The sequence below is a fragment of the Nocardioides sp. NPDC127514 genome (assembly GCF_040302125.1).
In the GTDB taxonomy this organism is placed as follows: domain Bacteria; phylum Actinomycetota; class Actinomycetes; order Propionibacteriales; family Nocardioidaceae; genus Nocardioides.
This window is the reverse complement of record NZ_JBEORF010000025.1, coordinates 1-57671: the sequence shown is the minus strand read 5'-3', so window position 1 is coordinate 57671 and position 57671 is coordinate 1. Positions and strand designations below refer to the sequence as shown.

Genomic DNA, 57671 nt, shown 5'->3' with positions numbered 1-57671 from the left:
TCGGCGGCCTCCTCGTCGGGGATGGCGGCGCCGTCGACATGAGCCCCACCGAACTCGGCGACGGACGCCGCCCAGGAGTCGTAGAGATCGAGCGAGGGAAGGGCAAGTGCTGTCATGTCGCAAGCAGACCAGCCCACAGCCCACCGGAACAAACCCTTATCGCAGGACGACGGGGATCAGCCGTCGATCACCACGGTCCCCTTTGCACGCGAGACGCACAGGATCATGTGGCCATCGCGCTCGTAGTCGGCGAGCGCATGGTCGCGGTGCTCGACCTCGCCCTCCAGCACTCGCACCCGGCAGGTGCCGCAGAACCCCTGCTGACAGGAGTACGCCTGGGTCGGCCGCACCCGGCGGACGGCGGTCAGCGCCGACTCCTCGGCACCGACCTCCACCTCGACGTCGGAGTCCTCGAGGCGCACCCGGAACGGGCGGCCGCCGAGCACCGGCGGCGGCGAGAACCGCTCGTAGTGCAGCGTGTCGATCTGCGGGTCGGGGATCTGCGCACGGATCGCGTCGATCATCGGCATCGGCCCGCAGCAGTAGAGAGCCGCACCCTCCGGAGCGAGCGAGATGATCTTGGCCGCGTCCGGCGTGCCCATCTCGTCGTCGGGCCACAGCTGGATCTCGTGGTCGCCGACGATCTCCCGGATCTCGGCCAGGAACGGCATCGTCTCGCGCGAGCGGCCGGTGTAGACGAACTCGTACGGCACACCCCGCCGCACCACGTCACGCAGCATCGGCAGGATCGGGGTGATCCCGATGCCACCGGCGACGAAGAGGTAGCCGGCGGGCGAGGCGACGAACGGGAAGGCGTTGCGCGGCCCCTTCAGGACGAGCCGGTCGCCGACGGCGAGGAAGTGCGCCTCGACAGAGCCTCCGCCTCCGCCCGCGGTCGGCTCGATCCGCCGCACGCTGATCCGGTAGGCGGAGAGGTCGTCGGGGTCGGAGTTGAGCGAGTACTGCCGCAGCCGGCCGCTGGGCAGCACCACGTCGACGTGCGCGCCCGGGTCCCAGTCCGGCAGATCGGTGCCGTCCTCACGCTCGAACCAGATCGCCCTGACGTCGAGGCCCTCCTCGTCGATCCGGCTGACGCGTACGTGCAGGTCGCGGTCGATCCTGCCGAGCGGCTTGCGGCGCCGCCAGGATCGGTAGGCGGCCTTGGTCCAGTAGCCCCCGACGATCGCCTCGAAGCCCCGGTAGAGCCGCGAGTCGGGGATGTCCGGGACCGTGTAGTGCGCAGGCTTGGTCACCGCGCCGTCTCCTGTGCCGTCTCCTGTGACTCTGCGATGGCGTCGGCCCGCAGCGCCGCCGGAGACTTGGCCAGGTAGCTCACCGCCTGGGAGGTCGAGCCCTCCGCGGACGGGTCGTAGTTGGGCAGGAAGAACTTCCAGGTCGCCCACCCGATGCGTACGACACCCGGCACCAGCCCGCGACGCTCGGCGTCGATCAGCTTGAGCAGCCCCGCCTTCGGCCGCTTCGCCGGGTCGGGCTCGGTGGGGTCGTTGTTCATCAGGTAGCCGGCGCCTCGCCACCACAGGACGAGCAGCGCGGTGCCGCCGAGCAGGTAGGAGCGGATCCGACGGGAGTAGCGCCCGTCGACGTGCTGGAATACGTCGTAGGCCACGTTGCGGTGCTCGACCTCCTCCGCGCCGTGCCAGCGCAGCAGGTCGAGCATCGTCTCGTCGGCGCCGATCTCGTCGAGCGCGGGCGAGTTGAGCACCCAGTTGCCGAGCACGGCGGTGAGGTGCTCGAGACCCGCGATGATCGCAGCGCGCTCGATCAGCCACTCCTCCTTGGCCCGGCCGGTCAGGTCGCGGTCGCCGAGGATCTTGCGGAACAGAGCCTCGATCTCGGCCGCGAACGGACGTACGTCGAGACCGTTGTCGGTGAAGTAGTCCTGCACCTCCTGGTGGGCGGCGGCGTGCACGCCCTCCTGGCCGATGAAGCCGATCACGTCCTCGCGCAGCTGGTCGTCCTCGATCAGCGGCAGGATCTCGGAGAACACCTTGACGAACCACCGCTCGCCCTCGGGCAGCAGCAGATGCAGCACGTTGACGTAGTGGGAGGCGAAGACCTCGCCCGGGATCCACACCAGCGGCAGCTTGCTCCAGTCGAACTTCACGTTCCGCGGGTGGAGGGCCACCTTGGCCGGCTCGTGCCCGCGCTTGGTCTCCTTCGTCAGCTTGCTCATCGCACACCCTCCTTCTCGATGAAGGCCGCGATCTCGCCCGCGACCAGCTCCGGATCCGCGGCCACCACCCAGTGTCCGCCGTCGATGACCTGGGTGACCAGCGATGTCGCGTACGCCCGGGGCGCCTCGGTCTGCAGCGGCACCGTCACATAGGCGTCGTCGCGAGGGGCGATCACCAGCACCGGCACCTCCGTCGACCGCGGCGTCGGACGGAGCAGCTTGCCGAGGAAGTTGGCCCGGTAGAGCTCGACCCCGTTGACTTGGTCCTTCGTCGGCCGATCCTCGCCACCGACGAACTTGGCCAGCAGCCCCGAGCGCACCATCGCCTCGGGCAGCAGCGGCAGCTGGAAGGCGAAGACGTACCAGGAGTGGGCCAGCTGCCGCAGCGAGCTCCCCAGGTGGGTCCGCTCGCGCAGCCAGGTGGTCGCCATCCCGAGGTCGGGCCCCGAGATCGAGACGTACGTCGCGATCCGGCTCCTCAGCGCCGGGTCGGTCACCGACTCCCAGGTCTGGATCGAGCCCCAGTCGTGCGCCGCGACGTGCACCGGCGCGTCGGGCGAGACGGCGTCGATGACCGCCTTGAAGTCTGCGGAGAGCTGCGCCAGGCGATAGCCGGCGGTCGAGTCCGAAACCCCGGACTCCCCCGTGCCGCGTACGTCATAGGCGACGACATGGAAGCGCTCGGCGAGCACCTTGGCGACCCCGTCCCAGACGGAGTGGTTGTCGGGGTAGCCGTGGACGAGCAGCACGGTCTCGGCATCGGCCGGCCCCTGCTCGTAGACGGCGAGCGTCAGCCCGTCAGTCGTGTCGACCAGCCGTTTGGTCACCTGGGTCACGCTTCCTCCTCCGTTCGCGGGTGTCTCACCGAACAGATTAATGAGACACCGTGTCCGCAAACAATAGCAAGCGCAGATCCGGACTCACCGAAAAGACCGGCCCGCCGCAGACGTGTCTGCGGCGGGCCGGGGAGAGAGCTGCGGCTACGAGGCGCTGTGGGAGTCGGCCAGGCGCGACTCCTCGGCGGCTTGCTCCTCGAGCTCCTTGCGGCGGCGTTCGACCTGCAGAGCAACCTCGGCAGGGTCGTCGATGAGAGCGGCCATGCCGCCTGGGACACGCTCGAGCGCCTCCCGGGCGAAGATCTGCTGCATGGTGGTGGTGCGCTCGGAGCGGTCCTTGCCGATGAACGACATCATCCAGTGCAGGGTCGCGGTGAGCCGGTTGCGGAACCCGGTCATGTAGGCCAGGTGCACCACGAGCCAGCCGAACCAGGCGAGGATGCCGGTGAGCCTGAAGTTGCCCATCATCAGGACCGCGTTGAAGCGCGAGATGGTGGCCATCGAGCCCTTGTCGAAGTACTTGAAGTCGCCGGGCTCCGGCTTGTTCTTCAGGCGGGCCTTGATCGTCTTGGCCGAGTGCTTGCCACCCTGGATCGCGACCTGCGCGACACCGGGCAGGTGGTTGAGGTTGATCATGTCGCCGACCACGAAGATCTCGGGGTGGCCCGGCAGCGTCAGGTCGGGGTTGACCGCGATCCGGCCGGCCCGGTCGAGCTCGGCGCCGGTCTGCTCCGAGAGCGTCTTGCCGAGGGGGGAGGCCTGGACACCCGCGGCCCAGATCTTGGCGATCGAGCCGATCCGCTGGGTCGTGCCGTCCTTGAACTTCATCTCGATGCCGAACTCGTCGACGTGGGTGACCATCGCGCCGAGGACGACCTCGACACCGGCCTTCTCCAGGGCCTTCTCGGCCTTGGCACCGAGCTTCTCGCCGAACGGCGGCAGCACCTGCGGCGCGGCGTCGACCAGGACCACCCGGGCCTTCTCCGACTGGATGTGAGTGAAGTCCTTCTTCAGCACCCGCCGGGAGAGCTCGGCGATCTGGCCGGCCATCTCCACACCGGTCGGGCCGGCGCCCACGACGACGAAGGTGAGCAGGTCACCGATCGGCTCGCCGCGCGAGGCGGTCAGCTCGGCGATCTCGAAGGCCCCGAAGATGCGGCCGCGCAGCTCGAGCGCGTCGTCGATCGACTTCATCCCAGGCGCGAACTCGGCGAAGTGGTCGTTGCCGAAGTAGGACTGGCCGGCACCGGCAGCGACGATCAGGGAGTCGTAGGGAACGTCGATCTCTTGGTTGAGAATGCTCGCCTTGACCGTCTTGGCCTCGGTGTCGATCTCGTTGACCTCGCCGAGCAGCACGCTGGCGTTCTTCTGCCGGTGCAGGATGTCGCGGGTCGGCGGGGCGATCTCGCCCTGCGAGAGAATTCCGGTCGCCACCTGGTAGAGCAGCGGCTGGAAGAGGTGATGGGTCGTCTTCGCGATCAAGGTCACCTCGACGTCGTCGCGGCCCTTGAACGCCTTCGCGGAGAAGAGACCCCCGAAGCCTGAACCGATGATGACGACCCGGTGCTTTGCCTGGTCCGCTGACATTGCTTATACCCTCCGCTACCTCAACACAAGAGACCGTTTGAACGTTCCACTCACTATTCTGAACCATCACACCGGTTCTGTTCATCCCGGGGCGCACGACTGCTACGTCACAGTTGCCGCCACGCCGCTGAGCATGCGTGCTCACCGCGTGTCCGTCGCCCGGCCGAAAGCATCTGACTTTAATCTGTGAGGGTCACCGGGACCTTGTGCCCTAGTGGTCCATGGCCCGGATCAGACACCTTCAAGTGCGGAAAATCCTTGCAACGAACAACACACAACGAGATCGTGTGTACGCCGACCCGCGAGATCGGAGGAGACCATGCCGTTGAGCCGGCCAGCTCTCCTGCTCCGCACCGGCTCCCGCGCCGTCCAGGACGCCCGCGTCTGGGTCCGGACGGCCTGCGAGGAGATCGACCGCACCGACCTCGTCGACTGTGCTGAGTTCGGCGTCTCCGAGCTGGTCTCCAACGCGCTCTTCCACGGCACCGCCCCGGTCACGATCCGGATGCGCGGCACCGTCGACCACCCCCGCGTCGAGATCCGGGACGGCTCGACCGAGCCGCCCCTGCTGCCGGTCCCGCTCGCGCTCGACGACGAGGACGAGGTCCTGCTGACGGTCGGTCGCGGCCTCTCGATCGTGGCCAGCGTCTCGGAGGCCTGGGGCGCCGACATCGACACGTCCGGCAAGACCGTCTGGTTCACCCCCGCGACCGAGATCGACGAGGGTGACGGCGTCGAGGGCGTGATCACCGGACCTCCCGGCGCACCCCCGAGGCCCGAGCGCCTCGGCACCGAGGCGGTCGAGGTCAGCATCCTCGGCGTACCTCTCGCCCTCTACAAGGGCTTCCAGCACCACTTCCGGGAGCTGAGACGGGAGGTACGCCTCCTCTCGCTCGCCCACGCCAACGACTACCCGCTCGCCGCAAGCCTCTCGGCCCTGTTCGGCTCACTGGAGCGCCAGCTCCTCGACGGCCTCGGCCACGGCCAGCTCTCCGGGGTGATCGGGTCCAGCTCCGGCCGCGATCGGGAGACGGCCGACCTGCACGTACGCATGCCGCGGTCCGCGGCCGAGACGATGCGCCGCTTCCTCGACATGCTCGACCTCATCGACGAGTTCTGCCGCCAGGAGCGGCTGCTCGTCCTGGCCCGCTCGCCCGAGCAGGTCTCCTTCCAGCGCTGGTTCCTGGGCGAATACCTCACCCAGGCCGCCGGCGGCCGCCCCACCAGGTGGAGCGCGGCGCAGATGACCGGCCTCCGTTAGAAGCCGTACGCTGTCGGCGTGCTGCGTGAGCATGGCGACCTGCTCGCCCCCATCGCCGTCGGCGGAGCGCTCGGTTCACTGGCTCGCTGGGGCCTCACCACCGTCCTCCCCCACGGCGGCCACTCCTGGCCGTGGGCGACCTTCCTCACCAACGTCTCCGGCTGCCTGCTGCTGGGCGCGCTGATGGCATTCGTCCTGGGCCCGTTGGCCACTGTCCCGTTCTGGGGCCGCTACCTGCGCCCGTTCCTCGGGGTCGGTGTGCTCGGCGGCTACACCACGTTCTCGACCTACGAGCTCGAGACGTACGTCCTGAGCGGGCCCGCGCCCGCGCTAGCGATGCTCTACGTGCTCGCCTCGGTGGTCTGCGGGATCGGCGCCGCCTGGCTCGGGCTGACGCTCGGCCGGGTGATCGTGCTCGACAGCGGCCGGAAGGTCGTGGCCGACGGCATCGACCCCGACCTCGATCCCGACCCTGCCCGAGGAGAGGACGGATGACCGCGCTCCTGGTCCTGGTCGGCGGCGCGATCGGGGCGCCGGCGCGCTACCTCACCGACCTCTACGTCCGGCAGTGGACCGGCGGAGACTTCCCGTGGGGAACGATGGCGGTCAACGCCGCCGGCTCGCTCGTGCTCGGCCTGCTGGCCGGGGCGGCCGCGAGCGGCGTACTTCCGGGGTGGGTGCTCACCCTGGCCGGAACGGGCTTCTGCGGGGCGCTGACGACGTTCTCGACGTTCTCCTACGAGACCGTCCGCCTGGCTGAGAACGGCCGGTGGCGTTCGGCCGCACTGAACGTCCTCGGCTCCCTCGCGGTTGGGACCGTCGCGGTCACCCTCGGCTGGGTTGCGGGCTCGGCGCTCTAGGCCCAGCCGGTCAGGCCCAGCCGAGCTGGTGCAGCTTCTCGTCGTCGATGCCGAAGTGGTGGGCGATCTCGTGGACGACGGTGATGCGGATCTCGGCGGCCAGGTCGACCTCGTCCACGCACATCTGCTGGAGGGGCTGGCGGAAGATGAAGATCCGGTCCGGCAGCGTGAGGCCATAGAGGTCGTTACGGTCGGTCAGCGCCACGCCGTCGTAGAGACCGAGGGTGTCTTGGGGCTCGCCCTCGGGCGGCCACTCCTCGACGAGCACGACGAGGTTGTGCACCTGGGCGGCCAGCTCGTCCGGAATGGCGTCGAGCGCCTGGTCCACGAGTTCGTCGAAGCGCTCTGGGCTTATCTCAATCCCCACAGCAGACATTCTGCCGGGTGACAGTTACCCCTACGCAACTGCTTCCGAAGTATTTTTCCGAAGGTTTGCGCGAGCCTGGCGCTCCAGGTCCCGCTGGTGGAGCTCTCCGTTGCGCGGGCGACCGCGGGTGCGCTTGCGCGCGACGACGATCCCCTCGTAGAAGACCTCGCCACCCCACACACCGTGCGGCTCCTGCCGGGCGATCGCACCCTGCAGGCAGGAGCGCTGCAACGGACACGTACGACAGAGCTCCTTGGCACGGTCCGCGTCCGCGCTGGTCGCGGCGAACCACAGATCGCCGTCCTCGATCGCGCACGGCAGCTCGCTCCAGTGCACGCCGGTCGTCTCTCTTGCCGTCGCCACAGGCGAAACAGTCATCACAGCCCCATCCCCTCGCTGATCCCCCTCGTCAGGGATACCCACTGAAGAGGGTGGTCGGATGGCCTGTCAGTTTTCTGTCAATAGGCAGGTGCTTGGAGTGGTCACGCAGAGTTGAGACGTCATCTACATCAGGGGATTCCACAACATCGCGACCCTGCTGGTACAAACTGTCCACACTAGAGGGTGGAAGGGCTAGGGTTTGCGAACATGCGCTCAATGAGAAGGGCCTCGGCGTCCATCACCGTAGGCCACCGACCCGTGGAGGATTTCCACCGACGGATGGCGCATGATCCCAACAGTCGAGCCATCGCCTCGGAGACCCGCGACTGGCTCCTGGTGAAGTCCCTGCTGCAGCCCGGTGAGGTCCAGTGGGCCCGGGTCGCGGTCAAGTTTCCCCACGAGGGAAACGCCTCGGGTCACGCCTTCCTGACCGACCGCCGGGTGATGTTCGAGTTCCACGAGCGCGTCTTCTCCGTCAACCTGGCCGTCCTCACCTTCATCGGCGTCCCGCCCCCGCCCAGCCTGGGCGACTTCATCATCGAGGCGCTGGTCCCCGGATCGTCGTACTCCACGACGATGAAGATCCGGGACAAGGACGCCTTCCACGACTTCTTCCCCACCCTCGACTACGCCGCGCGAGCCGCCGGCGCCCAGGTGAACGTCGACGCCAGCTGGGGTGGCGAGTACGGCACGGGCAACCCCTACGGCCAGCCCTCCCCGAACAGCTACGGCGTAGCGCCCGCCCCGGGCTCCTACCCGAACCCGGGCTCCTACCCGAACACCGGCTCCTACTACCCCAACCAGGGTTCGTACGGAACCAACACCGGCTCCTACGGCCAAGCGCCGAACACGGGTGCCCAGCGCGCCGTCGGCAACGGCCCGTACGTCGGTCAGCAGGGCGCCCAGCAGCGCGCCCGCGAGGAGGCCGCGCTGATCGAGGCCAACCTCGCCCACGCGCTGCCCGCCTTCCTGCACGAGGGTGAGTCGATCCTCGCCGGGGCCGACATGATCCAGAACATGACCGACGTCGAGATGAAGGTGATGGCCACCGAGTCACGCCTGATCGTCGTCGAGGGCAACATCCTGTGGGCTTCCCCGCTGGAGCACACCCACGTCATCTACGCCGGTGGCGAGCGCAGCCACCTCCGGCTGCTGGCCGACCGGGTCACCGAGACCATGGCGCTGACCCCAGGACCGCCGACGGCCAACCCGTCCGACCGGCGCCGCCTCGTACTTCGTACGCTGCGCGACGCCGCTGCCGGCGAGCAGCTGCACAACCACCTGACCACCAACGGTGGCCAGGTCTTCGACGCCTGGCCCGAGTAGCCGGGCCGCGGCGTACGAGATCTGCTTCCACCTACGACGAGAGCCCCAGCCGATTGGCTGGGGCTCCGTCTTTACTGCTGAGATCTCGACACGCGGGTCGCGGCTTCGCAAGCTCAGCCGCGCCGCTGCTCGATCTGCCGCTCTCGCGCCGACTCCACTCCTTCGTCGTGGAGTCGGCTGGTCGCGTCAGTCCTGCGGGTTGAAGAACAGCCCGAGCGCGACCGCCCAGACGAGGTGCCACAGGTAGACACCCAGGACGGTGCCCCACCCGAGGTTGATCGAGAAGAAGCCCGGGTCGACGCCGATGACGTCCTCCGGGTGCAGGGCCGGGATCCACCAACCGCAGGACGCGGTGGCGAGGAACATACCCATGCCGAGCGAGCGCGCGAGGTTGCTCGAGGTGGTGTGGGTCTTGCCGAGCCACGGGAAGATCACCAGAGCGTAGGCCAGCGCGAAGACCATGCCGTTGAAGTAGTGGAAGCCCATACCGGCGAACCACTGCGAGACGGCGAAGCCGGCCTCGTTGGCGGTGGCGTTCGGGGTCAGGATGACGCCGTTGAAGAACGCGAAGTCCAGCGGGCCCTCCATGATGCCGAGGCCGTAGATCCAGTAGCCGAACATCGTGGCGAGCTGGGTGGCACCGAAGCCGGCAACGAGCGCGCCGATGAGGCGGTTGTTGTTGACGAACTGCGGCCAGTGCGTTCCGGTGGTCTGCGCCATCACGGCCGGCTGCTGGATCGCCGGCTCCTGGTACTGAGGCTGGGCCTGGGACTGCTGCGGACGCTGGTCCCAACCAAGGGCGGGGGGCTGCTGCTGCGCGGGGGCGGCCGGGGTGCGGTAGGCACCGTTCGTCTGCATCCGTGACGCAAGCTCGTCCGCACTCGCCGCATGGGGCGGCCGATGCGGGTAGTACGACGACATGGTGGTGTTGCCTCCTGAATACCGAACGTCTTAGTCGTTCCCCCGTGCCCTGCCGAATTGCGACGTCGACACAAGCGGCAGAATCCTCTCACGAGAGGACAGCAGCCCGCACGTTACCGCCAAATCGGCTTATATCCCACAGGGACGAACGGCCCGAACCGGGGGTGAGATCGAGGGATCTCTGGCCCGAGACTCCTGCCGAAGCAGGACGACCACCCTCCCACGCTCGAGGCCCCCCGCGCTCGCCACACCCCGGCGTGTCACGCCCTCCGGGAACAACACCCGACCCACAAGTCACACCGGCAGAAACAAGCCTCTCCAGCCACACCAACCAGAGCGCAAAGCGGCCCCGACAGGCTCTACCCGCACCAGAGCGAACGATCCCCCGAGCAACTAAGGGGGTGCGGGGGATATCCCCCGCCGCGGCCGGAGGCCGCCATGTAAATAACGAAGAGGACGTGGTCGCATTTTTGCGACACACGTCCTCTGTGATTCGTTCCGCGACCCTGACGAGACTTGAACTCGCGACCTCCGCCGTGACAGGGCGGCGCGCTAACCAACTGCGCTACAGGGCCTTGTTTGTTTCCGCTGTGTGCGGCAACGGGAAAAACATAGCCCATGGGTGCGGAGGATTCACAATCGGGGAGGGGTCCTACTCCTCGAAGGGCTCTTCGCCCTTGGGTTCCTCGTCGGTGAGGCCTTCCACGAGCCGGTTCTTGACCATGTAGGCCATGGCTCGTTCGGCCGCACGGGCCTTGCGCCGGAGGGCCTCGACACTGGGAGCCTTCTCGTCGCTGTAGGCCGCGAGCCGGGCGACCTCGCGCCCGGTCTGACGCTGGATCTCGGACATCGCGAGCCAGACGCCGAGGTCCTGCTCGAGGCCTTCCCGGGAGCGCAGGATCGCGGCGGTGAGGAGCTGGATGACGGTGACCTCGACGTCCTCGGCGGTGGACGAGCTGGAGACGAGGGTGGCGGCGATCGTGCCGGCGCCGGTGGTGGTGATCGCCCCGGCGGTGACGAGTCCGCCGACCATCCCGCCGGGACCGAAGGCGGAGAGCGCGCCGATGATGGCCGCTCCCCCGGCGAGCCCGGCGGGGGCGGCGAGGGCGAGCCCGATCGGTCCGGCGACCAGCACGGCGGCGCCGATCCCGATGCCGACCCACAGCTTCCACTGGTCGACCGGGTAGACGGCCTTCGAGGCGGACTGCATCGCGATGTGCAGGTTCTCGCCGAGCCCGCCCCCGAGCCCCATCCAGACCGTCAGGTCGTGGAATGCCTGGCGGCGTACGTCATCGGGCACGTCGATCTCGTAGGGCCGCACCGGGTTGGCGGTCGCCAGCGCCACCAGGGCGAGGACGGCCTCCTCCTTGGAGAGCTGGGTCAGCGGCTTGGGCCGGGGCAGGTCTCGGTCACTGGGTGTGTCTGGTGAGACGCGCAGGTCGAGGAGCTGCTGAGGGATGCGTACGCCGTCGTTGCGGTAGTTCTCGAGCAACCGCTCCAGGACCTCGTGCTGGACGACGCGCAGCGCGGCGCCGAAGCGCTCCTGGGTGGCGCCCTTGAGATGGTCGCGCAGGAACTGGGCGTACGCGAGCCACAGGGCCAGGCGGACCTCGAGCGAGTTCAGGGAGACGTCGGGGGTGCCCTCGACGATCGCGAGCTCCTTGGTGAGGGAGCCGAACAGGCCGCGCCCGATCGCGGTGGCGACCGGCTTGGACCGGAGGTAGGTGGTGGTGCGGTGGTCGAGGCCGAGCCCGACCTGGAGGTCGAGCGCCCACGGGAAGTGGCGCCAGATGCCGCGCAGGCCGGTCACCGCGTCGCCGTTGCTCCAGACGTTGACCCACCAGCCGACGTGGTCGACCGGCGCCTTCATCTCCAGCCGGTCGGAGTCCTCGTGGAGGTTCGGGTGAGCGGCCGGGCTGCCGATCGTCACCAGCCCGGTGACCGTCAGCTTCGGCGGGAGCCGGCGCAGCAGGTCGATCGCGATGATCGAGCCGAGACTGTGGCCGACGATGACGATCTCGCCCTCCTCCGGGAGCTCGTCGAGGACCATCCGCAGCGTACGTGCCCGGATGCCGGGCTTGGTCACGTAGTTGTGGGCCTGGCGGAGCACGCGCAGCACGATCGGCGCCAGCGAGTCGGTGACGCCGACCGGCGAGGCGGGCACGGGTTCGCCGAGGATCGACTCCAGCTCGGCGGTCGCGCGCTCGACCCGGCGGCGTACGTCCCGCTGCTCGGCGGCGCTCAGCCTCGGGGTGGTGACCGGCGGGATCTTGATGGTCTTGTCGCCGTCGTCGGTGCGCAGCACGTCGGGATACTTCGGCGCGATCACCTCGACCTCGTCGAGCCCCGGGTAGCCGGCATCCTGCAGCGCCTGGTCCAGCGCGCGGCGCCAGGCGTCGCGGGGGTCGCCGTTGCCGACGCCGTGAAGGTAGAGAAGCGAGACCACCTCTCGATTCTCCCCCATGTCGGGAGCAGCTTCGCCTATTGGGACGTCGGGGTCAGTCGGCGTCCAGGCCCTGCTCGATGGCGTAGCGGGTGAGCTCGACGCGGTTGTGCATCTGGAGCTTGCGCAGGGTGTTCTGTACGTGGTTCTGGACCGTGCGGTGGGAGAGCACGAGGCGGTCGGCGATCTGGCGGTAGCTCAGGCCCTTGGCGACGAGCTTGAGGATCTCGGTCTCACGGTCGGTGAGCATGGGCTTGTCGCCGCGCACCTCGGTGGCGGCGCTGTGCTGGAACTCGCCCAGGACCAGGCCGGCGAGGCCGGGGGTGAAGACCGGGTCGCCGGCCGCGACCCGGCGTACGGCTTCCAGGAGCTCGTCGCGGGAGGCGGACTTGACCAGGTAGCCGGTCGCGCCGGCCTTGACCGCGGCGAGCACGTCGTTCTGCTCGCCCGAGGCGGAGAGGATGAGGACCTTGGCCACCGGGTGCAGCGCGATGATCTCGGTGGTGACCTGGACACCGTCGGGCTCGGGGATGTGCAGGTCGAGCACCACCACCTCCGGCCGGGTCGCGGCGAACCGGGTGATCGCCTCACGCCCGGTGCTGGCGGTGGCCACCACCTCGAAGCCCGCGCCGATCAGGTCGCGCTCGACCGCGTCGCGCCACATCGGGTGATCATCGACGACCATCACTCTGCTCATGCGTGCACTCCTGTTCGAGGGACCGTGAGCTCCCATTCGGTCCCGGTTGCTCCGGTGATCAGTTCAGCCTTGCCGCCGAGGTCCTCGATCCGGCCACGGATCGACTCGCTGATGCCGAGCCTGCCCTGCTCCCCGGCCTCGGCGACCCGGCCGTCCGCGATGCCCGGCCCGTCGTCACGCACCGAGACCTCGACGTGGTCGGGGAAGGCCTGCAGGAGCACCCAGGCACGGGCGTCCTCACCGACGTGGCGGCGTACGTTGTCCAGGGCCGCGCGGGTCGCCGCGACGATCTCCTCGGCCGGGCGTGCGGGCATCTCGACGGCGGTCGCGGGTCCGGACACGGTCACGGTCCCCGTCTCGAGCTCGGCGAGAGCGGCGGCCAGGTCGACCATCCCGACGGCCGGGCCCCGGCCGGGCTGTTCGCCGCGGATCAGCGCTCGCAGCTCGCGCTCCTGCTCCCCCGCCAGCCTCCCCAGCTCGGCGGCGTCCCCACCCAGCTCGCCGCCGCGGCGCTGGACCAGTGCCAGGACCTGAAGCACCCCGTCGTGGACGGCTCGAGCCAGCCGTGCCCGCTCCTCGGCCCGTGCGGCCGTGCGCTGTGCCTCGTCCCGCTCCAGCGCCATCCGCTGCACCGACTCGCACATGTAGCCGACCACCGGGCCGCCGATGACCAGCAGGAACGCGTTTCCGTAGATCGACTGGTCGATCTCCTGCCGCAGCACCAGATCGACGGTCGCCAGCGCCACCCCGGCCAGCAGTCCGCCGAGCCAGCGGTAGTGGATCGCGCACGCGAGCAGCGCGCCGCTCACCCAGAACCCCGGCACGCTCGCCTGGAACCCCGGCCCCTTCACCAGCGGGGTCACGAGCATGAGTCCGAGCGCGATCGCCAGGTCGGCGCCGACCAGCACCGCCGTGCGGCGGGCGGGTGCTGCGTACGCCCAGACGGCGAAGGCGGTCCACCCCACCATGACGAGCGCGCAGACCAGCGCGGCCGCGGGCGGGTCGAAGTTGGCGGCGCGGTAGATCGTCAACCCGACCGCGTTGACGAGCACGACCACGCGCAGCACCGCGAGAGCACGGAAGAGCCGGCTCTCGACCTCGATCGCCGCCGGCGACGTCCACGCACTCACAGTCGGAAGTGTCGCATCTGCGCCGCCGCGTACGCCTCGGATATGAGTATCCGTGCGGATGCCGGGACTGCGCACGGGCACGAGACTCGAAGGCATGGAGAACCAGGCACCTTCGAGCAAGCCGACGACGCTCTTCTTCGCCCAGTCGGCACTCGCCTTCGCGATCGCTCTGGTCACGACACTGGCCGCGATCCTCTATCTGCCCACCGATCCGTGGCCGAAGGCGTTCCTCGCTCTCGCGACGATCTTCCTGACGACCTCGGCGTTCGCGCTGGCCAAGTGCGTGCGCGACTCACAGGAGAGCCAGTACGTCGTATCCCGCCTCGACCAGGCCCGCGTCGACAAGATCCTCGCCGAGCACGACCCATGGAAAGAGGTGAGCTGACGCGTGGCAGCCGCACCGGACGCTCTTCACTCTCGTCTTGACCGCGCCTGCCGGGCCGACTCGTGTTCGGCCTGGAGGTCATGGACACAGCAGCCGCCACCGGACGCCGGTCCCCCCGTGGAGGTTCCTCCGGCCGCGCGGTGACGCGGTGCTTGCCAACCTTCCATGCACGCAAGGGGCGCCACTACGCTGGGCTTTGTGATGGTGTTCTGAGCGAAAGGACGGTATGCGTGTGCGGTACCTACTGGCCTGCGAGCACGTGCCCGATGAGGTCGCCGACCGGATCCGATCCATTCTCTGCAACGCGCACCCGTGATGGACACCGACGAAGTCCTGGGCAGCCCACCCCCGGCAGAGCCTCCGAGACCGTCGAGCAAAGCCCAGCGCTGGCGCCTCGGGGCTTCTATGGCCGTTGTAGCTGTCGTCGCAGGACTTCTCGGCGGCTTGGTGGTCCTCGCGGTCCAAGACGACGACCGATCGTGTTCAGCCATCTCCGTCGCCCGTGACGTGCTGCCCTCGGTGGTGACGGTCTCGGTCACAACAGCCGAAGGTTCGGGTGGCAACGGGACCGGGGCCTTGTTCAAGGACGGCGGGTACATCCTGACCAACCAGCACGTCATCGCCGCCGCGGAAGCGGGCGATGCGAACGTGACTGTCCACTACAGCGACGGAACGACGTCGGCCGCGACGGTGATCGGCGCGGACTTCGCGACCGATCTGGCCGTCATCAAGGCCGACGACGGCGCCGAGGGCCGACCGCTGCTGGAGGCCGGCGACTCCGACGATGTGCTGGTCGGTGAGCCGGTCGTCGCGCTTGGCGCTCCGCTCGGCCTGTCGAACACGGTCACGGCAGGAATCGTGAGCGCGCTCGGTCGCTACGTGCCCGTGCCGGCTGCGACCGGACGAGTCGCCCATCTGCTCGACTCGATCCAGACCGACGCCGCCATCAACCCCGGCAACAGCGGGGGGCCACTCGTTGACTGCTCCGGCGCCCAGATCGGCGTCAACTCGGCGATCTCCACAGTCCCGGACCGCGAGGGCGTCGCCGGAGGCGGCAGCGTCGGCCTGGGGTTCGCGATCCCGATGAGCATCGCAGAGCCCATCGCTGGACAGCTCATCGACACCGGACGAGCCGACCACCCGGTGCTCGGCCTCGCTGCCCGCACCGTGACCGACGAAGAGGGGCAGCCCACAACGGGACTCGAGGTGACCGCCATCGTGCCGGCAGGACCTGCGGCACGGGCCGGCCTGGAGGTCGGAGACACCATCGTCGACCTCGATGGCAGTCCCGCCCGCAACACCGAGCAGCTGGTGCTGGCGACTCTGCGACACGACATCGGTGACACGATCCCCATCACCTACCTGCGGACGGGCGAAGAACGCACCACAGAGATAACCCTCGACGCCCCACCGTGACGGTCAGCGGACGTGGAAGACGATTCTCCTCTCGGCCACGGCCACGGCCACGATCAGCAGGGTCACGTTGAGGTCGACCTGGTCGGCGGTCTGGGGGTCGACGACGGCATCACTCCTCGGATTCGCCGGCTCCTCCGTGGTCGAGGTGCTCGTCCAGCCGTCGGGTGTCAGCGTCTGTCCACCCATCAGGCGGCAGGACGGCGGCCCATCCGTCGACATAGTCGGCGGCGTAGTCGTGTCCGAAGCCCGGGGGCGGGCTGAGCTGATGTACCTGATCGGCGACGGCCTGGGCAGCGGTGACGATGGGGAACCAGCGAGCCGCTGCAGGCACGTCGAAGCCACGCGGCTCGTCCATCCATTCCGGCGGCTCCCACAACGCGTCGAGGCCCCAGAACGGCACTGGGTCCGACGGATGCTGGAGGTAGACCACCTGTGGGCCGGGCGCTGTGCTGGGCTGCTGTTGCTGCGCGGGGTCCCGGTTCAGGAAGCGCGCGGTGCGTTCACTGTCGAAGACCGGCTGCCACACCGGTGAATCACTGTCCCGCTCGTCAGTGAGCTGGGTCGTGATCGGATTGCCGTGCTTGGTGCCGACGATGAGCGCGCCGTCCGTGCGCGCAGTCAGGTTGCCAAGCGACGCGGTGGCGTCGATGGCCGCGAACGGCGCTTCCACACCCGCGGTGCCGAGGCTCTTCCCGAAGAGCAGGAGCTTCGGACGGGACGCGGCCGGCAGGCGTGACCAGTGTTCGGCGACCGTGTGGAGGAGAATTGAGCCGGCTTCGACTGCGAGCCCGGCGTCGAGGAACACCGAAAGCAGGCTCGGCAGGTAGGAGTACTGCATCCCGACGATGGCGGTGTCACCTGCGTACAGCTGCTCGAGCGCCTCCGCCGCTTCGGGAATCATCCACCCGGTCCCGGTGGGAACCCATACGACCAGAACCTCCCGGTCGAACCCCCCGGCGCGTTCGAGCTCGCGAACAGCGAGCTCGGCCCGTTCCTGGAGCGTGTCGGCGGACTGCACGCCGGCGTAGACCCGTACCGGTGCCGTGACCCGGGTGCCAGCATCGTGAAAGTCCGCGAGCTCCTCAGGTGTGGTCGCCTTCGCGACGAAGTCGCGACCGGTTCGACCAAGACTCTCCCAAGAGACCAGCGATACGGGACTTCCTGAGACCGTCGCCGAGGACGGCTGGGTGATGCCCGCCTCGGTCTCCTCGTTCTGCGCCGCGTAGAACGAGTTCGCCCAGGTATTGAGTCCGGCGAGTGCCATCCCGATGACCAGGACCGCAGTCAAGGCCGACAGCGCGAAGGTAGTCGCGGCCGCGGCCGGCCGCACCGGAACGCGCTGCCGCACCCGCCGGTGCAGCGCCGCGATACCACGGGCGATCAGCCGGCCCACGAGCACGAGCAGTGTCGCCGCCACTACGCCGGCCACCGCCATCTGCGCGGCGTCAGCCACGTCGATGCTCGGCATGCCCATCAGCTCCAACTGGTCCTGCTGCCAGCCAAGCCACAGGGCAGACCCCCAGCAGAGCGCGACGAGCCAACAGACGCCCAGGACGATCCACGCGCCCCGTCGCTGCCGCGGCGACGGGTGCCGTCGCGTCCCGGAGAGAATTGCGCTGATCACATGCCCGGCTGACGCACCGATTCCGTATCCGATAGCCAGGCACACGCCACTGACCAGCGCCTGGGTCAACCACGACCTCGGGATGAGAGTGGGTGTCACGGACTGCAGCCAGAAGACGAGGCCGACTACCAAGCCCCACCACGACGGCCTCGCCAGAATCGACCATCCATGTGACGTCGAAGTCACGACCGAGCGTTCACCGTCATCCATGAGGGCACCCCTGTCCGGGCCTCCTCGACGATGTCCACGCGTGACCGGGTCACCGGCGACCGCCCACCTCACGATTTTACATCAGCGCCGTCGATCGCAACGAAGGACCGCATCAGCGGCTCCGCTCAGCGTTCCCGCTGATCAGAGCCGCTGTTCGGAGTGGTACCCCCTACCGGATTCGAACCGGCGCTACCGCCGTGAAAGGGCGGGGTCCTGGGCCGCTAGACGAAGGGGGCCTGCCGGGACATCCTAGAGGCCTGCGTCCGAGGCCGCCAAAGCGAGGCCGTACGTCCGGTTTCGGGTCCCGATTCGGAACGTCGCGGTCGCTTCCGGTAATGTTTCACCTCGCTTGGGCAGGTAGCTCAGTTGGTACGAGCGATCGCCTGAAAAGTGATAGGTCGGCGGTTCGACCCCGCCCCTGCCCACAAGCAACAACCGGCTTCGACCAGCAGTTATGGGTCGAAGCCGGTTGTCATTCTGGATCAAGTCTCAGCGCACACCCTGCGTTTCCCGCACGCGCTTCGGCGGAACTACGCAAGGATGGTGGGCTGTGAAGTACGCCGATCCTGGTCGCTGCCCCGACTGCCGGGAGGCCTTCGAGCCCGGCACCAGCCCCTGCCCCCACTGCGGGCTGCCGCTGGAGAACGCCGTCGCGCAAGAGCTCTACGGCACCCTGCTGCGGGCCGACGTACTCATGACGCGGTTGCGCTCGATCCGGGAGGAGGCGAGCCGAGCCGCGCGACGGACCCCGCCGCCCGCTCCCCTGCCGGTCGCCGCGCCGCCCGCGGCGCCGCCGCAGATCCAGCCCGAGCCCGAGGCCATCCCGCTCGCGGACCCGGCAGCCACCGCGATGGCCGGACCGGCGCCGTTCCCCGGTGCTCCGGTCGCCCGGCGGGCGCCGATCACGGTGCCGCTGATCCTGGTCGGTGTCGGCGTGCTCTTCCTGCTGGTCGCGGGCGTCATCTTCCTCGCGGTCGCCTGGGCGACGATGGGCGTCGGCGGCCGCACCACGATGCTGCTCGTCTTCACCGCGCTCTTCACGATCGGTGGCGCGGTGCTGATGCATCTGGAGCTGCGTGCCGGCACCGAAGGCGTCTGGACGCTCGCGCTGGGACTGCTCGCCCTGGACATAGCCGGCATGAAGTACGCCGGCTGGCTCGACGGAGTCGACTGGGACCGTGGCTTCCTGGTCATCGTCGGCGTGGTCGTCTTCCTGGCGGGCACCGTGATGTCTCTGATCGGCGCGCGCAGCGAGAAGCTCACCGCGGTGATCGGGCCACAGGTGGCGGCCGCCGCCGGCGTGCTCACCGCCCTGATCGGTCTCGAGCTCATCTCCGACCTCATCTGGTTCCCGCTGGTCGCAGCGGTCATCGCCCTCCTCGTGGTGATCGTGGCGAGCAAGACCGACCTGCAGGCGCTGACCCTCGGCTCGATGGTCGTGATGGCGGGCTTCTGGTTGATGCTGCTCGTCCGCGGCCTGGCCGACCCAGCCCTGACCGGCTCCGAGCTGCTGCGAGGCGGCACCCTGCCGCTGCTGCTCGGTGCCGCCGCAGTGCTGACCGTCGTGGCGCTGCTGTTCCCGCTGCCCAAGGACGCGAAGGTGGCGATGGTCGGGGTGTCCCTCCTGATCGCCGCCTACACCTTCACCCAGCCCGCTCTCGACGACGGCGCGGTCACCCTGACGGTCGTCGCCGTGGTGGTCACCCTGGTCGCCGCCGGCGCGCTCGTCGCGCTCCCCCGGCCCTGGCGCTGGGCCGCCACCGCGTTGACGCCGTACGCCGTGGGCCTCGGCATCACCGTCCTCATCCTGGCGGTCTCGGCCGCCGTCCGGCTCGCGGCCGTGCCGTGGACCGAGTCCGCCTTCTCCCCGGTCACGGGTCCGGAGCCGTTGCTGCCGGGCTGGCTGACGCTGCCGTCGATGCTCGCGATCCTCGCCCTCGGGACCGCCTGGTTCTACCGGTACAACCCGCCCGCGTTCCGGACCTACCGCCCCACGATCGGCTGGATCACCATCGCGGGCGGCGTCTCCGGGTTCGCGATCACGGCCGCCTGCTACGGCGCCCCGCTGCTGTTCCCGGCGCTGCTGCTGCTCGGTGTCGCCGTCGCGCTGGCCTGGTGGGCGGAGCGATGGCCACGCCTCCTCGCCGCCGGCATCTTCGGGCTGGTCGCGCTCGCCGCGGCACTGCCCAGCGACCTGCTCACCGTGGTCGTCGCGCTCGCGCTGGCGGCGGTGGCTGCGTACGCGGGTCAGGGTCTGCTCGGCGTCGACCGCGAGGTCGCCGCCAGCTACTCGGTCACGACGCTCGCCCTCGGTCTGTGGTCGCTCGCGCCGCTGATCGACGTGGAGCGGCAGTGGGCCGCGTGCGTGATCGTCACGGTCCTCGGGCTGATCACGCTCTTCCGCTTCCGCGGGTCGGGCTGGTGGGCGGCCGTGGCCTGCGCCGCGATCTCGATCGGCATCGGCGCCGTGGACGTGACCTGGGCGGCGGTCCTGCTGACCATCGCCACCATCCTCGCCGCAGCCATCGGCCTGCACCATCGCCAGCCTCCCGCGCTGGCCGTGGCGGGCACCGTCGGCCTCGGCGGCGCCACGGCCGCGGTCCTCTCCAACGACGTGCTCGCGCTGGCCGTGACCCTCATCCTCACCGCGCTGGGCATCATCGTCGACCGCGTCCAGTCCGGCACGACCAGAGAGGTCGCGACCGCCTACTGGATCCTCGCCCTGACCGCTGCCGTGTGGCAGGCGGCCCGGCTGGCCGACATCGAGCGTCCCTACACCGCCGTGGTGGTCGTCGTGGCGATGGGCGTCATCGTGCTCGTACGCCGCAGCCCCGCCATCGAGGCCGCGGCCGCCACCGGCACCGCGGTGTCGATCGGCCTGGGTGCCTTCAACGAGGCCGGGGCGTTCGACACCGACTGGCTGGCGATCCTCCTGCTGATCGCCGGTGTCATGTGCATCGCGACGATCCTGCGTCACGAGCCGCAGCAGTCCGGGCCCCGGCTCACGGTCGCCGGTCTGCTCGGCCTGGGCTCGCTCGGCGCCGCCTTCACCAACGAGCTGCTGGCACTGGTCGTGGCCGGCGTGCTCACCGCCGCGGCCGTCGCCGTCGACCGGCTCACCCAGGAGCTGCAGACCAAGGCCGTCACCGCGCCCTACTGGATCATCACGCTGACCGCGTTCTGCTGGATGTTCGCCAACCTCAACGACATCCCCAAGCCGTACGCCGCGGCCGGGATCATCGTCATCCTGGCCGTCGTCACCATCTTCCGTCTGCTGCCCTCGGCCGAGATCACGGCCGCCGGCGCCGCGGTCGTCACGATCGTCGTCGGCACGGTCAGCCTCGGCCCCACGATCGTCCTGACCCCGGACGGGCCGACCGCGGTCGGATCTCGCGGAGTCGACCTGCCCTGGTTGAGCATCCTGCTGATCCTGGCCGGAGCCGCGGTCTCCGCGCACGCCATCGCCCACCACGAGCGTCGCTGGCTGGGGTGGGTCGGCGCCGGCCTGGCCACCGTCGCGCTGTGGATCCGGCTGGCCGACACCTCGGTCACGACCTGGGAGTACTACACCCTCCCGCCCGCGATCGCGCTGGTCGTCTTCGGCGTGGTCAAGCTCCGCCTCGACAGGGAGGTCGCCTCACTGCCGGTGCTCGGGCCGGGCGTCTTCCTGGCGCTCATCCCGTCCGTCCCGGCAGCCCTCCAGGACCCGGTCTCGATGCGGACCGCCCTGCTCGGCATCGCCTGCCTGGTCTTCATCCTCGGCGGCGCCTGGCTGCGCTGGGCAGCACCGCTGGTCGGTGGCGCCCTGGTCGCCTCGGTCCTGGCTCTGGCGCAGATGCCGTCGGCGCAGGCGCTGCAGCAGTGGTGGGTGCTCGGCGCGGCCGGGCTGCTGCTGCTCTTCCTCGGCATCACCTGGGAGGCACGCCTCCACGACCTGCGCCGGGCCACGGCTTATGTCCGGGGGCTGCGCTAGTCCGTGCCCCGCGATCCGGAAGACTGGAGCCGATGTTCCCCGAATTCAAGATCGTACGTCGCCAGCGCCCCGTCACGATCGCAGTCGAGTCGAGCAGCTTCTCCCGGCCCGCGGCCAACGCCGCGATCGAGGCGGCCTGTGACGGCCCGGTCTCGCTGAGCTTCACCTCGGGTGGGGATGTGCTCACCGGGCTCTACGACGGGCGGCGGGTGCGGCTCGAGGTGACGACCGGGTCGCGGCGTACCTCTCACGCGAGCCGGCGCCACGGCAGGGTCGGCCGCGGTGTGACGCGGTTCGCGCTGACCCTGACCGGGACGATGCTGACCGCGCTGACCTGTCAGGAGACGACCGGAGCGAGGTCGAGCGGCGAGCTTGCTCGTCCGCTCGCGCCGAGCGAGGGAGTAAGCGCGCGAAGCGCGAACGGCGCGTGGGTGGCCCGAGCGCGCGTCGATCTCACCGAGGTCGGGATCGAGCCGCGAGAGGAGTCGTGGCTCGCCGGCCTCGCCGCCGGCCACGAGGGCTCCGCCGCGGACGTACGTAGTGGCGCCTTCGGACAGCTCGGCCTGCGCGACATCCGGGTGGTGACGTACGCCGACGGCTCGCCGTTCCGCGAGGACGACGGCACCATGCTGCTCACCGCCACCAGCGCAGGGCCCGGTTTCTTCCCCACGGCGCACACATCGGTGTGGGCGCTGGACCCGGTGACGTACGACCTCGTCCATCGCGGCGCGCTCTACTTCCGCCGGGACGGACTCGTCTACGGCGACCATGCCACCCACCTCGTGCGCGACGGCGACGAGTGGCTGGTCACGACGAGCACCTGGGGAGGATTCAAGGCGCCCGACAAGACCGACCCCAGCAAGCCGTGGAGCCCGGTCGGGGTCACGATCGCCCGCTCACGCGCGGACCTGACCCGAGGCGAGCACGTCCTCGACTCGACCCCGCTCGCGCTCCCGACAGACGGGCTCAGGTCGGTCGGCGTCTGGGATCCCCACGTCCTACGCCGCGACGACGAGTGGCTGGTCGGCTACGTGAGCGCCAGGAAGTACTTCGACTTCCATACCGTGCTCGCCAGCGGACCTCGCCTGGACGCGCTCAGCCTCCGGGCAGCACGAACCGACCGGACGGCCACCGAGGGCACCACGCTTGTCCCGCTGGGCGGCACAGTCGTCGTCGGCGCAAGCGACGGACGCGACAACCCGCGTCACGTCCGTGCTCGCTACCCGATCTTCGACCTGGACCTCAACGAGGTCGCAGAGCTCCGATCGGCGTACGTCACGAACCTTCCGTGGCCCACTCTGATCCCGGTGGGGAACGAGTGGTTGCACGTCGCCTTCGACGGCACGCCTCACGGCGGCCGGCTACCCGGCTACGGCACTCACGGGGAGGTTGTGATCAGCCGATCAGTCTGAGGGGATGTCGACCACGACGTCGCCGCCGTTGGCCGACAAACCCTAGTCGCGCGAGGATCCCGCGTCGTAGTCCGACCAGTCGTCGTAGTCGTCCGGCTTCGGATCGGACTTCTGACTGGTGTCTTCATCACCGTGAAGTTCGCGCGCAAGGGCCCCGAAGTCCGTCTCATAGGTCCGGTACTTCAGGTCGCGTGCGACCTTCGTCTGCTTGGCTTTCGCTCGGCCGCGCCCCATAGGGTCCAGCCCCCTCGTCGCACTTGGCCGGGATAGTCCCGGGCTGTTCACAGGTTTCTCGTAGGGATAACGCTACCGGTTCATGCCAAGAATCCGCACGCCGGGGTGTCGAAAATCCGTTCGCTAGGAGCGAATGTTACTGAGGTCACACGAATCTGAGCCTGACGACTCGTCATTCGCCGTTCACCCGAGCGACAGATTGAGGGGTCGGACGGTTGTCCCACCGCGCATAGCCTCCCTTCCGATTCTTGGGAGACCTGACAACAACGCGTCTTGAACGGAAATGCAGTGACCGAACTGAGCGACATCCAGACCGACACCGCCTGTCCCTCGTGCAGCGACGAGGCTGCGCCCGCCGTCACCGACGGCCGGCGCTCCATGTTGTCCCTGCTTCCCATGGCCGGACACACCCGCGGCAAGCGCAGCGCGGTGACCTGCGCCCTCAAGTGCGACAGCGCTTGCGCCAAGCCCGCGCCCAACACTTCCGACAACGGCTACTTCCGTGACATCGCCGGCAAGGCGCTCAGCCGCCGCCACGCGCTGGGTCTGGCCGGTGCGGGCGCGGTCGCGCTCGCGGTCGGCAGCAGCGGTCTGGCGGCCGCCGCCAGCCCCGTCCAGGCGGGTCTCGCCGCCGGGCGCGGCCACGGTGGGCGTACGAACCTGCCGTTCAAGGCGATCACCCCCGTCGCGGCCACCGAGGACACCTTCGTGGTGCCCCAGGGCTACACCTGGGAGCCGATCATCCGCTGGGGCGACCCGATCCTGCCCGGCGGCGTTCCCTTCGACGTCACCAGCCAGACCGCCGAGAAGCAGGCGCTCGCCTGGGGCTACAACAACGACTACACCGACGTCATCGTGACCAACAAGGCCGGCACCAAGGGCCTGCTGTGCTGCAACCACGAGTACGTCAACCCCGACATCATGTTCCCGCCGGACCTCGACGCCACCGAGCAGCTCAAGATCGCGATGGCCGCCCACGGCTTCGGGATCGTCGAGCTCGAGCGCTCCGCGCCTGGCAAGAAGTGGAACTACGTGCCGTCGGCTCCGAAGAACCGTCGCATCACGGCCTCGACCCCGTTCGAGTTCACCGGTCCCGCGGCCGGCAGCGACCTGCTCAAGACCGCGGCCGATCCGACCGGAACCGTCGCTCTGGGCACGATCGGCAACTGCGCCGGCGGCACCACGCCCTGGGGCACGATCCTGTCGGGCGAGGAGAACTTCAACGGCTACTTCCGCGCGACCGGCACCTCGGCGGCGGAGAAGCGCTACGGCCTGACCGATGCTGCCTCGACGTACGGCTGGGAGGCCATCGAGCCGCGCTTCGACGCGCGCTCGGCCGACTACGCCAACGAGCCGAACCGGTTCGGCTACATCGTCGAGATCGACCCGACCGACCCGACCTCGACCCCGCGCAAGCACACCATGCTCGGCCGCCTCAAGCACGAGGGCGCGAACGTGGTCATCGCCGACAACGGTCACGTGGTGGCCTACACCGGCGACGACGAGCGGTTCGACTACCTCTACAAGTTCGTCTCCAAGGGCCGCTACGACAAGCACAACCGTCGCAAGAACCTCGAGCTCCTCACCGAGGGCAGCCTCTACGTCGCCCGCTTCCACGGCGACTCCCCCGCCACCGAGATCGACGGCACCGGCAAGCTGCCCAGCGACGGCAAGTTCGACGGCTACGGCCAGTGGATCCCGCTCGTGGTCAACGGCCGCAGCAAGGTCTCCGGGATGAGCGTCGAGGAGGTCCTCGTCCACACGCGCCTGGCCGCCGACAAGGCCGGCGCCACCAAGATGGACCGCTGCGAGGACGTCGAGCCCTCGCCGAAGTCCGGCAAGGTGTACGTCGCCTGCACCAACAACTCGCAGCGCGGCACCACCGGCAAGGCCGGTGTGGACGAGGCCAACCCGCGCAACACCAACCGCGACGGCCACGTCATCGAGATCACCGAAGACGACGGCGACCACACCTCGCGCGTCTTCCGGTGGAACCTCATGATCGTCGCCGGCGACCCGTCGACCAACGCGTCCACCTACTTCGCGGGCTACCCGAAGGACAAGGTCTCGCCGATCTCCTGCCCGGACAACCTGGCCTTCGACTCCGAGGGCAACCTCTGGATCTCCACCGACGGCCAGCCGAGCTCGATCCAGAAGAACGACGGTCTGTTCAAGGTTCCGCTGGAGGGTCGCGAGCGCGGCCACGTCCAGCAGTTCCTCGCGGTGCCTCGCGACGCCGAGACCTGCGGCCCGGTCATCCACGACCGCGACGGTTCGGTCTTCGTCGCCGTCCAGCACCCGGGCGAGGAAGGCACCTGGGACGCGCCCAACTCCCGCTTCCCCGACTACGTCGAGGGCACCGCGGGTGAGGGCGAGTTCGCCGGCCCGCGGCCGTCTGTCGTGCAGGTGCTGAAGGCCTGAGAACATCGAAAGGGCGCCGGAGCGATCGCTCCGGCGCCTTTCGGCTGTTCGGGTCGCTCAGGCAGTCCAGCCCGCGTACGCCCCGGTGAGCTCGACCTTGCCCCCGGGCGTGGCGGTGACCTCGCCTGCGGCCCAGGCGCGGATGTCGTAGCCGGCGAGGATGCGTACGGCCTCGTCGACGTCCTCGGGGTCGATCAGCGCGACCATGCCGACGCCGCAGTTGAGGGTCATCTCCAGGTCCTCCAGCGCCACGGAACCGGTGCGGCGGACGAGGCCGAAGACGGGCGCCGGGGTCCAGGTGGTGCGGTCGATGCGCGCGGAGAGCTCCGGCGGCATGACCCGCTCCAGGTTGGCGGCGAGGCCGCCCCCGGTGACGTGGGACATGGCGTGGGTACGCGTCCCGCGGGCCAGGTCCAGACAGGCCTTGGCGTAGACGCGGGTCGGCGTGAGGAGCTCCTCGCCGAGCGTACGGCCGAACTCGGCGATCTGCGCGTCGAGCGTGTAGGCGCCGGAGTTGAGCAGCACGTGGCGCACCAGGGAGTAGCCGTTGGAATGCAGGCCGGAGGCCTCCATGGCGAGGACGACGTCGCCTTCCTTGACCAGGTTCGCACCGAGCAGGTTGTCGGCCTCGACGACGCCGGTGGCCGCGCCGGCCACGTCGTACTCGTCGGCCGCGAGCAGCCCCGGGTGCTCGGCGGTCTCGCCGCCGACCAGCGCGCAGCCGGCCTCGACACAGGCCTCCGCGATGCCCTTGACGATCGCCGCGACCCGCTCCGGGACGACCTTCCCGGTGGCGATGTAGTCGGTCATGAACAGCGGCTCGGCGCCGCAGACGACGAGGTCGTCGACGACCATGCCGACCAGGTCGAACCCGATCGTGTCGTGCTTGTCCAGCGCCTGCGCGATCGCGACCTTGGTGCCGACACCGTCGGTGGAGGTGGCCAGCAGCGGGCGCTCGTACGCCTTCAGGGCACTCGCGTCGAAGAGGCCGGCGAAGCCACCGACCCCGCCGAGCACCTCGGGGCGCCGGGACTTCTCGATCCAGACCTTCATCAGATCCACGGCGCGGTCGCCGGCGTGGATGTCGACACCTGCTGCGGCGTACGCGTTGGTCGGCTCGGTCTGGCTCACTGGTGGATCTCCGATCACGGGTTGTTCAGGACCGGAAGGGCCTTGCCCTCGGTCGGGGACTGCAGCGAGACCTCGAGGAGGTGCTTGCCGAGCATGCTCTCGTCGGGCAGCTCTACGGGGTATTCGCCGGTGAAGCAGGCCGTGCAGAGCGCGGTGCGCTCCTGGCGGGTCGCCGAGATCATCCCGTCGAGGGAGATGTATCCGAGCGAGTCCGCACCGACCGAGGCGGCGATCTCGTCGACGGAGAGACCGTTGGCGATCAGCTCGGCGCGGGTGGCGAAGTCGATGCCGTAGAAGCACGGCCACTTGACGGGCGGCGACGAGATCCGCACGTGGACCTCCAGGGCGCCTGCCTCACGCAACATCCGCACCTGGGCACGCTGGGTGTTGCCGCGCACGATCGAGTCGTCGACCACGACGACCCTCTTGCCGCGCACCATGTGCTCGAGCACGTTCAGCTTGAGCCGGATGCCGAGCTGGCGCAGGGTCTGGGAAGGCTGGATGAACGTACGCCCCACGTAGCCGTTCTTCACGAAAGCCTGGCCGAAGGGCAGGCCACTCTCCAGCGCGTAGCCGGTCGCGGCGGGGATGCCGGACTCGGGCACCGGGATGACCAGGTCGGCGTCGACGGGGAACTCACGAGCCAGCTCGCGGCCCATCTCGACCCGGGACTCGTGGACGTTGCGGCCGGCGATGTTGGCGTCGGGGCGGGCCAGGTAGACGTACTCGAAGACGCAGCCCTTGCGGTCGGCCTCGGCGAACCGCACCGAGCGCAGACCGGACTCGTCGATGATGATCATCTCGCCGGGCTCGACCTCACGGACCACGCTCGCGCCGACGGTGGCCAGCGCGGCGTCCTCGGAGGCGATCACCCAGCCGCGGTCGAGGCGGCCGAGGACCAGCGGGCGGATCCCCTGCGGGTCACGCGCGGCGAACAGGGTGTCCTCGTTCATCCACACCAGCGAGAAGGCGCCGTTGATCGTCGGCAGCACCTCCAGCGCGCGCGCCTCCAGCGAGGAGTCGGGGTGGAAGGCGAGCAGCTCGGTGAGCAGGGAGGTGTCGTTGGTCGAGACCGGGGCGTGGCGGCCCTCGGAGTGCTCGGGCAGCGCCTCGACGGCCGAGCGCATCTCGGCGACGTTGATCAGGTTGCCGTTGTGGCCGAGGGCGACGGAGCCGTCCGGCGTCGGCTTGAAGATCGGCTGCGCGTTCTCCCACACCGAGGCTCCGGTGGTGGAGTAGCGGGCGTGGCCGATGGCGACGTGGCCCTTGAGCGACTCCAGGGTCGGCTCGTCGAAGACCTGGCTGACCAGGCCCATGTCCTTGTAGACCAGGATCTGGCGTCCGTTGCTGACCGCGATACCCGCCGACTCCTGGCCACGGTGCTGCAGCGCGTACAGGCCGAAGTACGTCAGTTTCGCGACGTCCTCGCCCGGCGCCCACACACCGAAGACTCCGCAGTGGTCCTGGGGACCCTGGTCGTGGGGGTCGAGGGCGGCGGTGAGCCGGCCGTCGCCACCCTTGCGTCGGGACACGTGCCTACCTGAGCTGGTGAGGTTGACCACGGCATCGAGTGTAAGGGCGCATGCTGGCGATCACCGAACCCTTGACAGTCCTGTAAGGGTGGTCACATGAACGTCTCGGAATCATGAATGTAAAGAACGATCCACGTCTGCCCTACCGCCCGGGACCGACATCCCGGATAATCGATCCGATGACTTCTCCAGCGCCCAAGCCCGCCGGCGGTCACCGTCTGACGGTGCCACCGGGATTCGCCCCACCACCGTTGGGCGGGAAACGCGCCAGAAGCGACCTCACCACGACGATGACGACCATCACGACCGATCTGGCCGAGATCGGTGGTCTGCTCACCCCCGGTGAGGATCTCTCCGACCTCCAGCTGATCGCCGACAGCCTGACCGCGCTCGCGGGCTTCGAGATGGCCACGATCAGCGTCGCGCGCGCCGACGGCAACCTCCACATGGTGGTCGTCTCGGGCCAGGACTCCGCCCGAGCCGACCTGCTCGGCACCGTGACCCCGATCGAGCGGCTCGAGGCCGAGCTCGCCCGGGCCGACGACTGGGGCATCTTCAAGTTCGTGCCGGCGGAGCGGCTGGACCCGACCGCCGATGTGTACGGCTGGATCCCGACGATGACGACGGTCGACGCCGCCGGCGCCTGGAACCCGCTCGACCTGCTGGTCGCGCCGCTGCGCGACGACGCCGGCAAGCTGCGCGGCACCCTGATCGTCGACGTACCGACCGACGGCCTCCGCCCCAACCCGGAGAAGCGCGCCGTCCTCGGCCGCCACGCGGTGCAGGCGCAGCGCGCCATCCTGCTCGCCCTGGAACGTGAGGAGCTCTCCGAGCAGGTACGCCTCGCCGAGGCCGCCCGCGACGTGATCCGCCGCGCCGGGCGCGAGCTGGACCCCGACGAGATCCTCAACTCGCTGAGCACCGGGCTGGTCGACGTACTCGACCTGACCGACTTCTGGCTGCACATGTCCAAGCCGGGCGGTCGCGGTATCCGCACGAAGGTCTACCGGGAGGACTTCAAGCTCCCGATCGAGGACCTGACCAGCCCGTTCATGGTCGACTACGGGCAATACCTCTGGGACCAGCGCAGCATCACCGTGCAGACCCCCGACGGCGCCGAGCGGCTCCCCCACCCCGACCCGGAGACGCAGCAGCTGATCACCGAGTGGATCCGCCACTACAAGGTCGGCTCGATCGTCGGGGTCCCGATCGGCTCGGGCCAGACGTGGTACGGCGCGATGCTCCTCGGCCGCGGTCCCGACAAGCCCCACTGGAGCGAGCTCGAGCTGATCACGGCGGCCGACCTCGGCCGGGACTTCGGTCGTGTGGTCCACAACTCCAGGGCCTACCTGCGCCAGAAGGCGGCGGTCGACTCGCTGCGTGAGCTCGAAGCCCACAAGAGCCGGCTGATCGCGACGGTCGCCCACGAGCTGAAGAACCCGCTCTCCGCGTTCCGGTGGAACATCGAGTCGCTGCCCTACGCGGAGTCCGAGGAGGAGTACGCCGAGGTGCTGACCGCACTGACGCGCAACCGCGACCGCACCGAGAAGATCGTGGCCGACCTGGCGATGCTGTCGAAGGTCTCCGACCCCGACCACCTGCCGACCACGGTGCCGATCCAGGTCGCGGCCGTGCTCGAGGAGGTCTACAGCCAGCTCAGCGCCGAGATGCCCACCAGCGACGCCCACGAACTCGTCTTCGAGATGCCGTCCGACGACGTCTACGTGACCCTGGCTCCGGGCGATCTGGACCGGGTGGTGATCAACCTGGTCACGAACGCGATCAAGTACAGCCCCGACGGCGGTCAGGTCATCGTGAGCACGCGCACCAGCCCCGGCTGGTTCGAGCTCCGGGTGACCGACCACGGCCTCGGGATCTCGCCGGAGGACCAGGACCGGCTCTTCACCGAGTTCTTCCGCTCGACCAACCCCACAGCCCTCAAACAGCCAGGCACCGGACTCGGTCTGACGATCGTGTCTCGAATCGTCAGCCGACGCGGCGGACTGATATCCGTCGACTCGACCCCTGGCGTGGGAAGCACATTCCGTGTGACGCTGCCCATTGTTTAACCTTACGCACCGGTAACGGGTTGCATTTCCCATCTCGGCGGAGAGCTCATGACCAGTACGCCCTCAGAGGGTCCGGACGCGCCAAGCGGCGCCTCCGGGGCGTACCCGAGCCCGGATCCCGGTCTGCAGCTGATCGCCGAGGGGGTCACCGAGCTCGTCGGCTTCGGCGCCGCTGTGATCAACATCCGCCGCGGGGACGAGTTCGAGATCGTCGCGGCGTACGGGGACGAGACCGGCCACACCGTCGAGGGCGAGATGACCGTCGCCGAGATGCTCGGCACCCGGTTCCCGGTATCGGTGGTCACCGACCTGCTGGAGATGTCCGTGGACTGGGGCGACATCAAGTTCGTCCCCCACGAGAAGAACACCATCGGCGAGGCGGAGGGCTACTGGGTCCCCGACACCGACGAGGACATCCTGAAGGACCCGCAGGACTGGCACCGGCTCGACGAGCTCCTGGCACCCTTCTACGACGAGAACGGCGAGCTCGTCGGCGTACTCTCGATCGACCGCCCGACCAACGGCCGCAGGCCCGGCCGGCGCCAGCAGCGGATCCTCAACCGGTTCGCCCGCCAGGCGCGGCGCGCGGTGCTGCTCAGCCTGCAGCGTGAATACCTCGAGGAGCGCGCCAACAACCTGCTCGAGGCCCAGAGCTTCCTCCGCGAGGCCAACTCCCAGCTCGGTCTCACCGGGGTGCTCGAGGCGACCCAGGAGGCGATGAGCCGCGGTCTCGACGCCGACGGTCTCTACGTGCAGGCCCAGGACGGCGAGGGCGGGTCCGTGGCGTACGCCTCGCCCGGACTGGGGTGGACCGCCACCGAGAGCAACATCGCGGCCGGTCAGGCCTACCAGAGCACTCGGCTGTGGAATCGGGGTGAGCACGCCATCGTCAACCGCGAGCTGCTCCTCCACACGCTGCATCACGGTGATGCCGAGCAGCGGAAGTTCGCCAGGATCGGCATCGAGTTCCTCGATGCCGTCGGGGCCGACTCGCTCCTGGTCGTGCCGATCGGCGTGGAGACCACCGCGCTGGGTCATCTGGTGCTGGTGCGTGGCTCGGGCCGGCCGCGCTGGACCGACGCCGAGGGGCGCCTCGCGATGGAGTTCGGCCGCGACTTCGGGCGCATCGTGCTCACCTCGAACGCCTACACCCAGGAGCGTGATCTCGCCCAGCGGCTGGCCACCGCCGACAAGGTGCACAGCCGGCTCATCGAGGCCGTCGCGCAGGAGCTGCACAACCCGCTGACCGCCCTCACCACCGGCATCGACGCGATGCGTCACGAGGACCGCGGATCCCCGACCTGGTTCCAGCAGGTCGGCAACCTGATCAGCCGGTCCGACCAGCTGGTCGCGATGGTCGACGACCTGCTGCTGTTCTCCCGCTTCTCCGACCCCTCCTCGCGCCCGGCGCTCGCCCACGTCGACCTGACGTCCCTCCTGCAGGAGATCTTCGAGCAGAGGACGTACGAGTCGGAGAAGCGTGGCATCGAGATGAGCATCGACGTGCCCTCGCGCAGCGTCTACGTGATGGGCGACCGCAGCGAGATCAAGGCGGCGATCCTCCGGCTCGTCGACAACGCGCTGGTCTACACCCACCGCGGCGGTCACGTGCGGCTCTACATCGTGGAGAGCGCCAGCGAGGCGGCCATCTCGGTGACCGACAACGGGGTCGGCATCCCCGCGGCGGAGCAGATCCAGGTCTTCACCGAGTTCTACCGCGGGTCGAGCCAGGCGATCGGCGGCCGGAAGGGCGTCGGCCTCGGGCTCAGCATCGTCGACCGGGTCGCGCGCCGCCACGACGGCCGCGTCACGCTGCGCTCGGAGCCCGGCACCGGCACCCGCGTCTCCCTGGTCCTTCCGTTGGCCAACGACGCCACCTCGCCTGGTTAACCAAACGTCACAATCTGGTCGAGACGGACGTCTACGGCTGCACAGCGCGCGCGTTTCGTGCAACACTCCGTGGTGCCCAGGTCCTCAGGACTGCCACGCAGTTGCAACACCCGCCCTGACCGACCTACCCGAGAGCAAGGATGCCCCCACCACAGTCAGTCGATGCCCTCGACGTGCCTGCGAGCACGCCGAGCAGGACGTCGCTGCCGGTGGCGGATCCCGCGCTCCAGATGATCTCCGAGGGCATCTGCGAGCTGCTCGGCTTCGGCATCTCCGCGATCAACGTCGTCCGCGGCGATGAGCTCGAGGTGGTCGCGGTCCACGGCTTCACCAGCGGCCTGAACGCACACGGACGACGGCAGACGGCCGAGGAGATCCTCGGGACCCGGTGGGCCCTCTCCGACCTGCGTGACAACCTCTCCCGCGGCGAGAACTGGGGCTCCTGGCGGTTCATCCCCCAAGAGCGGGTGAACCTTCACGAGGGCAGCTGGGTCTCCACCACCAACATGATCGACGCTCCCGACGCGTGGCATCCCCACGACATGCTGATCGCGCCGATCCTCGGTGACGACGGCTCCATCCAGGGCTGCCTCTCGGTGGACATGCCGGTCAGCGGGCGTCGGCCCGACTTCACCCAGCGCCGGGTGCTCAACCGGTTCGCGAAGCGCGCCCAGCGGGTCGTACGGGGCTACCTCGAGCGCGAGCGGCTCTACGAGCGCGCAGCGAACCTCGAGACCGCCAAGGAGTTCCTGCGCGACGCCAGCTCCAAGCTCAGCCTCGCCGACGTGCTCGACGCCAGCCACGACGCGCTGATCCGCGGTCTGGGCGCCGACGGGATCTGGATGGCGACCAAGGGCCCCCACAACGAGATGGTCGTGCACGCCACCCCTGGCCTCAACTGGGATCCCGACCCAGGCCTGGCCGCGCTCACCTCGCGGAACACCTCCCGCTACTGGGCAGATGGCACGTACTCGATCCTGTGCCGCGAGCGGATCACGGACTCCTCGGAGTGGAACGAGCAGGCCACCGTCGTCAACAAGTTCTTCGAGACCCTGGGCGCGGGGAGCGCCTTGGTCGTCCCGGTCGGCGCCGACCACGAGTGGCTCGGCCACATCGTCCTGCTCCGTTCGCCCGGGCGGCCCACCTGGACCGACGCGGAGGGCCGGCTGGCGATGGAGCTGGGCCGCGACTTCGGACGCATCGTGCTCACCGCCAACGCCTACACGCAGGAGCGCGACCTCGCCCAGCAGCTCGCCCATGCCGACCGCGAACGCAACCGGCTGATCGAGGCCGTCGCTCGCGAGCTCCGGATCCCGGTGAACGCGCTCGGCACCTCGCTCAACGCGCTGGCCGGCGAGCAGGTCAACACGCTGCCGTGGATCGTCCAGGTGGAGACGCTGACCGTACGCAGCGCCCAGATCGAGGGCATCGTCAGCGACCTGCTGCTCCTCTCCCGGATCCGCGACCCAGCCAACGCCCCCGGCCAGACCACGATCGAGGTCTCCGAGATGCTCGACGACGTGCTCGACGAGCTCGATCCCGACGCCGCTCACAAGGACATCGAGTGCGTCCTGACGACGCCGACCGGGCCTGCGTACGTCGTCGGTGACCCGCGCGAGCTGCGCGCGGCCTTCCTGCACCTGGTGAAGAACGCGCTGACCTACAGCCACCGCGGCTCGCGGGTGCAGGTGATGCTCTACAGCGCCGGCAGCGAGGTCACGATCATCGTCGCCGACGCAGGTGTCGGCATCGCGTACGAGGAGCAGCCGGAGGTCTTCGACCCGTTCTACCGAGGCTCCAACTCCGCGCTGGGTGGTTCGCGCGGAGCTGGGCTCGGGCTGACGCTGGTCGAGCAGATCACCAGGCGCCACCACGGGTTGGTCGAGCTCGACTCACACCCTGGCGAGGGCACCCGGGTGGCGCTGACGCTGCCTGGAAGCTAGGAGCTGCCCAGCTTCTGGAGCAGCAGCGCCTCCGCGACGACGACCCTTCGGAACTCGGCGAGGTGGAGCCCCTCGTTGGCGCCGTGGGCGCGGGTGTCGGGGTCCTCGACGCCGGTGACCAGCACGCTGGCGTGCGGGAACGCCTCGAGGAACTCCGCGATGAACGGGATCGAGCCGCCGACGCCCATGTCGATCGGGGCGGTGCCGTCCCAGGCCTCGGTGAAAGCGGCACGGGCCGCGTCGTAGGCCGGGCCGGTCGCGTCCAGGGCGATCGGCTCACCGGTGTCGACGACCTTGGTGGTCAGCTCGGCGCCCCACGGGACGTGCTTCTCCAGGTGCTGGGTGAGGGCGGCGACGGCGTTCTCACCGGTGTCGCCCGGAGCGATCCGGATGGTGACCTTGGCGCGCGCGCTCGGGGACAGCGTGTTGGAGGCGCCGTCGACCTTGGGCGCGTCCAGACCGGTGATCGTGATCGCCGGCTGCGTCCACATCCGCTCGACCGCGCTGCCCTTGCCGACCCACTGCAGGCCGGCGATCGCCCCGGACTCGGCGCGGAGCCGCTCCTCGGGGTAGTCGACGTCGGCCGCCGGGCCGGAGACGAGCCCCTCGACCGCGGGAGCGCCGTCCTCGTCCCAGAGGCTGTTGAGGAGGCGTACGAGAGCCATGATCGCGTCGGGAGCCAGACCGCCCCACATGCCGGAGTGGACCGCGTGACCCAGGGTGCGGAGCTCGACGTCGACGCGGATCAGACCGCGCAGCGAGGTGGTCAGTGCCGGGACGCCGATGTCCCAGTTGCCCGAGTCGGCGATGACGATGACGTCGGCCCTCAGCTTGTCCTGGTACTTCCCGAGCAGCTCGGGGAGCGTCGCAGAGGCGACCTCCTCCTCGCCCTCGATGAAGAGGCGCACGGTGACGGGGAGCTCACCGTTCTCGTCGAGGCTGGCAAGAGCCCGGACGGCGCCGATGTGGGCCGCGATGCCGGCCTTGTCGTCGGCCGCACCGCGCCCGTAGAGCCGGTCGCCGACCTCGGTGGGCTCGAACGGCGGGGTGTCCCAGTCGGCGTGGTCGTTCTCCGGCTGGACGTCGTGGTGGGCGTAGAGCAGCACCGTCGGGGCACCCTCGGGGCCCTTCTTCTCCCCGACGATGGCCGGCGGGGCGCCGTCGAAGGCGCGCACGATCTCCACGTCGAAGCCCTCGGCCGCGAAGAGGTCGCGGGTCTTCTCCGCGCTCTTCTCGACCTCGCTCAGGCGCTCGGGGTCCGCGCTGACCGACTCGATCCGCACCAGGTCCTCGAGGTCCTTGCGGATCCCGGGGAAGAGGTCGTCTACACGGGCCTTGATGTCTTCGGTGGAGTGGCTCATAGGGTGAGATTACAAGGGCAGATACGGCGACAGGTCAGTGCGTTCTCCTGAGGCACGAACGAGTGCCTGATCGACGGCATCGGACCAGGTGATCGCGCCGGTGGCGAGGGCGATCCAGGTGACCGCGTCGGTCTCGATCACCGCCGGCGGAGTGCCGCGGGTGTGCCGGACCCCTTCGACGCACTGCACCGCGGCGTACGGAGGGACGCGCACCTCGACGCTCCTGCCCGGCGCACGCTCCTCGAGCACGGCGAGGAAGTGCTTGGTGAGGAGGCGGAGATCTGACTTGGCGGGCTCCTCGGCGCGTACGCGATCCAGGGCGTCGGCCACGTCGGCGGCGGCCGCGGGCTTGAGTCGAGCTGGCACGTTCTCACCCTATCTGCGGCAGTTGCCCACCGTGGCGGCGCGCGACCACTACGCTCCGGTGACGTGGGACTGGAGAGACTCGAGTCGGAGATGGTGCTGAAGACCGTCGAGACGCTGCACGGACGGATCGCGGCACGCTTCCCCGACCGGGGTCTGGTGAAGGTCGCCGAGGAGCTGGCCGGCCTGATCAGGGAGTCCTCCGGCGCCGGGGACCGGCTCCGGCAACGGCTGGTGTGGACGCGCGCGGCCTCCCGTGTGCTGATCGTGGCCGTCCTCGCACTGACGCTGGCCGCCATCATCTGGGGCCTGGCGACGGCGTTCGGCGACGAGACGCTCACCGGCGTTCAGTGGCTGCCGCTGATGGAAAGCACCGTCAACGACCTGATCTTCGCCGCGGTCGCGATCTTCTTCCTCTACACGATCCCGGAGCGGCTGCTGCGGTCACGGGCGCTGAAGCTGTTGCACCGGCTGCGTTCGCTGGCCCACATCATCGACATGCACCAGCTCACCAAGGACCCCGAGCGGCTGCGTACCGGGTTCACGCCGACCTCGGCCAGCGTCCGGTTCACCCTCGACGCCGACCAGCTGATCCACTACCTGGAGTACTGCTCCGAGCTGCTCAGCCTCGTCGGCAAGACGGCCGCGCTGTGCGCCGAGGACTCCCAGGACAACGTCGTCCTGGACACGGTCAGCACCGTCGAGGGCCTCACTGTCGATCTCTCGCGCAAGATCTGGCAGAAGATCCAGGTCGTCGGCGAGCTGCGCGAGGAGCAGTCATCCCCGGCTGTTTAGGCTCCGTTGCATGAGTTCACGGACGGAATGGTCGATCCTCGCGGTCGACACCGGCTCCGGTGAGACCCTGGTCGAGTCCGCTCCGGACCTGCTGCTGCCGACCGCCAGCGTCGCCAAGATCTTCCTGCTGCACCACCTCGCCGAACTGCTCGACGAGGACCGGTCGCTGGGAGAGCTGATGCTGCGCAAGGACAGCGTCGCGCCGGTCGCCGACAGCGGCCTGTGGCAACACCTCGACGTTCCCGCGCTGACCATGAACGACTGCGCCCGGCTGGTCGGCGCGGTCTCGGACAACCTGGCCACCAACGTGCTCCTCGACCACGTCGGCCTGGCTCCCGTCCAGGCCGTCGCCCGGCGGCTGGCCGCGGGCGGGTCGATGCTGCACGACTCGGTCCGGGACGTACGCAGGCCCGAGGACCCGCCGATGCTCTCCGTCGGCTGCGCCGCCGACTGGGTCGCCTACTTCCGTACGCCACACCCGACCGTCATGTCCTGGCTGGCGCCGTCCGCGGACCTGTCGATGGTCTCCGCCGCCTTCGGCCTGGACCCGCTGGCCCACACCGATCCGGAGCAGAACCTGCGGGTGTGGAGCAAGACCGGCACCGACGACGGTGTCCGCGCCGAGGTCGGGCTGCTCGACGTCGGTGGCCGACAGGCGGCGTACGCGGTCATCTGCCGTTTCCAGGGGGAGGTCGTCCCGGTGCTGGCTCAGATGCGGGCGTACGGCACGCTGATCCTGGATGCGTTGCAGGGCGGCTACGCTCCAGGTCCCGGTCCGGCACGGTAGGAGATCAGTTGTTCAGCATCGACCTCGGGAACGGCGCGGAGATGGTCCTGCGTGACCGATCGACCGACTTCGCCGTCCACCGGCTCATCAACGCCAACCTCGACCACCTCCGGGAGTGGGAGCCGTGGGCGCACGCGGACCAGAGCATGATCAGCGTGTCGTCCTTCGGCACCTACCTGCTGACCCAGTGGGTCAAGGGCGAGGCGATCCCGTGCGTCATCCGCCAGGACGGCCAGGTCGCCGGGGCCACGACCGCGCGGATCAACCTCTACGAGAAGTCGGCCACGATCGGCTACTGGCTGGGCGAGGCGTACGAGGGCCGCGGGCTGATCACCCGGGCCGTCTCGGCGCTGCTGGACACCCTCTTCAACGAGTACGACATCGCCCGGGCGATCATCGACACCTCGGTGATGAACAAGCGCAGCCGTGCGGTCGCCGAGCGACTCGGCTTCACCCACGAGGGCACCATGCGCGGCGCGCAGGCCTATCCGGGCGAGCGCCGGGACCTGGTGGTCTACGGGCTCCTGCGCGAGGAGTGGCTGACCCGCTCAGGACGTGACGGCGCCTGAGCGGACGAACCGCTCCCCCACCTGCTTGACCAACTCGGCCAGCTCGCCCGGCTGCTCGACGGTGAAGTCCGCGTCGACGCCGGCGAGGATCATCATCGGCCAGCTCAGATCGTCGACCTGCATCCGCAGTCGGCAGCCTCCTTCGGCGGGCTCGACCTCGCCCCAGCGCCCCACCCGCCGCGCGACCACGTCGGCCTCGACGCCCAAGAGGACGCAGACGTCGAAGGCCGCCGGGCGGGAGCGGATCCCCGCCTGCACGTACGCCGCCGCGTCCCCGCCCGGGATCTCGCGAGGGCGGAACATCTGGCCGGTGGTCATCGGGTCGCTGACCCGGTCGACGCGGAAGGAGCGCCAGTCCTGGCGTACCCGGTCGTAGGCGAGGAGATACCAGCGGTTGCCGAGCGTCACCAGCCGGTGCGGCTCGACGCGGCGCCGGGTCGGCTCGGCCTCGGGCGCCTGATAGGTGAAGGTGAGCGCCTCGTCGTCGCGGCAGGCCTGCGCCAGGATGCCGAGCACGCCGGCGTCCAGCGGCACCCGGCCGCCCCAGGGGATGGAGTCGGTCTGCGAGGTGACCGCATCCATCCGCCGCCGCAGCCGCGGCGGCATCAGCGCGACTACCTTCCCCAGCGCCTGGGCGGAGACATCCCCCATCCCCGCTACCATGCCGGCGGCCGCGGTGCGCAGCCCGACGGCGATCGCGACCGCCTCCTCGTCGTCGAGGAGCAACGGCGGCAGCGCGTTGCCGGCCCGGAGCTGGTAGCCGCCGGCCACCCCTCGGGTGGCGTCCACGTCATACCCGAGATCGCGCAGTCGCTCGATGTCGCGCCGCAGCGTACGGTCGCTGACCTCGAGGCGTACGGACAGCTCCGTGCCTGGCCAGAAACGGTGGGTCTGCAGCAGCGAGAGGAGCTGCAGCATGCGGGCGCTCGTACTCATGAGACCGACCCTAGGCGCCATTGCGGTCAGTTCGTGGCCTGATTCCTCAGCAACCTTAGCCTGCGCGTCGGTCGGCTCGCCCCCTCCTCGAGCCGACCGACTCCGCACTACCTCTCTCTTACCCATTCGCCGAACTTCTAAACCGGAACTCGGAAGAAATTTTCGAAAGCGGACAGAAGATGACCGGATGAGGTCAGAGGCTGAAGACATGACGAACCACAGCAACCAGCGGCCGGTGATCCGCACTCAGGCGCTGACCAGGCACTTCACCCGAAGCAAGAAGACCGTCGAGGCCGTACGCGGGCTCGATCTCGAGATCCACCAAGGTGAGCTCGTCGCCTTCCTCGGTCCCAACGGAGCCGGCAAGTCGACCACCTTGCGGATGCTGACCACTCTCATCCCGCCCACCTCCGGCACCGCCGAGGTCGCCGGCCACGACGTCGTCCGCTCGCGCGGCGCCGTCCGGCGCTCGATCGGCTACGTCGGCCAGGGCAACGCCGCCGCGTTCATCCAGCGCGGCCGCGACGAGCTGATGTCGCAGGCTCGCGCCCACGGCATCCCGCGCGCCGCCGCGAAGGCGCGCATCGAGGAGCTGCTCGTGGCCTTCGACCTCCAGGAGTACGCCGACCGCGCGGTCCAGACGCTCAGCGGCGGCCAGCGGCGGCGGCTCGACATCGCGATCGGGCTGCTCAACCACCCCGAGGTGCTGTTCCTGGACGAGCCGTCGACCGGCCTCGACCCGCAGAACCGCGCCAACCTGCAGGAGCAGATCCGCCGGCTCCACGAGGACGGCACCACGATCGTGCTCACCACCCACTACCTCGAGGAGGCCGACGCGCTCGCCGGACGGGTGATCGTCATCGACCACGGCCTCGTGATCGCCGACGACACCGCCACCCGGCTCAAGGAGAGGCTCGGCGACCTGGTGCTCCTCGGCTTCGGCACCGAGGCGGATGCCACCACCGCCGCAGCCCGCGCCGAGTCGGCGCTGTCCGGTCCGACCGTCATCGAGCGCACCGGGACGCAGGTCTCGATCCGCACTCCGCGCGGCGCCGACAGTGCGCCGGCCCTGGCGATCGACCTGGCCGCCCACGGCACCCCCGCGATCCGGATGGAGGTCCACGCCCCCACCCTCGACGACGTCTTCCTCGACCTGACCGGCCGCAGCCTGCGCGAGTCGGCCGAGTCCGCCACCACCCAGACCGAAGGAGCAGCAGCATGACCACCCTCACCGTCCCGACCGCACAGGTCCGGACCTCCACCCGAGTACCGAGCCGACCGACCGGCTTCCTCACCGACACCTGGACCGTGCTGCTCCGCGAGCTCACGCCCAAGCTGCGCCAGCCCGCCTCCATGCTCTTCGCGATGGTGCAGCCGCTGGTCTTCCTGGGTCTCTTCGCGCCACTCCTGCCCGACGTCGAGAACGGCAGCGCACTGCAGTGGTTCGTGCCGGGCATCGTCGTCATGACCGCGCTGATGGGCGCCTCGATGACCGGCGCCGACCTGACCGCGGAGATCCGCTCCGGCTCCCACGAACGACTCCTGGTCTCGCCCCTCTCCCGGCCGTCCCTGCTGGTCGGACGGGCCCTGAAGGAGGTCGTGCCGGTGCTGTTCCAGACGGTGGTCATCCTCGCCGTGGTGACCCCGTTCAGCTTCGACCTCCACCTCGGCGGGGTCCTGGTCGGAGCCGTCATCGTCTCGCTCTTCGCGATCGGGCTGGGCGCGCTCAGCTTCGCCCTGGCCACCGCCGCCAAGGAGCAGGACTGGATCTTCTGGACGGTGCAGCAGATGCTGATCTTCCCGCTGCTGCTCCTCTCCGGCGTCCTCCTCCCGCTCGACGGGGCTCCCGGCTGGCTGCGGTTCCTCAGCGACATCAACCCGATGACGTACGTCGTGGAGGCGGAGCGGGCGCTCTTCGCCGGTCAGTTCCCGGCCGATGTCGTCATCGGCGGCTTCGTCGCGGCCGCTGCCGTCGCGGTGGGCGGGGTGCTCGTCGGCGTACGGACCATGGAGCGGTCGAGCTGACGTCGGGCCGAAACCCCTTGACCTCAAGTTCACTTTAGCTTCCAGACTGGACGCATGACACCCCGACTCCGCACGGCCCCGAGCCCGACAACGATCGTGCTCACCGTCATCGCCGGCACGGTGATGATCCCGATCGACATCACGATCGTCGCGGTCGCGATCGCCCGTCTCTCCCAGGAGACGGGCGCATCGCTGCCGGTGATCCAATGGGTCGCCACCGGCTACACGCTCGCCCTGGCAACGGTCATCCCGGCCGCGGCCTGGGCGATCAGCCGGTTCGGCGCCCGCCAGGTCTTCCTGACCGCGATCGGCGTCTTCACGATCGGATCCGGCCTGGTCGCGGCGTCATGGAACGTCGAGTCGCTGATCGCGTTCCGGGTGCTGCAGGGGCTCGGCGGCGGATTCGTGATGCCGGCCGCGATGACCCTGACGCTGCGCTCGGCACCGCCGGAGGAGCGCGGCCGGCTGATGGCCCTGATGGGCCTGCCGGTGCTGGTCGGTCCCGTCTTCGGACCGGTGCTCGGCGGCTGGCTGCTCGACACGATGTCGTGGCGGTGGATGTTCCTGATCAACCTGCCGCTGGGCCTGATCGGCCTCGTCCTCGGGATGCGCAACCTGCCGCGCCTGGAGCGCGGTCCGAGCGCCCGCCTGGACGTACGCGGCCTGCTCCTGCTTCCTCCCGCGATGGCTCTCCTCGTGCTGGGCACCTCGTTCGCCGAGGGGACCCTGTTCGAGGCGCAGGTGCTGGTCCCGATCGGGGCCGGGATCGTCCTGGTGGCGCTCTTCGTCCGGCACGCGCTGCGCACCGCCGCTCCTCTGCTCGACATCCGGCTCCTCGGCCGGCGCCTGACCGGCGGCAGCGCCGCGCTGCTGGTCTGCTTCGCCGGTGGCTACTTCGGCTCGATGATCTTGGTGCCGCTCTACTGGCAGGTCGTACGCGGCGAGTCCGCGACCACCGCGGGACTGCTGATGGCTCCTGCCGGCATCGCGGCCGGGATCATGATCCAGGTCTCCGGCCGGCTCATCGACCGCTTCCCGCCGCTGCCGGTGATCGGCTCGGGCATCGTGATCTCCACCCTGGGCTTCGGCGCCCTGGCGCTCCAGCTGAGCGCGGACGCGCCGATGCTGGCCCTGGCCGCGACCCACGCCATCGCGACCGCGGGCGCCGGGTTCGTGATGCTGCCGACCATGACCATCGCCACCCGCTACCTCGAGGACAGCGCCATCCCGGCCGGCTCCACGATGATCAACGTGCTGAACCAGGTGGCCACCGCGCTGTGCACCGCCGGCGTCTCGGTGCTCCTGGCCGGCGCCCTCTCATCCCGCCTTCCCGGACTCGGCAGCGATGGCATCGGAGCACTCAGCTCCCTCGCTCCCGCCGAGCGAGCAGCCGTCGCGCCGCTGGCTGCCGAGGCCCTGCAGGTCGCGTTCTGGCTGCCGGTCACGATGATGGCGATCTCGGGCGTGGTCGCGTTCCTCGTCTTCCGGCGTACGCCGTCGGCCCGGAGCGTCTCGACCGACAGCCCGCGGCCCGTCGCCGCGGCGGTCGCCGACTAGGCCCTACCAGGGGCGGCGGTCGCCAGGATACTGCGTCGGGCCGCCCGGGTTGGGGCGACCAGGGTTGGGGCGACCAGGGTTGGGGAGACCAGGGTTCGGGTAACCCGGGTTGGGGCGGCCCGGGTTGGCGTGACCGGGACCGGGTCCGGCGGGGTGGACCTGGCCCCGATAGACCGGGCCGCCACCGGGGTACGGCCCGACGGGCCGGGCGTGCCGAGGGCCCTGCGGGCCAGGCCGGGGCGGTTCGCGGCGCCGGCGCCGGGCCAGGAGCAGGGCGGTGAGCAGACCCAGACCCGACAGCGCGAGCAAGCCGACGGCGATCTCGACAAAGCCGATCCCGAACAGCCCGCTCGAGCCAGGAGCAGGACCGTCCGAGACGTCGGTGAACGTGACCGGGCCCGCCGTCTCCGAGTCGCCCACGGGCGCGGCCGAGGAAGAATCCGACTCAGACGGTGACGCCGAGGGCGACGTCGAAGGCGACGCGGAGACGGACGCGGAGGGCGTACGCGACGGGGTCGGGGAAGCCGTCGCCGACTTCTTGGGCTTCGCGGTCTGCCGAGGAGTCGGGGCCTTGGTCTCCGCTGGGGTCGTCGGCGCCGGGGCGGTGGTGGCCTTCGGTTTCTCGGTCGGCCGCACGCCCGCCGGATACTTCGCGAAGACCTGGACGCCCCAGGTGGTGCCGTCGACCTCCACGAAGGCGATCCCGATGTGGGTGTAGTCGCCCAGGATGTTGGCCCGGTGCCCGTCGGAGTTCATCCAGCCCCGGTGCATCGCTGCGCCGGTCCGGTAGCCCGAGGCGACGTTCTCCCCGATCCCCTGCCACCCCTCCGGCACCTGCTCGGCGAGGTCGGGGTTGTGCGAGAGCGCCCCGTCGGCGCCGATCTTGTAGGCCCACTTCCGCGCCAGAGCGTCGAGTGCGGAGTCGCGTGTCAGCGGGTCCAGGCCCGCTTCGGAACGAGCCGAGTTCGCCAGCCGCTTGATCGTCCCACCCTCCCCCGCGGACGCCGGACCGGCGCTGACGAGCAGCGCGGCAGCAGCCAACAGCAGAGCGAGGACATAGGACACGGGGCGATGCAGGTGGGGGAACATCCCCGCCAGGGTATCTACCTTTACTTGGGAGTGCTGCGCCCCATGTGACGCTCGATGTGGGCCGCGATCCCCGCCATCAGCAGGCGCTGCCCGAAGGCCGACGGGTCGTCGGAGTCGGACTCCTCGCCCGGCCCAGCGGGCCGCCAGGTGGCCATCGACTCCATCAGGTTCGGGAAACGCTCCGGATCCGCGTACGTCACGAGCATCTCCTCGAACCTCGCATAGGGGTTCTCCGGGAACCGGGCGGCCTCGATCTCGATCCTCGCCTCACCCAAGGCGTACTGCGAGATGATGCCCAGAATCGCCATCTTCTCCTCGGGAGGCAGCGTCACCTCTCGGAGGTAGTAGAACCCGAGATCGATCCAGGCGAGGCGGTTCGGCCCCGGAAGCGTGCCGACGAGAGGCAGATCGAGGAACCACGGCCGACTCAGAGACAGGTCGACCTGCGCGCGCATCCAGGCTGCCAGACCATCGCGCCAGCCCAGGTCGCGCGACGGCGCCGGCAGCTCCGCACAGAGACGGTCGGCGAGCAGGATGAGCAACTCGTCCTTGTTCTTCACGTGCCGATACAGCGCCATCGGGGAGCAGCCCAGCGCCTCGGCGACCCGCGCCATCGAGACAGCGGCGAGGCCCTGCTCATCAGCGATGACGTAGGCGGCCTCGACGATCTGGGCAACGCTCAGCGCCGGCTTGGGGCCGCGTCGGCCGGGCGGGGACTTGCCCCACAGACGAGGGATCAGGTCGGAACTCATCCCCTCCATCATGCCCTGCTCCCTCCAGAAACGGGTTGACCGCCTCTCGCTTCTGCGTAATCTATAAACTGTTAATCACGTACGCTATTAGATCGGACGGCTCATGAGCACTTCGCAACGACCTCTGGCACGCCAGTGGTGGGTCTTCCCGCTGGCCGCCGCGACGGTGATCTTCCTGGTGACGGCGTTGCCGCGGTACGTCGGACTGGACCCGTCGCAGTCGCTCGTCGAGACCGACCGCGGGCCGGTCTTCTACCCGGCGCTGGTGACACACATCTTCTTCGGCTCGGTGATGCTCTGCTGCGGCGTACTCCAGCTGTGGCCGTGGCTGCGCGCCAACCATCCGACGATGCACCGCTGGACCGGGCGCACCTATGTCGCCACCGCGATCCCGACCGGTGTGGGAGCGCTGGTCACCAGCCAGTTCCCCGCCGCCGGACCGTCCCAGCAGGTCGGCAACACCTTCTTGGCCGTACTGTTCCTGCTGTTCACCGTGCAGGGCTACCGGGCCGCGCGACAGCGTCGCTTCAAGGACCACCGCGAGTGGATGTACCGCAGCTATGCGATGGCGTTCTCGATCGTCGCCAACCGTTTCTGGGGCATGGCCCTGATGTTGATCTTCGTGCCCGACATCATGACCAACGCCGAGCTCGGCACCGAGGACGCCACGCTCGCCAGCGCAGCCGCGGCCTCAGCGTGGGTCAGCTGGGTCGTGAACCTGCTGATCGCCGAGTGGATCATCCACCGCAAGCCGCGCCGGCGACGCGCCGATCAGGCCAGCGCGTCCCGCAGGGTCGAGCGCCAGACGCCGGTGAGCTCCTCGAGCGGGATCTCGACGCTGCCGCCGTCGTAGGAGATCGAGTACGCCGCGCCACCCGTCACACCGAGCTGCGTCGCCGCGACCCCGTGGCGCTCGGCCAGCGAGGTGAGCCGCTCGACATCGGCGGCCTTTACGGTGACGACCGCGCGGGCGACCGACTCCGAGAAGAGCGCGACGAACGGGTCGCCGGCGAGCGTGACCGAGACGCCGATCCCCGACGACATCGCCGGCTCGGCCAGGGCCTGCATCAGGCCACCGTCGGAGAGGTCATGGGCGGAGGTGACGAAACGTGCCTCCAGCAGCAGCTCGGCGAGCGCCTTCTCGGCCGCCAGGTTCACCTTGGGCGGCAGCCCGCCGAGGTGGCCGTGCACGACGTGGGCCCACTCCGAGCCGGAGAGCTCCTCGTGGGTCTCGCCGAGCAGGACGACGACCTCGTCGGCCGCCTGGAAGTCCGAAGGCGTACGCGTGGTGACGTCCTCGATCACACCGAGCGTCGCGACCACCGGCGTGGGGTGGATGGCGGTCTCGCCGGTCTGGTTGTAGAGGGAGACGTTGCCGCCGGTGACCGGGATGCCGAGCTCGAGGCAGGCGTCCTTCAGGCCGCGGGTGGCCTCGGCGAACTGCCACATCACGTCGGGGTCCTCCGGGGAGCCGAAGTTGAGGCAGTCGGAGATGGCCAGCGGCTTGGCGCCGACGGAGGCCACGTTGCGGTAGGACTCAGACAGCGCGAGCTGGGCACCGGCGTACGGGTCCAGCTTGGCGAAGCGGCCGTTGGCGTCGGTGGCGAGCGCGACACCGAGGTTGGTCGACTCATCGACCCGGATCATGCCGCCGTCGGCGGGCTGGGACAGGACGGTGTTGCCGCGCACATAGCGGTCGTACTGCTCGGTGATCCAGGACTTGTCGCACAGGTTCTCCGAGGCGACCAGCTGGAGGACGGTCGAGCGGAGCTCGTCGGCCGAGGCCGCACGCGGGAGCTTCTCGGCCACGTCGGCCTGCAGCGCGTCCTGCCACGACGGGCGGGCGTAGGGGCGCTCGTAGACCGGGCCGTCGTGGGCCACGGTGGTCGGGTCGACGTCGACGATGGTCTCGCCGTGCCAGTCGACGCGCAGCCGGCCCTCGCCGGTCACGGTGCCGATCACGGCCGCCTCGACGTCCCACTTGGCGCAGATGTCCATGAAGGTCGCCTCGTCCTCGGGCGCGATGACCGCCATCATCCGCTCCTGCGACTCGCTCATCAGGATCTCCTCCGGAGCGAGCGTCGAGTCGCGCAGCGGCACCCGCTCGAGGTGCACGTGCATGCCGCCGTCACCGGCGGCGGCGAGCTCGGAGGTGGCACACGAGATGCCGGCCGCACCGAAGTCCTGGATGCCGCGGACGATGCCGGCGGAGAAGAGCTCGAGGGTGCACTCGATCAGCAGCTTCTCCATGAACGGGTCGCCGACCTGCACGCTCGGGCGCTTGGCCGGACCGTCCTCGTCGAACTCGACGCTCGCGAGGATCGAGGCGCCGCCGATGCCGTCGCCGCCGGTGCGCGCGCCGTACATGATCACCAGGTTGCCGGCGCCGGACGCCTTGGCGAGGTGGAGGTCCTCGTGACGCAGTACGCCGACGCAGAGCGCGTTGACCAGCGGGTTGCCGAGGTAGGAGGCGTCGAAGACGGCCTCACCACCGATGTTGGGCAGGCCCAGGCAGTTGCCGTAGTGGCCGATGCCGGACACGATCCCGGGCAGCACCCGGTGGGTGTCCTCCTCAGAGAGCGGTCCGAAGCGGAGCGGGTCCATGACGGCGACCGGCCGCGCGCCCATCGCGAGGATGTCGCGGACGATGCCGCCGACACCGGTCGCGGCGCCCTGGTGGGGCTCGACGTAGGAGGGGTGGTTGTGGGACTCGACCTTGAAGGTGACCGCGTAGCCCTGGCCGACGTCGAGGACGCCCGCGTTCTCACCGATGCCGGCGAGCATCTTTCCTGCCGGGGTCTCCTGCGGGATCTCGCCGAACTGCTTCAGGTGCACCTTGGAGGACTTGTAGGAGCAGTGCTCCGACCACATCACCGAGTACATCGCCAGCTCGGCGCCGGTCGGCCGGCGGCCGAGGATGCGCCTGATCTCGGCGTACTCGTCCTCCTTCAGGCCGAGCTCGGCCCAGGGCTGCTCTCGGTCGGGGTCACCGGCAGCGTGGTGCACGGTGTCCAGGAGCGGAAGATCGGACGCAACGGCAGCGGACGAAGTCTCGGTCACGGGCAGAAATCTACGTCAGAAGTGCCCAATCCCCTTAGTCGTCAGCGGGGCAGCCCGCGCCACTCCCGCAGGTCGCGGATCTGACCGAACTCGTGGAGCGCCTGCCGAGCCACCTCGCCGTCCCCGGCGTAGGCGGCGACGCTCCAGCCGTGACCCTCGACCATCTCGGCGGTGACCCAGGAGGCCTCGCCGTGCGGGGTGGGCAACCGGCGCGGACGCCAGGAGAGCGACATCGCGCCGTCGAGGCGCTGCTCGATCCTCGGGGTCGAGCCGGTGGCGGCGTACTTCCTCTGACCGGTCCGCCAATCGCCCCAGTAGGCGTAGTGGAGGTAGACCTGGGAGCCGCGCCAGGACATCGAGCACTCCACGAAGAGGTCGCGCGCCTCGGTCTCACCGGGGGCGCACTCGGCGCTCCGGGCAGCGTCCTCGTAGCCGGGGAAGACCCACTTCATGCCGTCCGCGCCGCGCGGGTCCGGGCACCGGGTCAGGGAACCGGAGCCGTTGCCGTCCCAGCAGACATAGGGCGTGTTGACCTGCCTGGTGGTCGAGCTGACCTGGTCGGCGACCGCGAACGGCCCGATCACCTCGCCGCCGTGCGCGACATGGATGATCCCGGCGACCGTCAGCGCGAGCATGACCGTGATCGCGAAGAGGACCGGCGTCACCCGATCGCGTCGTCGCTGCCGCACAGGTCCCCACCCCCTTGGCGATCCATTCCTTTACCAAGGTAACGCCGCCAGGCGGGTTTGGTTAGGGCCCATATGTACCGGGACCAACGTCCCGTCGCGTCCGCCGACCGAGACCTCTGCCCGCAGGTTGGACCAACCCCTAGTCTTCTATTCGTAGTTATTCACTAAAGAAAGGCCATTCGGTGTCCTCCCCCAGCACGTTCAGCCGACGCAGCCTGCTCGCCACCGGGGCCGGCGCGGTCGCCGCCACCGGCCTCGCCACACCCGCCAACGCAGCCACCGAGACTCCGTTCAAGGCCCGTAAGGTCAACCGGCCCAAGCGCAAGCCCAACCTCCTGGTCATCCTGGGCGACGACCTCGGCTGGGCCGATCTGTCCGCCTACGGCTCCCCCGACATCAAGACGCCCCACCTGGACCGGCTCGCGGCCTCGGGCGTGCGGTTCACCGATGCGTACTCCGCTTCCTCGGTCTGCTCCCCCACCCGCTTCGGCCTCTACACCGGGCGCTACCCCGGTCGCCTCGCCGGCGGCCTGCCGGAGCCGATCAGCTCGCCCAACGAGCTGCACGGCATCCCTCTCGACCATCCGACGCTGGCCTCGCTGCTCAAGGACCAGGGCTACCGGACCGCGCTGTTCGGCAAGTGGCACTGTGGCTATCTGCCCTGGTACAGCCCGACCAGGGTCGGCTGGGACGAGTTCTTCGGCAACTTCTCCGGTGGCCTCGACTACTTCTCGAAGGTCAACCACAACGGCGACCACGACCTCTACGAGGACGAGGTGGAGGTCGAGGACCTTCGCTACTACACCGAGATCGTCACCGAGAAGGCCGTCAGCTTCATCGAGCGCGACCACGACGCCCCCTGGCTCCTCAACCTCAACTTCACCACGCCGCACTGGCCCTGGGAGGGACCCGAGGACAAGGCGGTGAGCGATGAGCTGACCGCCCGGATCGAGGACGGCGAGAAGGGCGTGCTCTTCCACAACGACGGCGGCTCGCTGGCGACGTACAAGACCATGGTCGAGGACCTCGACCAGTCGATCGGCCAGGTCATCCGGGCCCTCGAGCGCACCGGCCAGCTCCGCGACACCGTCGTCTTCTTCGCCAGCGACAACGGCGGCGAGCGGTTCTCCAACGTGTGGCCGTTCACCGGAGCGAAGTCGGGCCTCAACGAAGGCGGCATCCGGGTGCCCACCATCCTCAGCTGGCCCGGCACCCTGCCCGGTCGCCAGGTCAGCGACGAGCCCGCGGTCACGACCGACTGGACCGCGACCTTCCTGGAGCTCGCCGGCGCCACGCCGTCGCCGGAGTATCCGCTGGACGGCACCAGCCTGGTGCCGCTCCTCTTCGGCGGCCGGCCGCGCGAGACCCAGGACCTCTTCTGGCGCATGCGCGGACAGCGGGCGCTGCGCCGCGGCTCGCTGAAGTACCTGCAGCTCGACGGCACCGACCACCTCTACGACCCTGAGTGAGGACGTACGCGAGCAGGCCGACCTGGCCCGGAAGCGGCCCGAGGATCTGGCGGAGCTCCGTGCGGCCTGGGAGAAGATCGACGAGACCCTGCTGGCGTACTAAGGACGTACGCCTGGCGAGTCCACTGGTAACTGAGTGACGGTTGTGACTACCGTGACGAAATATGGGGGACTTCACCAGGTTCAAGTACGTCAGACGGGCGCTCGGCGCGGGCTTGATCTCGGGCGTCGTCGGCGTCGCGGGGCTGGCAATGCCCAGCCCCGCGGCCGCCGCGAACCGGGTCACGCCGGGCAACTTCACCGGCTATGGCTTCGACCAGTGCCAGGCGCCTTCGCAGACTGCGATGGACCGCTGGTGGAGGCACTCGAACTTCGGCGCGGTCGGCATCTACATCGCGGGCAACTCGCGCGGCTGCCGCAACCAGACCAACCTCAGCTCGACCTGGGTGCGCACCCAGCTGGCGCGTGGTTGGCGACTGCTGCCGATCACGCTCGGCCCGCAGGCATCCTGCAACCCGCACTTCCCGCGCTACCGCGACGACCCGCGGATCAGCGCCAACTCGACCAACCAGTACGCGACGGCGAAGCGCCAGGGCATCAACCAGGCCAACGCGACCGTGGACGCCGCCAAGCGCTACGGCATCGCCGCCGGGAGCACGATGTTCTACGACCTCGAGGGCTTCGACATCGGCAACAAGCGCTGCCGTGAGTCGGCGATGTGGTTCGTCTCGGCCTGGAGCCACCGGATCAAAGCGCTCGGCTACCGACCGGGCATGTACTCGAGCGCGTCCTCCGGCATCAAGGCGATGTACGCCGTCTGGCACGCCCAGCCGCGCGGCTTCGTCTACCCCGCGGACCTGTGGATCGCCGACTGGGACGGCCGCGCCGGCACGTCGACCCGCTACATCCCGGACACCCCCTGGAACCCGCACAAGCGCGTCAAGCAGTACCGCGGCCCGCACAAGGAGACCCACGGCGGCACCACCATCGAGATCGACTCCAACTTCGTCGACCTCGGCCGAGGCTCCTACGCGCGGCCGGTGACCCATTGCGGCGGCGTGCCGGTCAGCTTCACCAGCTACCCCGCCCTGAGGCCGCGCACCGGCTCCTACACTCCCTCGCCGATCTACACGAAGGCGCTCGAGTGCATGCTCCGCGAGCGCGGGAACTTCGGCGGCGCCATCGACGGGACGTACGACCGAGGGCTGGTGAGCTCGATCAACGCCTGGCAGCGCTCGCACGGCCTGACAGTGCGGAAGACCTGGACGCAGGGCGCCTGGAAGACGCTGTGGGCCGCCAACAGCCGCCCGCTCCTCAAGCGCGGCTCCGCCGGCGAGAGCGTCCGCGACCTCCAGCGCGCCCTCAGCGCCACCTCCGCGCCCGAGCGTCCGAAGATCACCGGCGTCCTGGACTGGAACACCCAGGTCGCCCTCGTCGCCTACCAGAAGCGTCTCGGCCGCACCGCGAACGGCATGGCCACCGAGGTCACCTGGTACGACCTAGCCCACGGCCGCTGAGTCCGAGCAGTACAGGTGCTGCTTGGCGCTCGCGTGGCCGACGATCCTGGTCCCGTCCTCCTCGGTTCGCGGAGTCATCGACTCGGGGAAGGGCGGGGTGACCACACCGAGGCAGAACCTGACTTCATCGACGTCCCTCGGGATCGACATCGGCCCCGTTCCGAGGTCGGTCCCGAACGGATGGAACCAGGTCAACGGCAGAGCCGACGTCACCTCCACCTCGACAACCTCGGCCGGCCCGACCTCGGTGACCCCGACATCCGGGATCGATGCCCAGGTCTGGTCGGTGTCCGGAAAACCGAACAGCGCCTGTGAGAGCAGTGCCCCGCCGTCGGCGTCCTCCGTCACGTACGCCGCGTCCTCCCGGTAGCGGACGCCGGCGCCCGCCGCGACCCCGGGCCGGTTGATGAGCAGCAGTGGCTCGTCACCGTCGTTGGCGAACCGGTAGGCCACCTGCACCTCGGCGTCCCGGACCGTCACCTCGGCATCGAACCTCGCCTCCGGCGCCGACGCTGAGCCCGACGGACCGAACTCGCCGTAGGGGGAGTCCTCGGCGCACCCGCTGAGGGACATCAGCAGCGCCACCACGAGTACGCCGACGCGCGTCATCAGTCCAGTGATGCTGGATCGGAGCAGAAGATCTGCTGGGACTCGGCGGCCGAGTCGGAGTGGGCGAGACCGGTCGCGTCGGCTGGGACGCCCTCCGGATAGAGGTCGCGGAGGTCGAGGACGCCGATGCAGAAGACGACCTCCTCGACCGGGTCCGGGAGCTCCGGGACGGAGTCGTCGTCGAACGGTCGATATTCCTCGAGCGGCAACGGCACGCGTACGTTCCGCTTCATCTCCTCTCCCGCCGCAAGCTTGGCCCAACCGACCGCCGGCATCTGCGCGAAGTCCTTGTCGTCGGGCAGCGCGAAGACCCGCTTGCTGACCTCGGCTCGGCTCCCACCGCTGCCCAGGACGTAGACGGTGTCGGCCGACTCCGGCTGCAGCGCCCCGTTGGCGTACGTCGGCACCGAGTCGACCACGTAGACGTCGGTGTCCGCGTCGTTGACCACCCGATAGCTGACCTCGAGCGCGCCGTCCGTCTGGGCGACCTCGGACTCGAAGCGCACCCCCTCGATCTCACGCTCCCCCTCCGGGACCTTCGCGCAGCCGCTCATCACCAGACCTCCCGCCAGCAGCGATGCCAGGAGCATCAACCTAGTAGTGGTCACGGTGCGGAGCTCCCATCTCGTCGCGGAGGCCGTTCTCGGTGTAGACGTACGGGTGGTCCGGGTCGATCTGCTCCGGCGTGCTGGGGTCGTTGTCGTGATCGACGGGAAGACCGGCAGCCTCACGCTCACGGTTGTTCGTCCCCTGGTTCTCGGGGTCGTCGCCGTGATACTCACCGGGCTCGAGGGTGTCGTGCATGTAGTCGTAGACGTGCGCCATCTCGTGGTAGAGCACCGCGACCGGCGGGCCGTCGACGGGCGTCTGGGGAGCACGGTTGCCGGTGTTCATCGTGTCGATGTCCGGCATGTACTCGATCTCGTTGCCGCCCATCGGCCCGTTGGACGCCGAGCTGTTCGGTGTGTCACCGACGTACTCGCGGATGGTCAGGTTCTCCTGCCCGATCCCGAACACGCCCGAGTCGTCGTGTCGCCGGTCCAACGCGGCGAGCATCTGCTGGCCGGTCGGCGACGCGGCCAGCATCTCGAGGTCCGCGCGGGTGCGGGCGACGAACTCCGGCGAACCCTCGATCTTGATCCACTCCGGGACCTCGGTGATCTGGACCGTCACGTGCTGCTCGACGTCCTCGTCGGTGTCGCCGGATTCGCTGTGGGCCTTGTCGTCACCCGAGCCACCGTAGGTGGTGTCGCTCCCCCGCCCGGCGTACGTCACGTCACCGCCGGCGCCACCGTGGATCCGGTCGTTGTCGTCGCCGCCGGAGGCGATGTCGTTGCCGTCACCGCCGACGAGCAGGTCGTCGCCATCTGCCCCTTCGAGATAGTCCTGGCCGCGACCACCGCTGATCCGGTCGTTCCCGGCCATGCCGTAGACGGTGTCGTCGCCGCCCGCTCCGGTGGCGAGGTCGTTGCCGCCCTGGGCGTCGATGTAGTCGCGATCGGTGCCGCCCGAGACCCGGTCGTCGCCGTCACCGGCGAAGACGTGGTCGCGGCCCTGGCCACCGAGGATGCGGTCGCTCCCGCTGCCGCCGTTGAGCCGGTCGTCACCTCTGCCACCGAGCAGCGAGAGGTTGACGTTGGTGCCCTGCGGGACGTTGATCTCGTCGTTGCCCTCGCCGGCGCGGATGACGACCTCGTTGCCGGGTGGCACCTCGTACATCTGGCCGTTGACGGTGACGACCTGCCGTCCGGTCAACGGGTTGATCCCGACCGTGACCACGTCGTCGCCGCTGCCGGTGTTGATGTAGGTCTTTCCGTCGACGTTGATCATGCCGACCGAGTCCACGTCGGCGGGGAGGTGGAACGGGTCCTGTCCGGACTCGGCGATCGCCGCCATGCTCGTCGCCAGCCCCCGCCAGGCAGCGGTGGTGTCGATCAGCACCTGCCGGTCTGCGTTGAGGTCGCGGTCGAGGCCGGTCCGGAGCTCGGAGGCACGCGCGATGGCGGCGGTGACCAGCTTGCTGTCCTCGGGGGTCTCGGGCTCGAACCGGATGTCACCCGACGGGCTGCCCTGGTGCGGGATGTGGGCCACCGTCGCCCAGGACTGGTCGAGGTGGCCCTGGGCGATGCGTACGGTGCCGGCGATCCGGGCCGTGGCCGAGGACGCCTTGTCGGCGAGCTCGCGCGCCGTGTCGAGGTCGGTCAGGAGCGTCTTGCGATGCCCTTCGTAGGACTCGGCCGTCTGGCCCTCCCAGTCGGCGACGACGTCCTTGGAGCCGCTGATGAACGCCTCGGTGACGCTGTCGAGCGCCTTCGCGATCGAGGTCCAGCCACGCGAGGCGTCGTCGATCGACGCAGCGTCGTCCCACAGCTTCCAGGTGCCTTCGGACATCTCGGTGCCTCTCAGCGCGGGGTCGGGGTCGGGCCCGGTGACGGGCTCGGAGTGGGTGAAGGCGGCTGCGGACCCGGGGTCGGCTCCGGAGGCCGCGGCGTCGGACCCGGCTCCAGCGAGTTGCTCGACTGGGCGGCCCGGGCGATCTCCTCGTCGGTCGCGGAGATGTCGAACGCGCACAGCATGAGGGCGTCGGCGTCCGCCTCGAAGACGGCCGCGAACGACTCGAGCGCGCTGGAGGCTGCCTCGACCAGCGGCCCGTGGGCAGCCATGGTGTCGTAGCCGCCCTGGGTGTTGCCGGCGTCGCGTGAGGCGACCACGAGGGCGCCGGCGTTGTCCGTGGTCGCACCGGTCAGGTCCATCGCCCAGTCGATGCAGCGGTCGGCGAGCCTGACGAGCTCGGCGGGACGTACGTTGATCTGAGATGACATCGGGGCCTCCTTCTCCAACGGAGTTCTTCCCCGGAACACGTGTGACTACACGGGAACGCCGCGCCTATCTCACGATCCGAGACGCAGGAGAAGGGTGCCCGTCAGGAGAACGGGTTGGGGAGGGCGCCCGGGAGGTCGGCGAGGAGCTCGCGGGCACGGCCGGCGACCTTGTGCTCGACGAGGACCTCGTACTTGGTCGGCACGATGACCTTGACGCTCGAGAAGTCGCGGGTGCCGCGGGTGGCGGCGTAGCCGATCAGCGACCAGATGAGGCCGAAGACGATACCGAGGAGCACGGTCGAGAGCAGGATGAAGAGGAAGTTCTCGTTGCCGAAGAGCGACATGATCAGGCCGACGAAGACACCGAGCCAGGCGCCGGAGAGGACGCCGGCGAGGGCGACCTTGCTCCAGGTGAGGCGGCCGGTGATCCGCTCGATCTGCTTCAGCTCGGTGCCGACGATCATGCAGTTCTCGACCGGGAACTCCTTGTCGGAGAGGAAGTCGACCGTCTTCTGCGCGGCGGCGTAGTCGTCATAGGTCGCGAGCGACTGGGGAAACTCCAGCTTCAGCGGGCTCTGCGGGCCGCTGACCGGCGAGGTGAAGGACATACGCCCAGTGTGCCCCAGGCGAGGTCAGTTCTTGAGGACGCCGTTCGCGATGACATCGAGCATGGGACGTACGTCCTTGGCCTCGAGCGAGGAGTGGTCGGCCATGGTCGCGACGCCACCGAGGAGACGGCACACGTCGAGGTTGTCGACACCCTCGCGGAGCACGCCGTGCTCGGCCATCTCCTTCAGGACGCTCTCGTTGGCGTCGGCGTAGGTCTGGCACTTGGTGCGCAGCGGGGAGTCCTGGCAGCCCAGGGAGGCGGTGATCTTGGCGGCGGCGCCCTGGTGGCGGGTCAGCAGCGAGACGTACTCCTCGAACCAGGCGAGGAGCTTCTCCCGGCACCCACCCTCGGTCGCCATCGCCTTCTCGACGTGAGCGGCGACCTCCTCGATCCAGGTCGCCATGATCGCCTCGTGGAGCGCCTCGCGGGTCGGGAAGTGGCGGTAGAGGGTGCCGGGACCGACACCCGCACGCCGGGCCACCTCGTCGAGAGGTGCGTCGAGACCGCGCTCCTTGAACACCGCGTGGGCGACCTCGATCAGCCGCTCGCGGTTGCGCTGCGCGTCGGCTCTCATCCGGACCTCCTCAGTGGCTCCCGCCTCGCTGCGGGCGCCTCAGGTTAACAGCAGCCTCCGCCACAGCAGCTAAATGCGTTGCTAACCGGAGACACTCTCCGGTAGTGTCGTCATCAAGCGGAGACTTCCTCCGCTTCACTGTACTCCTTCTCCGTCTCCAACAGGAGCTCTCGCATGACATCCACCGTGGCACCACCCAAGCCACCCGCGGCCACCAAGGCCGCCGGCGCCGGGATCGCCCTGGTCCTGATCGCCCAGCTGATGATCGTCCTCGACGCGGCGGTCGTGAACGTCGCGCTCCCCCGGATCGCCGACGACCTCGAATTCACTCCGGCCGCCCTCACCTGGGTGCTCAACGGATACACGCTCGCCTTCGGCGGGCTCCTCCTGCTCGGCGGTCGCCTCGGCGACGTCTTCGGCAGGCGGCGCGTGTTCGTGGCCGGCCTCTCCGTCTTCACTCTCTTCTCACTGGCCGGCGGACTCGCGCCGACCGACGACCTGCTCGTGATCGCCCGCGCCCTGCAGGGCTTCGGCGCCGCGATCGCCGCACCCCAGGTGCTCGCCCTGCTGACCACGTCCGCGAAGGACGAGGGCGGCCGGGCCCGGGCGATCGCGCTCTTCTCCGCGGTCTCCTCCAGCGGCGCCTCGATCGGGCTCATCCTCGGCGGCATCCTCACCGACATCGCGTCGTGGCGCTGGACGCTGTTCATCAACGTACCGATCGGGCTCGTCGTGCTCGCCCTCGTCGGCCGTCTCGTCGCCGAGACCGCGCCGCGACCGGGGCGCTTCGACATCGTCGGCGCCGTGACCGCGACCGGTGGTGCGGCCGCGATCGTCTGGTCGCTGATCGGCGCCCCGGAGCACGGCTGGACCTCCGCGCGCACTCTCGGCGGAATCGCGGTCGGCCTGCTCCTGCTGGTCGCCCTCGTGCTCACCGAGCGCCGGGTCGCCCACCCGCTGCTGCAGCTCCACCTCTTCAACAGCCACCGCCGCGTCGCCGCGTTCATCGCCGCGGTCGGGCTGGTCGGGGCTCAGTTCGCGACGTTCTACCTGACCGTGATCTACCTGCAGGGCGTGCTCGACATGGGGCCGCTCGCCTCCGGGCTGGCGTTCCTGCCACTGACGCTGATGATCTTCGCGGTGTCCCGGGTGGCGCCTCGGATCGCGGCCCGGATCGGGATGTCGCGAGTGCTGGTCCTGGGCGCCACCGGTCTCACCCTGTCGTTCGTGTGGCTGAGCACGCTGACGGAGACGAGCACGTACGCCGGCGCCGTACTGGTTCCCTTCCTCCTCAACGGCGCCTTCGCCTCCCTCGTCTTCACCTCCACCACGGCTCTCGGCCTGGAGGGTGTCGACGCCGCCCACGCCGGCTCGGCCTCGGGTCTGGTGCAGACGATGCAGCAGCTCGGCGGCTCGATCGGGCTGGCCGTGATCGCCTCGGTCTACGTCGCCAACGGCACCCCCGGCGAGGTCGTACCGGGGATGCGCGAGGCCTTCTATGCCGCGGCCGCCTTGGGCGCGCTCGGCATCATCGCCTCGCTGAGCGTGGTGGTCCGCCGACACTCCGGAACCCGTTCGTTCGCCCCCGGCCGGGCGGCGGTCGAGGTCGACTGATTCATCGCGGACGGGTGGCTCGCAGTATGAGTCACCTGGGCTATGGCGCGAGGGGTTGCCCGGTGCTCCCATGAACCATGGGGGGTATCAGTTCCAGGCGCACCCGGCGAGCACTGGGCGCCGGCGTCATCGCAAGCATCCTGGTCGTCGCGGGGCTGGCTTCGGCCGATCTCCGAGGCCAGGTCGCGCGCCTGGGCCTGGTCGACGTTGATCCGCTGGCGCTGGGCGGC

General features: G+C 69.5%; 50 protein-coding genes and 3 tRNA genes (1 of these 53 running past the window's edge). 23 read left to right on the top strand and 30 right to left on the bottom strand.

From position 1 onward, the window contains the following. The 5 genes from ABTX24_RS19955 to ABTX24_RS19935 form a co-directional block, all read right to left on the bottom strand. Positions 1-116: the 5' portion of a GNAT family N-acetyltransferase gene (locus tag ABTX24_RS19955; RefSeq protein ID WP_350715733.1), read on the bottom strand. 418 nt of this gene lie to the left of the window's left edge; only the first 116 of its 534 coding nucleotides appear in the window; it begins with the start codon at positions 114-116; its stop codon lies off the left edge, out of view. Positions 117-176: 60 nt separating this feature from the next. Further along, positions 177-1253 (bottom strand): PDR/VanB family oxidoreductase, encoded by a 1077-nt coding sequence (locus tag ABTX24_RS19950; protein ID WP_160026726.1) that lies wholly within the window; start codon positions 1251-1253, stop codon positions 177-179. After that, complete coding sequence (locus ABTX24_RS19945) at positions 1250-2194, bottom strand: metal-dependent hydrolase (protein ID WP_350842027.1); 945 nt, start codon at positions 2192-2194, stop codon at positions 1250-1252. The genes ABTX24_RS19950 and ABTX24_RS19945 overlap by 4 nt, the downstream gene beginning before the upstream one ends. Beyond that, entirely contained in the window at positions 2191-3030 is an 840-nt protein-coding gene (locus tag ABTX24_RS19940; RefSeq protein ID WP_350842025.1) for an alpha/beta fold hydrolase, read from the bottom strand. Before ABTX24_RS19940 ends, ABTX24_RS19945 begins: the two co-directional genes overlap by 4 nt. A gap of 144 nt (positions 3031-3174) precedes the next feature. Next, positions 3175-4617, bottom strand: a complete 1443-nt coding sequence (locus tag ABTX24_RS19935; protein WP_160026723.1) for an NAD(P)/FAD-dependent oxidoreductase — start codon at positions 4615-4617, stop codon at positions 3175-3177. A 319-nt stretch (positions 4618-4936) separates the two neighbouring features. On the opposite strand from ABTX24_RS19935, the gene ABTX24_RS19930 reads away from it, so the two are divergent. From ABTX24_RS19930 to crcB, 3 genes are read left to right on the top strand one after another with little or no spacing between them, the layout of a single operon-like run. Further along, positions 4937-5878 (top strand): ATP-binding protein, encoded by a 942-nt coding sequence (locus ABTX24_RS19930; RefSeq protein WP_350842023.1) that lies wholly within the window; start codon positions 4937-4939, stop codon positions 5876-5878. Between the two features lie 18 nt (positions 5879-5896). Next, on the top strand, positions 5897-6373 hold the full coding sequence (locus tag ABTX24_RS19925) for a fluoride efflux transporter FluC (RefSeq protein ID WP_350842021.1): 477 nt from the start codon (positions 5897-5899) through the stop codon (positions 6371-6373). Further along, a complete protein-coding gene (gene crcB, locus ABTX24_RS19920) occupies positions 6370-6738 on the top strand; it encodes a fluoride efflux transporter CrcB (RefSeq protein ID WP_350842019.1) in 369 nt (122 codons plus the stop codon). The genes ABTX24_RS19925 and crcB overlap by 4 nt, the downstream gene beginning before the upstream one ends. Positions 6739-6748: 10 nt before the next feature. Here the strand turns inward: crcB and ABTX24_RS19915 are convergent, their stop codons facing one another. Both ABTX24_RS19915 and ABTX24_RS19910 read right to left on the bottom strand, forming a co-directional pair. Further along, positions 6749-7114, bottom strand: a complete 366-nt coding sequence (locus tag ABTX24_RS19915) for a metallopeptidase family protein (RefSeq protein WP_201451211.1) — start codon at positions 7112-7114, stop codon at positions 6749-6751. A gap of 21 nt (positions 7115-7135) precedes the next feature. Continuing rightward, a complete protein-coding gene (locus ABTX24_RS19910) occupies positions 7136-7483 on the bottom strand; it encodes a WhiB family transcriptional regulator (RefSeq protein ID WP_350842017.1) in 348 nt (115 codons plus the stop codon). 282 nt (positions 7484-7765) lie between these two features. On the opposite strand from ABTX24_RS19910, the gene ABTX24_RS19905 reads away from it, so the two are divergent. Further along, a complete protein-coding gene (locus ABTX24_RS19905) occupies positions 7766-8812 on the top strand; it encodes a hypothetical protein (RefSeq protein ID WP_160026717.1) in 1047 nt (348 codons plus the stop codon). Positions 8813-8998: 186 nt separating this feature from the next. Here the strand turns inward: ABTX24_RS19905 and ABTX24_RS19900 are convergent, their stop codons facing one another. From ABTX24_RS19900 to macS, 5 genes are all read right to left on the bottom strand, one after another. Then, positions 8999-9670: a hypothetical protein gene (locus ABTX24_RS19900; protein WP_160026716.1), complete on the bottom strand. Its 672-nt coding sequence runs from the start codon at positions 9668-9670 to the stop codon at positions 8999-9001. Positions 9671-10234: 564 nt separating this feature from the next. Further along, positions 10235-10308: transfer RNA gene (locus ABTX24_RS19895), tRNA-Asp, on the bottom strand. Positions 10309-10385: 77 nt separating this feature from the next. Continuing rightward, positions 10386-12179, bottom strand: a complete 1794-nt coding sequence (locus tag ABTX24_RS19890) for a PGAP1-like alpha/beta domain-containing protein (RefSeq protein ID WP_160026715.1) — start codon at positions 12177-12179, stop codon at positions 10386-10388. A gap of 52 nt (positions 12180-12231) precedes the next feature. Then, positions 12232-12873 carry a response regulator gene (locus ABTX24_RS19885; protein ID WP_160026714.1) on the bottom strand — a complete coding sequence of 214 codons (642 nt, stop codon included), beginning with the start codon at positions 12871-12873 and terminating at the stop codon, positions 12232-12234. Continuing rightward, positions 12870-14003 (bottom strand): MacS family sensor histidine kinase, encoded by a 1134-nt coding sequence (gene macS / locus ABTX24_RS19880; RefSeq protein WP_350842014.1) that lies wholly within the window; start codon positions 14001-14003, stop codon positions 12870-12872. The genes ABTX24_RS19885 and macS overlap by 4 nt, the downstream gene beginning before the upstream one ends. A gap of 94 nt (positions 14004-14097) precedes the next feature. Here macS and ABTX24_RS19875 point away from each other — a divergent pair, with 94 nt between their 5' ends. Beyond that, positions 14098-14388 carry a YiaA/YiaB family inner membrane protein gene (locus ABTX24_RS19875; RefSeq protein WP_160026713.1) on the top strand — a complete coding sequence of 97 codons (291 nt, stop codon included), beginning with the start codon at positions 14098-14100 and terminating at the stop codon, positions 14386-14388. A gap of 405 nt (positions 14389-14793) precedes the next feature. Further along, positions 14794-15804: a S1C family serine protease gene (locus tag ABTX24_RS19870; RefSeq protein ID WP_350842012.1), complete on the top strand. Its 1011-nt coding sequence runs from the start codon at positions 14794-14796 to the stop codon at positions 15802-15804. 109 nt (positions 15805-15913) lie between these two features. Here the strand turns inward: ABTX24_RS19870 and ABTX24_RS19865 are convergent, their stop codons facing one another. Beyond that, the gene (locus ABTX24_RS19865) at positions 15914-17638 is read right to left on the bottom strand and encodes an alpha/beta hydrolase (protein WP_350842010.1); all 1725 of its coding nucleotides are present in this window, start codon (positions 17636-17638) and stop codon (positions 15914-15916) included. Positions 17639-17798: 160 nt separating this feature from the next. Continuing rightward, positions 17799-17874: transfer RNA gene (locus tag ABTX24_RS19860), tRNA-Glu, on the bottom strand. 115 nt (positions 17875-17989) lie between these two features. Here ABTX24_RS19860 and ABTX24_RS19855 point away from each other — a divergent pair. From ABTX24_RS19855 to ABTX24_RS19845, 3 genes are all read left to right on the top strand, one after another. Then, a tRNA-Phe gene (locus ABTX24_RS19855) sits at positions 17990-18063 on the top strand. 125 nt (positions 18064-18188) lie between these two features. Next, a complete protein-coding gene (locus ABTX24_RS19850; protein WP_350842008.1) occupies positions 18189-21611 on the top strand; it encodes an SCO7613 C-terminal domain-containing membrane protein in 3423 nt (1140 codons plus the stop codon). Between the two features lie 32 nt (positions 21612-21643). Continuing rightward, positions 21644-23023, top strand: coding sequence for a hypothetical protein (locus tag ABTX24_RS19845; RefSeq protein ID WP_350842006.1), 1380 nt, complete (start codon positions 21644-21646; stop codon positions 23021-23023). 42 nt (positions 23024-23065) lie between these two features. Here the strand turns inward: ABTX24_RS19845 and ABTX24_RS19840 are convergent, their stop codons facing one another. Then, positions 23066-23257 (bottom strand): DUF3073 domain-containing protein, encoded by a 192-nt coding sequence (locus tag ABTX24_RS19840; protein ID WP_160026710.1) that lies wholly within the window; start codon positions 23255-23257, stop codon positions 23066-23068. A 288-nt stretch (positions 23258-23545) separates the two neighbouring features. On the opposite strand from ABTX24_RS19840, the gene ABTX24_RS19835 reads away from it, so the two are divergent. Next, entirely contained in the window at positions 23546-25678 is a 2133-nt protein-coding gene (locus ABTX24_RS19835) for a PhoX family protein (protein WP_350842004.1), read from the top strand. Positions 25679-25735: 57 nt separating this feature from the next. Here ABTX24_RS19835 and purM read toward each other — a convergent pair whose 3' ends face one another. Both purM and purF read right to left on the bottom strand, forming a co-directional pair. Beyond that, on the bottom strand, positions 25736-26809 hold the full coding sequence (gene purM, locus ABTX24_RS19830) for a phosphoribosylformylglycinamidine cyclo-ligase (protein WP_350842002.1): 1074 nt from the start codon (positions 26807-26809) through the stop codon (positions 25736-25738). A gap of 14 nt (positions 26810-26823) precedes the next feature. Continuing rightward, the gene (gene purF, locus ABTX24_RS19825; protein WP_350715763.1) at positions 26824-28341 is read right to left on the bottom strand and encodes an amidophosphoribosyltransferase; all 1518 of its coding nucleotides are present in this window, start codon (positions 28339-28341) and stop codon (positions 26824-26826) included. 179 nt (positions 28342-28520) lie between these two features. On the opposite strand from purF, the gene ABTX24_RS19820 reads away from it, so the two are divergent. The 3 genes from ABTX24_RS19820 to ABTX24_RS19810 all read left to right on the top strand — a co-directional run bounded on the left by ABTX24_RS19820 (position 28521) and on the right by ABTX24_RS19810 (position 34243). Beyond that, complete coding sequence (locus ABTX24_RS19820; protein WP_350842000.1) at positions 28521-30410, top strand: sensor histidine kinase; 1890 nt, start codon at positions 28521-28523, stop codon at positions 30408-30410. Positions 30411-30458: 48 nt separating this feature from the next. After that, complete coding sequence (locus ABTX24_RS19815; RefSeq protein ID WP_160026706.1) at positions 30459-32300, top strand: sensor histidine kinase; 1842 nt, start codon at positions 30459-30461, stop codon at positions 32298-32300. 173 nt (positions 32301-32473) lie between these two features. Continuing rightward, positions 32474-34243, top strand: a complete 1770-nt coding sequence (locus ABTX24_RS19810) for a sensor histidine kinase (RefSeq protein WP_350841998.1) — start codon at positions 32474-32476, stop codon at positions 34241-34243. On the opposite strand, the gene ABTX24_RS19805 is transcribed toward ABTX24_RS19810, so the two are convergent. Continuing rightward, positions 34240-35604 carry a dipeptidase gene (locus tag ABTX24_RS19805; protein ID WP_350841997.1) on the bottom strand — a complete coding sequence of 455 codons (1365 nt, stop codon included), beginning with the start codon at positions 35602-35604 and terminating at the stop codon, positions 34240-34242. The genes ABTX24_RS19810 and ABTX24_RS19805 overlap by 4 nt on opposite strands. Before the next feature lie 9 nt (positions 35605-35613). Beyond that, positions 35614-35970 carry a sterol carrier family protein gene (locus ABTX24_RS19800; RefSeq protein WP_350841995.1) on the bottom strand — a complete coding sequence of 119 codons (357 nt, stop codon included), beginning with the start codon at positions 35968-35970 and terminating at the stop codon, positions 35614-35616. A 63-nt stretch (positions 35971-36033) separates the two neighbouring features. Between ABTX24_RS19800 and ABTX24_RS19795 the strand changes: the two genes are divergently transcribed. From ABTX24_RS19795 to ABTX24_RS19785, 3 genes are read left to right on the top strand one after another with little or no spacing between them, the layout of a single operon-like run. After that, complete coding sequence (locus ABTX24_RS19795) at positions 36034-36762, top strand: hypothetical protein (RefSeq protein ID WP_350715774.1); 729 nt, start codon at positions 36034-36036, stop codon at positions 36760-36762. Between the two features lie 10 nt (positions 36763-36772). Continuing rightward, positions 36773-37549: a serine hydrolase gene (locus ABTX24_RS19790; RefSeq protein WP_350841993.1), complete on the top strand. Its 777-nt coding sequence runs from the start codon at positions 36773-36775 to the stop codon at positions 37547-37549. 8 nt (positions 37550-37557) lie between these two features. Next, entirely contained in the window at positions 37558-38118 is a 561-nt protein-coding gene (locus ABTX24_RS19785) for a GNAT family N-acetyltransferase (protein WP_350841991.1), read from the top strand. On the opposite strand, the gene ABTX24_RS19780 is transcribed toward ABTX24_RS19785, so the two are convergent. Continuing rightward, entirely contained in the window at positions 38098-39054 is a 957-nt protein-coding gene (locus ABTX24_RS19780) for a helix-turn-helix transcriptional regulator (RefSeq protein ID WP_350841989.1), read from the bottom strand. The two genes, ABTX24_RS19785 and ABTX24_RS19780, sit on opposite strands and share 21 nt — an antisense overlap. A 208-nt stretch (positions 39055-39262) precedes the next feature. Between ABTX24_RS19780 and ABTX24_RS19775 the strand changes: the two genes are divergently transcribed. The 3 genes from ABTX24_RS19775 to ABTX24_RS19765 are packed head-to-tail and all read left to right on the top strand — an operon-like array spanning position 39263 to position 42636. Continuing rightward, complete coding sequence (locus ABTX24_RS19775; RefSeq protein WP_350841987.1) at positions 39263-40276, top strand: ATP-binding cassette domain-containing protein; 1014 nt, start codon at positions 39263-39265, stop codon at positions 40274-40276. Further along, complete coding sequence (locus ABTX24_RS19770) at positions 40273-41079, top strand: ABC transporter permease (RefSeq protein WP_350841985.1); 807 nt, start codon at positions 40273-40275, stop codon at positions 41077-41079. The genes ABTX24_RS19775 and ABTX24_RS19770 overlap by 4 nt, the downstream gene beginning before the upstream one ends. 54 nt (positions 41080-41133) lie before the next feature. Further along, a complete protein-coding gene (locus tag ABTX24_RS19765) occupies positions 41134-42636 on the top strand; it encodes a DHA2 family efflux MFS transporter permease subunit (RefSeq protein ID WP_350841983.1) in 1503 nt (500 codons plus the stop codon). Positions 42637-42639: 3 nt separating this feature from the next. On the opposite strand, the gene ABTX24_RS19760 is transcribed toward ABTX24_RS19765, so the two are convergent. Beyond that, positions 42640-43725: a CAP domain-containing protein gene (locus ABTX24_RS19760; protein WP_350841981.1), complete on the bottom strand. Its 1086-nt coding sequence runs from the start codon at positions 43723-43725 to the stop codon at positions 42640-42642. 20 nt (positions 43726-43745) lie between these two features. After that, positions 43746-44477: a TetR/AcrR family transcriptional regulator gene (locus ABTX24_RS19755; protein WP_350841979.1), complete on the bottom strand. Its 732-nt coding sequence runs from the start codon at positions 44475-44477 to the stop codon at positions 43746-43748. Between the two features lie 103 nt (positions 44478-44580). Here ABTX24_RS19755 and ABTX24_RS19750 point away from each other — a divergent pair, with 103 nt between their 5' ends. Beyond that, on the top strand, positions 44581-45330 hold the full coding sequence (locus tag ABTX24_RS19750) for a DUF2306 domain-containing protein (RefSeq protein ID WP_350841977.1): 750 nt from the start codon (positions 44581-44583) through the stop codon (positions 45328-45330). Here the strand turns inward: ABTX24_RS19750 and purL are convergent. Further along, complete coding sequence (gene purL, locus ABTX24_RS19745; protein WP_350841975.1) at positions 45249-47537, bottom strand: phosphoribosylformylglycinamidine synthase subunit PurL; 2289 nt, start codon at positions 47535-47537, stop codon at positions 45249-45251. The genes ABTX24_RS19750 and purL overlap by 82 nt on opposite strands. A gap of 41 nt (positions 47538-47578) precedes the next feature. After that, complete coding sequence (locus ABTX24_RS19740) at positions 47579-48226, bottom strand: hypothetical protein (protein ID WP_350841973.1); 648 nt, start codon at positions 48224-48226, stop codon at positions 47579-47581. Positions 48227-48408: 182 nt separating this feature from the next. On the opposite strand from ABTX24_RS19740, the gene ABTX24_RS19735 reads away from it, so the two are divergent. Continuing rightward, complete coding sequence (locus tag ABTX24_RS19735) at positions 48409-49695, top strand: sulfatase-like hydrolase/transferase (RefSeq protein WP_350841971.1); 1287 nt, start codon at positions 48409-48411, stop codon at positions 49693-49695. 164 nt (positions 49696-49859) lie between these two features. Next, complete coding sequence (locus ABTX24_RS19730; RefSeq protein WP_350841969.1) at positions 49860-51212, top strand: glycoside hydrolase domain-containing protein; 1353 nt, start codon at positions 49860-49862, stop codon at positions 51210-51212. On the opposite strand, the gene ABTX24_RS19725 is transcribed toward ABTX24_RS19730, so the two are convergent. From ABTX24_RS19725 to ABTX24_RS19700, 6 genes are all read right to left on the bottom strand, one after another. Next, complete coding sequence (locus ABTX24_RS19725; protein ID WP_350841967.1) at positions 51195-51821, bottom strand: hypothetical protein; 627 nt, start codon at positions 51819-51821, stop codon at positions 51195-51197. The two genes, ABTX24_RS19730 and ABTX24_RS19725, sit on opposite strands and share 18 nt — an antisense overlap. Then, positions 51821-52429, bottom strand: a complete 609-nt coding sequence (locus ABTX24_RS19720) for a hypothetical protein (protein ID WP_160026688.1) — start codon at positions 52427-52429, stop codon at positions 51821-51823. Before ABTX24_RS19720 ends, ABTX24_RS19725 begins: the two co-directional genes overlap by 1 nt. Beyond that, positions 52416-54212: a M91 family zinc metallopeptidase gene (locus ABTX24_RS19715; protein WP_350841965.1), complete on the bottom strand. Its 1797-nt coding sequence runs from the start codon at positions 54210-54212 to the stop codon at positions 52416-52418. The genes ABTX24_RS19720 and ABTX24_RS19715 overlap by 14 nt, the downstream gene beginning before the upstream one ends. Positions 54213-54223: 11 nt before the next feature. Then, positions 54224-54643 carry a hypothetical protein gene (locus ABTX24_RS19710; RefSeq protein WP_350841963.1) on the bottom strand — a complete coding sequence of 140 codons (420 nt, stop codon included), beginning with the start codon at positions 54641-54643 and terminating at the stop codon, positions 54224-54226. A 101-nt stretch (positions 54644-54744) separates the two neighbouring features. Then, a complete protein-coding gene (locus tag ABTX24_RS19705; protein ID WP_160026685.1) occupies positions 54745-55251 on the bottom strand; it encodes a YflT domain-containing protein in 507 nt (168 codons plus the stop codon). 24 nt (positions 55252-55275) lie between these two features. Further along, positions 55276-55827 carry a TetR/AcrR family transcriptional regulator gene (locus ABTX24_RS19700; RefSeq protein ID WP_160026684.1) on the bottom strand — a complete coding sequence of 184 codons (552 nt, stop codon included), beginning with the start codon at positions 55825-55827 and terminating at the stop codon, positions 55276-55278. Between the two features lie 174 nt (positions 55828-56001). On the opposite strand from ABTX24_RS19700, the gene ABTX24_RS19695 reads away from it, so the two are divergent. Further along, positions 56002-57441, top strand: a complete 1440-nt coding sequence (locus ABTX24_RS19695; RefSeq protein WP_350841960.1) for an MFS transporter — start codon at positions 56002-56004, stop codon at positions 57439-57441. The last annotated feature ends 230 nt before the right edge of the window (positions 57442-57671 follow it).

Coding starts and splice junctions, on each gene's coding strand:
- ABTX24_RS19945 (WP_350842027.1), bottom strand. CDS start 2,194: ATGAGCAAGCTGACGAAGGAGACCAAGCGCGGGCACGAGCCGGCCAAG.
- ABTX24_RS19935 (WP_160026723.1), bottom strand. CDS start 4,617: ATGTCAGCGGACCAGGCAAAGCACCGGGTCGTCATCATCGGTTCAGGC.
- ABTX24_RS19930 (WP_350842023.1), top strand. CDS start 4,937: ATGCCGTTGAGCCGGCCAGCTCTCCTGCTCCGCACCGGCTCCCGCGCC.
- crcB (WP_350842019.1), top strand. CDS start 6,370: ATGACCGCGCTCCTGGTCCTGGTCGGCGGCGCGATCGGGGCGCCGGCG.
- ABTX24_RS19915 (WP_201451211.1), bottom strand. CDS start 7,114: ATGTCTGCTGTGGGGATTGAGATAAGCCCAGAGCGCTTCGACGAACTC.
- ABTX24_RS19910 (WP_350842017.1), bottom strand. CDS start 7,483: ATGACTGTTTCGCCTGTGGCGACGGCAAGAGAGACGACCGGCGTGCAC.
- ABTX24_RS19905 (WP_160026717.1), top strand. CDS start 7,766: ATGGCGCATGATCCCAACAGTCGAGCCATCGCCTCGGAGACCCGCGAC.
- ABTX24_RS19900 (WP_160026716.1), bottom strand. CDS start 9,670: ATGCAGACGAACGGTGCCTACCGCACCCCGGCCGCCCCCGCGCAGCAG.
- ABTX24_RS19885 (WP_160026714.1), bottom strand. CDS start 12,873: ATGAGCAGAGTGATGGTCGTCGATGATCACCCGATGTGGCGCGACGCG.
- ABTX24_RS19875 (WP_160026713.1), top strand. CDS start 14,098: ATGGAGAACCAGGCACCTTCGAGCAAGCCGACGACGCTCTTCTTCGCC.
- ABTX24_RS19870 (WP_350842012.1), top strand. CDS start 14,794: ATGGCCGTTGTAGCTGTCGTCGCAGGACTTCTCGGCGGCTTGGTGGTC.
- ABTX24_RS19865 (WP_350842010.1), bottom strand. CDS start 17,638: ATGGATGACGGTGAACGCTCGGTCGTGACTTCGACGTCACATGGATGG.
- ABTX24_RS19845 (WP_350842006.1), top strand. CDS start 21,644: ATGTTCCCCGAATTCAAGATCGTACGTCGCCAGCGCCCCGTCACGATC.
- ABTX24_RS19840 (WP_160026710.1), bottom strand. CDS start 23,257: ATGGGGCGCGGCCGAGCGAAAGCCAAGCAGACGAAGGTCGCACGCGAC.
- ABTX24_RS19820 (WP_350842000.1), top strand. CDS start 28,521: ATGACTTCTCCAGCGCCCAAGCCCGCCGGCGGTCACCGTCTGACGGTG.
- ABTX24_RS19815 (WP_160026706.1), top strand. CDS start 30,459: ATGACCAGTACGCCCTCAGAGGGTCCGGACGCGCCAAGCGGCGCCTCC.
- ABTX24_RS19805 (WP_350841997.1), bottom strand. CDS start 35,604: ATGAGCCACTCCACCGAAGACATCAAGGCCCGTGTAGACGACCTCTTC.
- ABTX24_RS19790 (WP_350841993.1), top strand. CDS start 36,773: ATGAGTTCACGGACGGAATGGTCGATCCTCGCGGTCGACACCGGCTCC.
- ABTX24_RS19780 (WP_350841989.1), bottom strand. CDS start 39,054: ATGAGTACGAGCGCCCGCATGCTGCAGCTCCTCTCGCTGCTGCAGACC.
- ABTX24_RS19775 (WP_350841987.1), top strand. CDS start 39,263: ATGACGAACCACAGCAACCAGCGGCCGGTGATCCGCACTCAGGCGCTG.
- ABTX24_RS19770 (WP_350841985.1), top strand. CDS start 40,273: ATGACCACCCTCACCGTCCCGACCGCACAGGTCCGGACCTCCACCCGA.
- ABTX24_RS19765 (WP_350841983.1), top strand. CDS start 41,134: ATGACACCCCGACTCCGCACGGCCCCGAGCCCGACAACGATCGTGCTC.
- ABTX24_RS19760 (WP_350841981.1), bottom strand. CDS start 43,725: ATGTTCCCCCACCTGCATCGCCCCGTGTCCTATGTCCTCGCTCTGCTG.
- ABTX24_RS19755 (WP_350841979.1), bottom strand. CDS start 44,477: ATGAGTTCCGACCTGATCCCTCGTCTGTGGGGCAAGTCCCCGCCCGGC.
- ABTX24_RS19750 (WP_350841977.1), top strand. CDS start 44,581: ATGAGCACTTCGCAACGACCTCTGGCACGCCAGTGGTGGGTCTTCCCG.
- ABTX24_RS19730 (WP_350841969.1), top strand. CDS start 49,860: ATGGGGGACTTCACCAGGTTCAAGTACGTCAGACGGGCGCTCGGCGCG.
- ABTX24_RS19725 (WP_350841967.1), bottom strand. CDS start 51,821: ATGACGCGCGTCGGCGTACTCGTGGTGGCGCTGCTGATGTCCCTCAGC.
- ABTX24_RS19715 (WP_350841965.1), bottom strand. CDS start 54,212: ATGTCCGAAGGCACCTGGAAGCTGTGGGACGACGCTGCGTCGATCGAC.
- ABTX24_RS19710 (WP_350841963.1), bottom strand. CDS start 54,643: ATGTCATCTCAGATCAACGTACGTCCCGCCGAGCTCGTCAGGCTCGCC.
- ABTX24_RS19705 (WP_160026685.1), bottom strand. CDS start 55,251: ATGTCCTTCACCTCGCCGGTCAGCGGCCCGCAGAGCCCGCTGAAGCTG.
- ABTX24_RS19700 (WP_160026684.1), bottom strand. CDS start 55,827: ATGAGAGCCGACGCGCAGCGCAACCGCGAGCGGCTGATCGAGGTCGCC.
- ABTX24_RS19695 (WP_350841960.1), top strand. CDS start 56,002: ATGACATCCACCGTGGCACCACCCAAGCCACCCGCGGCCACCAAGGCC.